We start from the raw sequence: 56,603 nt of genomic DNA, 5'->3' as shown, positions 1-56,603 counted from the left end.
GCCCCGCCAGTCTCCACTTAGGCGCACCGAACAGCGCCTCGAATGGCCGCGCTTCCGCTACGGAACTCTTGCGGATTGCGCGGGGCAGAATTTATTGGCGCCACCGATTGTCGGCGGTCATAGTGCCGTCAGACAGGCCGTGACCTCGTCGGTCGCGGCCCGTGTCGAAATCAACAGGGAGACAGACATGCACCTCAAGGCAACTCTGAAGCTCACCGCTGCGGCGCTGCTCATCGCGGGTACAGCGATGGCGGCTGGCGAGCACCCGGTCACGGGCGAGAAGCTTTCCGACAACCAGACCTTCACCTACCGTTTGCTGGACCAGTTTCCGACTCTGGACCCGCAACTGAACGAAGAGACCGCCGGTTCGCACGTGATCCGTGACCTCTTCGAAGGGCTGATGATCCAGGACGCCGACGGCAACCTGATCCCGGGCGTGGCCGAGAGCTACGAGGCCACCAACGGCAACAAGACCTACACCTTCAAGCTGCGTGACGCGAAGTGGTCCAACGGCGATCCCGTAACCGCACATGACTTCGTCTATGCCTGGCAGCGTGCGGCCAACCCCGAGACCGCCTCGCCCTACGCCTGGTATGTCGAGCTGACTTCGATGGTGAACGCGGCCGAGATCGTGGCCGGCGAGAAAGACCCGTCCGAACTGGGCGTGAAGGCCATCGACGACAAGACGCTCGAAGTGCAGCTGACACAGCCGCTGCCCTACTTCCCCGCGATGACCACCTACGCGACGCTCTCCCCCGTCCACAAGGCGACGGTCGAGGCACATGGTGCGAAGTGGACCGACCCGGAGAACATCGTCTCCAACGGCGCCTATACCCTGACGGAAATGGTTCTGAACGAGTATCACACCCGTGAGAAGAACCCGATGTACTGGAACGCCGACAGCGTCATCATCGAGAAGACCACAGGCCTCGTTATCAATTCCGAGACCCAGGCGCTGACCCGCTACAAGGCCGGCGAGTTCGACCACCTTGAACCGCTTCCCGCGGGCCAGTTCCCGGCGCTGAAGGAAGAGCTTCCGGACGAAGCGACCTCCGTGCCGCGCCTCTGCTCGTACTACTACGCGTTCAACCTGCGTCCCGACGCCAAGCCGGAGATCCAGGATCCGAAGGTACGCCGCGCGCTGACGCTCGCCATCGACCGCGACGTGATCGTGAACCAGGTGCTGAAGGGTGGCCAGTGGCCGGCCTACAACTTCACCCACCTCAAGACCGCTGGCTTCGAGATGCCGGAGATCGATTTCGCGGGCATGTCCCAGGCCGATCGCGACGCAGAAGCGAAGAAGCTGATGGAAGAATCCGGCGTGACGGATCTCGACCTGAAGCTGATCTACAACACCTCTGAGAGCCACAAGCAGATCGCCACGATCGTCTCCCAGATGTGGAAGCAGAAACTCGGTGTCACGACCACGCTCGAGAACATGGAGTGGAAGACCTACCTCAACATCCGTCGTGACGGCAATTTCGACGTCGCCCGCTCCGCATGGTGCGCCGACTACAACGAGGCCTCGACCTTCCTCGACCTGCTGACCACGACCCACGGCTCCAATGACGGCAAGTTCTCGAACGCCGAATACGACGAGCTGATGGCCGCATCGAAGACGTCGGACAACCCGAACGAGATGTACACCAAGGCCGAGCAGATCATCGCGGACGAATCGGCGATCGCACCGATCTACCACTACGCCAACACCTTCCTGCTGTCCTCGGACATCAAGGGCTGGCCCTACAACAACGCCGAAAACAACTGGTACTCCAAAGACCTGTACCGTGTGGCTGAATAAGTCGCAGTAACGGCAGGGCGCGCGGGCTTCCCCTCGCGCGCCCAAACCTTTATCAGGCCCCCCCATGCTGTCATTCATCATCCGCAGGCTGGCCGTCGCCATCCCGACGCTGCTCATCCTGGTCGTATTCTCCTACTTGATAATGTACGCTGCCCCCGGCGGCCCGTTCGATGCCGAACGGACCCTCCCGCCTGAGGTCATGGCGAACCTCAATGCCAAGTATGGGCTCGATCAGCCATTGATCGTGCAGATGTGGAACTACGTCGTGAACGTAGTGGTCCATTTCGATTTCGGCCCGTCGTACCTGTACAAGGACCAGACGGTGAACGACATCATCAACCAGGGCTTCCCGGTGACTCTCACCTATGGGTTCTGGTCCTTCGTGGTGGCGACCATCGTCGGAATGACCCTCGGGATTACCGCTGCCGTCTATCACAATTCCTGGCTCGACTACCTCGCTGTCGGCATCTCGATCGGCGCGCAGGTGCTGCCGAACTTCGTTATGGCGCCGATCCTCGTGCTGGTGTTCACGCTCTGGCTCGGCTGGTTGCCGGGCGGCGGTTGGCAGGGTGGTCAGTGGGAGTACATCATCATGCCGGTGATCGCTCTTTCCACGTCCTTCATGGCCTCCATCGCACGTCTGACGCGGTCCTCCATGCTGGAAGTGCTCAACGCCAACTACATCCGGACCGCCCGGGCCAAGGGCCTGCCGATGCGCCGGGTGATCTTCCGCCATGCGCTCAAGCCGGCGCTGCTGCCGGTAGTGTCCTACCTCGGTCCCGCGTTTGTCGCCATGATCACCGGTTCCGTCGTGATCGACATGTATTTCTCGACCGGCGGCATTGGCATCTTCTTCGTCAACTCGGCGCTCAACCGGGACTATTCGGTGATCATGGGGATCACCATCCTGACTGGCGCGCTGACGATCCTTTTCAACCTCGTGGTCGATATCCTCTATGCTTGTATCGACCCGAAGATCCGTTACTGAGGCCACAGACATGATCCTCAGCCGCAAGAAAGCCCAGGACCTGGAAACCGCCGACATCGGCGCTGCGATCGAAGGCCGGTCGCTCTGGGCCGATGCCCGTATTCGCTTCTTCAAGAACAAGGCCGCGGTGACCGGGCTGGTCATCCTTGTGCTGGTCGGGCTCTTCGCCGCATTCGGCCAGTACCTGACCCCGTGGTCCAACGAGGAGGTCGATTGGGGCGTCCTCGGGCAGGTTGACACGATGGGTCGTCCGAGCTTCGAATCGAAGCACTATTTCGGGACCGACGATCTTGGCCGCGACCTCTTTGCCCGAACGGTTCAGGGCACGCAGATCTCGCTGATGGTCGGGTTGATCGGCGCCCTGATCGCCGTGGTCGTGGGCACGGTCTACGGCGCGACGGCCGGCTACTACGGCGGACGCATCGACAACGTGATGATGCGGATCGTCGATGTCATGCTTTCGATCCCCTACATGTTCGTGCTGATCCTGCTCCTGGTGATCTTCGGGCGCTCGGTGTTGATGCTCTTTGTCGGGATCGGGCTGATCTCCTGGCTCGACATGGCCAGGATCGCGCGCGGCCAGACGCTAAGCATCAAGAACAAGGAATTCGTGGAAGCCGCCCATGCCATAGGCGTCCGCCCGGGCACGATCATCCGCCGCCATATCGTGCCGAACCTTGCGGGCGTGGTGATTGTCTACTCGACCCTGCTGGTTCCCAGCATGATCATTTTCGAGAGCTTCATCTCCTTCCTCGGGCTCGGTGTGCAGGAACCCAACACGTCATGGGGCGCGCTGATTTCAGAGGGTGCAAAGCAGATGCAGTATGGAACCCTCTGGATGCTGCTCTTCCCGCTTTTCTTCTTCGTCATTACGCTGTTTGCCTTCTTCTTCGTCGGCGACGGGCTGCGTGATGCGCTCGATCCGAAGGACCGCTGACATGGCGCTTCTCGATATCCAGGACCTCGCCGTCCGTTTCCAGACCAACGATGGCACTGTCTCCGCCGTCAATGGCGTGACCTTCAAGGTCTACGAGGGCGACACGCTCGCGATCGTGGGCGAATCCGGTTCCGGCAAGTCGCAGACGGCCTTCGCCGCCATTGGCCTGCTGGCGCGCAACGGCCACGCCACGGGATCCGTCAAGTGGGACGGGCAGGAGATCCTGAACCTGCCAGAGGCAAAACTGAACAAGATCCGTTCCTCCGAGATCGCCATGATCTTCCAGGATCCGATGACATCGCTGAACCCGTTCATGAAGGTATCGGACCAGATGGAGGAGGTGCTGACCCTCCACCGTGGCATGTCTCGCAAGCAAGCGCGCGCCGAGTGTGTCCGCATGCTGGACGCCGTTCGCATTCCCGATGCCGCCGCACGGATCACCATGTACCCGCATGAGTTCTCGGGCGGCATGCGGCAGCGGATCATGATCGCGATGTCGCTGCTGTGCCGGCCTCGCCTTCTGATTGCCGACGAGCCGACCACGGCGCTCGACGTGACGGTGCAGGCGCAGATCATGGACCTGTTGCGGGACATCAAGGACGAGTTCAATACCGCGATGATCCTGATCACGCATGACCTCGGTATTGTCGCCGGTGCCTGCGAGCGCACGATGGTGATGTACGGCGGCCGGATCATGGAGCGCGGTCCGACCTCCGAGATCTTCGCGAGCCCGACGCATCCCTATACCCGTGGCCTTCTGGACGCCGTGCCCCGGCTCGATCGCAAGGAGGACGTGCTGCCGACGATCCCCGGCGAGCCGCCCGACATGCTGCGGGGCTTTGGCGGTTGCCCGTTCCAGCCGCGGTGCCCATTGGCGGACGACCTTTGCAAGACCCAGCCACCTGCCCTTGAACGCATCAGCGACGTGCGTGTGCGCGCCTGTCACCGCAGCCCGGAGGAGGTCGCATGAGCCAGCCGCTTCTGAAAGTCGAGGACCTCCAGGTCACCTTCGATGTGCGTCCGCGCGGCGCCTGGCCCTGGACGCCGTCGAACCAGCTGCATGCCGTCGGTGGTGTCTCCTTCGAGCTTGAAAAGGGCGAGACCCTCGGCATCGTGGGCGAGTCCGGTTCCGGCAAGTCCACCGTCGCCCGGGCCATCATAAACACCGTGCCGGCCTCTGGCGGGCGCGTGCTGTGGAAGGGCGAGGACCTGCTCCAGATGGGCAAGACTGCCCGCCGCCAGCACCGGCAGGCCGCGCAGATGGTCTTTCAGGACCCGCTGGCTGCACTCAACCCACGCATGAAGGTCGGTGAGATCATCGCCGAGCCGCTGATCACGCACGCACCGGACACGCCCAAGGCAGAGATCAAGCGTCGTGTGGGGGAGTTGATGGAGCGTGTCGGGTTGCTGCCCAACCTGATCAACCGATACCCCCACGAGTTCTCCGGAGGCCAGTGCCAGCGGATCGGCATCGCCCGCGCTCTGATCCTGAACCCGGAACTGGTGATTTGCGACGAGCCCGTTTCCGCGCTGGATGTCTCGGTGCAGGCGCAGGTGATCAACCTGCTGTCGGAGTTGCAACGCGACCTCGGCCTGTCCCTGATCTTCATCGCCCACGACCTGAGCGTGGTTAAGCACATCTCCGACAACATCCTCGTGATGTATCTTGGCCGGGTGATGGAGACGGCGGATGCCGATACGCTCATCGACAACCCGATCCATCCCTACACACGCTCGCTCGTGCAGGCCGTCCCGATTCCGGATCCGGAGGTCGAGCTCCACCGGGAGCACCCGGTTCTTGAGGGCGACCTGCCGTCGCCCTTGTCGCCGCCCTCGGGCTGTGTGTTCCGCACCCGCTGTCCAGTGGCCCAGGCTTCCTGTGCCGGCGATCGTCCGGTGATGCAGCAGATCGCACCGGGGCACGTCTCCTATTGCCCGATCACCGCGCAAGAGCGGGCGAACGAGACGGCTTGAGGGCACGGCGGTGGCATGCGCTGGATCGGGCCGGTCCAACGGCGCGGGCCTGTCCGCACGGCATTGCGCCCGGAGTTGCTGATGCTAGGGTGCAGGCGAAAATGAGCAGTACCACGGATCTCCAGCCGCTTCCCCCGGGAACGTCAGCCGCACTCGATGACCTGATTGCCTGCCCGTCCTGTGATGCGCTCTATCGCGTGGAGGTGCCGAAGCATGGCGAGCGGGCCGTCTGTGCGCGCTGCCATCACGTGCTCATCGCGCCGATCCAAGGGGCAATCCTGCGGATCGTTGCACTTTCGCTGACGATCCTCGTCCTGCTGATCACGGCCATTTTCCAGCCTTTTCTGAAGATCGAAGCGGCGGGGTTGAGCCATTCTTCCTCGATCGTGGACGCGGCGTTGTCGTTTTCGGAGGCACACATGATCGGGCTCTCGGTTGCCGTGCTGGCGCTGATCGTATTCATCCCGATCGCGCGAGCATTGCTCCTGATATTCTCGCTCGGCCCACTTCTCTTGCATCGCCCCGCCCTTCGCGGGGCCCGGAGCGCCTTTCGCTGGGCAGAGGCGATGCGGCCCTGGTCCATGGCAGAGATCTTCGTGCTCGGGGTTGGGGTGGCGTTGGTCAAGATCGTGGACATGGCACGGGTGGAACTCGGCCTTGCCTTCTGGATGTTCGCGGCCCTTGTCGTGATCACGGTGCTGCAAGACGGTTTCATGTGCCGCTGGTCGGTCTGGGCCGCGCTGGATTCGGGCCACCCGGATCCCTTCAATGCGGACCGCGACGACAGCGATGCGGAAACCGGGCTGAGGGAGGAACCCGGCCATGGTTGACGCTTCGCATCTTGCCGATTCTACCCCCACGGCACGAAAGGCCGGTCTTGTCGCCTGCACGCATTGTACGCGGGTCTGGCCGGGTGGCACGACGCGGTGTCCGCGATGCGGAGAAGCCGTCAGGTCCCGCGACACACGCTCATTGAGCCGGGTCTGGGCTTGGTGGGTCGTCGGGTTGATCTGTTACATCCCGGCCAATCTTTTCCCGATGCTGGAGACCACGTTCATGATGCGGACCTCTGGCGACACGATCGTCGGTGGCGCCGTGGTGCTCATGATGCACGGAGCTGTGCCGGTTGCGATTGTCATCCTGGTCGCCTCGGTCTGCATTCCGGTGGCGAAATTCATCGCGGTGGCCTACCTGGCCCTTTCCGTCCAGTACCGATGGAAATCCGACAGCCTCAAACGCTTGCAGCTCTACGAGGTGGTCGAGTTCATCGGCCGGTGGTCGATGATCGATGTCTTCGTCGTTGCCGTGCTTTCTGCGCTCGTGCAACTCTCCGTCTTTGTGTCCATTCATCCCGGACCAGCTGCCCTGACATTCGCCATGTCCGTCGTCTTCACCATGTTGTCCGCTCGGTCCTTCGACAGCCGACAGATCTGGGACAGCCTGGAGCCAGACCTTCCCGAGGAGCCCGAAACGTGACCGACCAGATTCCCCAAACCCCGGTCAAGCCCGCGAAGCGAAGCCTGTGGGAGCGTGTGTCCCTCGTCTGGGTGGTGCCCATCGCAGCCCTTGTCATCGCGCTCGGGATTGCGTGGCAGGCCTACCAGGATCGCGGCGCGCTGATCGAGATCGCCTTCGCCAAGGCCTCCGGTATCGTTGCCGAGCAGACGCAGTTGCGGTTCCGGGAAGTCTCTGTCGGCGTTGTCGAAACCGTTGCCTTCAGTGACGATCTGGCACAGGTCATCGCCCATGTCCGGGTGGACAAGGAAGTGGAGCCCTTCATCGACGCCGATGCGGTTTTCTGGGTGGTGCAGCCCGAGGTTTCGGCGCGCGGTATCTCCGGACTCGATACGGTTTTGGGCGGCGTCTACATCGAGGGAAGCTGGGACAATACTCCTGGCGGACTACAACGCCACTTCACGGGGCTGGAGGACAGGCCGGTGGCGCGGCCGGACCAGAAGGGCAGGGAAATCACCCTGACCACCACGACAGGGAAGGGGCTCTCCGAGGGGACCCCCATTCTCTTCAAGGGGATCGAGGTCGGTCGCGTGGGCAAGCCGCAACTATCGCCCGACGGGGTGACGATCACCGCGCAAGCCTTCATCAACTCCCCGCACGACCAACTGATGACGACCCGCAGCCGTTTCTGGGACGCGTCCGGGTTTTCCTTCAATCTCGGCGCTGGTGGGGCTTCCGTCGATGTCGAGAGCATCGCGTCGCTGATCACGGGCGGGATCAGTTTCGAGACCGTCGTGTCCGGCGGCGCTCCCGTGCCGGACGGACAGAGGTTTTCCGTTTTTGCCAGCCAGGATGATGCAAGAGCCAGCCTGTTCGAAGCCGGTGGTCCGGACGGTGCCAATGTCGAGATCGCCATGGTCTTCGAGGAGAACGTGCAAGGGCTGGCGGTGGGTGCACCGGTCACACTACGCGGGCTGGAGATCGGGGAAGTCGTTGGCCTGACCGGTCGTGTCGACGAGGCGCAATTCGGCGATGACCGGGTGCGGCTTATCGTGGTTCTCTCCATCGGACTTGAGCAGTTGCAGCTTGGCGAAGGCGCCACGGACGCAGAAGAGATCCTCGATTTCTTCGACGATGCCGTGGCCGAGGGGTGGCGCGCCCGCCTGGCCAGAGCGGGTTTGCTGTCCTCGGCGCTGCGCATCGAACTGGTACAGGTTCCGGATGCCGAACCGGCGCGGTTCCTGCGGGATGGTGATCCCTACCCGATCTTTCCAAGTGTCGCCGGCGAGACTTCCGGCGGCAGTGTCGGAGCCTCCGCCGAGGGCCTGCTGCAACGGGTCAATGACCTTCCTGTCGAGGAGCTCATGGCCAATGTCATCACCTTCGTGGAAAGCGCGACCGCCCTGGTGTCTAGCGAAGACCTGCAAAGCATCCCCTCCGAGGTCCGCGGGGCCGTGGAGGATGTTCGCACCGTTATCGGCAACGCCGACTTGCAGGCCTTGCCCGAACGCGTGAATGGTATCGCCGACGAGTTGCTGGCGGTCCTCGCGGACCTTGAAGAACGGGAAGGCGTGGCCAAGCTGGTCGAGGCGGTCGAGCAGGCCGGCGAGGCGGCGGCAGAGGTCGGCGAGAGCGTCGCGGGCGTTCCGGACTTGATCGAGCGGATCGATGCGGTGGTGCTCAAGGCTGAGGCGCTCGACCTGGAAGGACTGCTCGATCAAGCCAAGGGGCTGGCCGAAAGCGCGAACACGCTGATCGGCGCAGAGGCCACCCGGGCCTTGCCCGAGACATTGTCGGAGGCGCTCGGTGGCGTCGACGACGCCGTGCAGCAAGCCACGACGCTAATGTCCGATCTCAACGAGGCCGACGCGGTGTCCAAGTTGACCGGGGCGATCGAGAGTGCCAGTGCCGCAGCCGCAGATATCGGCACGGCGGCCGAGGGTCTGCCCGACCTGATCGACCAGATCCGGGCGGTGGCAGCCAAGGCCGAGGCAATGGACCTCGATGCGCTGGTCGACGAAGTCACGGGGCTTGTCGAAAGTGCGGATGCCCTGATCGGAACCGCCGCTGCCCAGGCTTTGCCTGAGAGCCTGAACGCCGCCCTCGACGAAGTGTCTGGTGCGCTGTCCGATCTTCGTGAAGGCGGCACGGTTGAAAGCGTGAATGCGGCACTTGCTTCGGCTGAGCAGGCGGCGGATTCCGTTGCAAGGGCCTCCAGTGAACTGCCCGACCTGGTGCGACGCACAGAGGCGGTCTTGCGGGAGGCCGAGCTTGCGATGGCGGGGCTGGCCGAGAGCGGAGCCCTGAACCGGGAGGCGCGCGCAGCCCTGCGCGAAATCAGCCGCGCGGCGGACTCCGTCCGTTCGCTTGCACGGACATTGGAGCGCAAGCCGAACGCGCTTCTGACCGGGAAATGAACCGGGGCGGTGAGCGATGCCGGGGGCGGCTCCCGCCCGTCGTCAGCGCCATACGGCGCCTCCTCCCGTTGGGCCGGGCAGGCTTCGCCTGCGGTGGTTCGACTGCGTGGGGGCACAGTATTTGATTTGATGGCGATGCGCCTAGGTGCGTGTCAGCGCCGGGCGAGAAGGAAGGCCCCCCCCGCCGGTGGCCGTTGCTTGCCTGCCGCTTCGGGTCGCCATTGCCACATTCTGCGCCATTCCTCTTGCCCCCGTGGTCGCGACCAATATGCTCGCGCCAACAATTTGCGGAACGGACTCCACATGCGCCTCATGCTGCCTGCCCTCCTTGTGACCCTTGCCCTGGCTGCTTGTGGGGACGCGCCCGTCCGCTATGCGGCGCAGCCGGTGCCATCCGGGGCCCCGATCCGGATCAACGTTTCGCAACTGGAAGTGCGCGAGGTTTCCCTGCCGGCATATGCGCGGACGGAGGAGATCTGGCGCGAGACGGCCGCCGGCGCGTTGGAAGCGGATGCCTCCACGCTTTGGGCAGACGATCCAGCGCGTGGGATGACGCAGGAACTGACCAGCCACCTCTCGGCCCTTTCGGGCGCGCGGGTAGCAGCCGAGCCGTGGCCCTTCGAGGACTTGCCGCAGGCTCGCCTCGTTGTTCGGATGGATGAGATGGTCGCCGGGATCGACGGTACGTTCCGCATGTCCGGCCAGTATTTCGTCGCCCGTCTGTCGTCCGGGCGTGATGCGTCCGGATCGTTCCGCGTGGCCGCACCGATTGCGCCCGACAGCGGGGCGGCGGGCGTCGCGGCGGCGCGCGCTGCAGCCGTGCGCGACCTTGCGCGCCTGATCGCGGACAGAGGACTCTGACGGCTTTCAGAACGAGTCGGCTTGCGGGCGTCCGGACGGCCCCTTGGTCGCGGCCGCTATCCAGATCCGAACGGTTTGCTGGCAGGCGAGTTTTCCGTCGAGTGCGGGGGCTCGCGGCAGGGGCTGAGGGCGCGGGTCGGTTTTTCCCGGTCTTTTGCCCGTAGGTGATCCAGGGGCCCGAAGTTCCAGAATTGACCACAACCCAAAGGCTGAACCGGTCAATGAGCCGGTTTGCCGATTGTGGCCTATCAAGCCGGAACGTAGGGGCCCGCTCCAGAATACAGATGCTGTTGTCGATCGCTTGCGTGTCGGTAGGGGCAGCGAGGTGCCAACCGTGCCGAGCGGGCGCAGTTGGCTTTTCGGGGCATCGGGATCCGCTTGCACGTGGGAGCGACGCGGTCAGGGATCCCAATAGGCAACATCACTCAAACGCCAAAAGGCGCCACACAAGGTGGGGCCTATGGTGTCAGCGATCATACGGGACAGGACAAATCGTCGTGACAAACGTACCGGCGGGGGAGGAGGGTTCCGCCTTGTACACGTAGGATGTGGGAAGTCTTTGCCCCGATACCAATCCCGCAGTTGCGTGACATCCGGCGTGAGAAGCGGTGCAGTCGGGCAGGCCGCAGACGTCCGGCATTGTCCTTGGTCCGGTCACCTGGCCACGATGCCTGCCCCGGGAGCAACTCCGTCCGGAAAGGGGCTCCATGTCGCATTGCATGCGATGATGTATGCATTGCAGTATGCGTCTATGTCTGCTCGGAGGAGGAGCGAGGCGCAATGGCCGAACGCAAGATTGTATTTCTGGATGCGGCAACCCTAGCGGAAGACATCATTCTCAGGCCGCCGGACTTCCAGCATCGCTGGGTCTCTCACGCCAAAACCGCGCCGACCGAAGTTGTGGAACGCCTGGCCGGTGCCGAAGTCGCCATCGTCAACAAGGTCAGGCTGGAGCGGCCCGCGCTGGAGCAGTTGCCGGACCTTCGGCTGGTTGCCGTCGCTGCCACCGGGACGGATTGCATCGACACGTCCGCATGCATGGACCTCGGCATCACGGTTGTGAACATTCGTGGCTACGCCGGGGTAACGGTCCCGGAGCATGTCTTTGCCCTCATGCTCGCTCTGCGTCGAAACCTGCTGGGCTATGACAGGGACATCGCAGAGGGGCGCTGGCAGGAGACGGGGCAGTTTTGCTTCCACGATCACCCGATCCGCGACCTCTCCGGCGCCAATCTCGGCATTATTGGAGAGGGAGCGTTGGGCCAGGGCGTGGCCGAACGCGCAAAGGCCTTCGGGATGAAGGTCCTGTTCGCCGCGCACAAGGGCGTCGATGGCCTCGGACCGCTCTACACGCCCTTTGACGAGGTGCTGGAGCGAAGCGACGTGATTACCCTCCATTGCCCGTTGATCCCGGCGACACAGGGCCTGCTCGGCATGGCCGAATTTGAACAGATGAAACGGCGACCGCTGATCATCAACACCGCCCGCGGCCCGCTGATCGTCGAGGAGGACCTCGAAGTGGCGCTGGATCGCGGGTTGGTCAGCGGCGCGGGACTGGACGTGACATTGCCCGAGCCGCCAGCGCCGGATGGCGCCTTCATGCGACTCGCGCGTCGCCCCGATACGATCGCGACCCCCCATGTCGCCTGGGCCAGCCACGAAGCCCAGCAGGCGTTGGCCGATCAACTGGTCGGGTTGATCGAAGCCTTCGTCGCCGGGCAGCCGCGCCATGTGGTCAGCGGAGAGTTCTAAACAGCATTCAGGCAGTCAGGATACCAGCCATGCTCAAGCTTTCGATCATTACCCTGTTCCTCGGGCAGACGAGAAACCGCTTTCTCGTCTATCAGGACGCTGCGGACACTGTGACGCATCTGGACCGCGCTGGCGCGGCAGAGGGGATCGGCGCGGTGGAACTGCGCTACCCGGCCGACTGCAGCGACATCCCGGCCGTGAAGGAAGCACTGAAGCGCAATGAGTTGGCCGTTTCCGCTGTGAACTTTGCCTCCGTTCGGAACGATCGCTGGCTGCGCGGCGCCTGGACCGCAGAGGATCCGGCGGACCGGCAGGCCGCGGTGGATGACGCGAAGCGCGCGATGGACATCGCCGCCGAACTGGGGGCGCCTCGGCTGCACAACTGCCCGCTGAACGAAGGGTTCGACTATCCGTTCGAACTCGATCCCATTGCGGCGCTGGACTACTCCGCCGAATGCTTCGAGCAGATCTGCGCACACAACCGCGACATCAATGTCTGCATCGAATACAAGGCCAACGAACCGCGCGTGCGGTGCCAGATCGGCAATGCCGGCGAGTTGATCGCCTTCGCGGATATCGTTGGTGCGAAGAACCTCGGCGCGACGCTGGATGCAGGGCATTGCTTCCTCGCCGGGGAGAACCCGGCAGCCACGGCGGCGCTTCTGCACAAGTGCGATCGGCTCTTCTATGTCCACATCAACGACAATGACACCCGTGGCGACTGGGACGTCCTGCCCGGCACCTGGCACACATGGGAGTTCGTCGAACTGTTCTACACGCTGGAGCGGCTCGGATACGATGACTGGATCGCCTTCGACATCGTCTGCAAGGAACACGATGCGACACCGGTCTTCACCGAAGCTGCCGCCATCGCGAACAAGCTGAAAGAGCTTTCCACCCGGATCGACAAGGACGGCATGGCCGCCCGCTACAAGCGGCGCCACCCGACCTCCACGATGCGCATGCTCAACGATCTGCTCTAGGCCCGGAGAACGACAGATGCCCGACTACACCCGCATGGCCAATGCCATCCGCATTCTCGCGGTCGATTCGATCCTCAACGCAGGCGATGGCCACCCCGGCACACCGCTCGGCGCGGCTGATATCGTCACCACACTCTACACGAGGCACATGAAGTTCGACGCCGCCGATCCGACCTGGCCGGACCGCGACCGCTTCATCCAGTCGAACGGGCATGGGTCGATGCTGATCTATGCCGCGAACCACCTGTCCGGGTTCGCCAAGCTCTCCATCGAGGAGCTGAAACGGTTCCGCCAGCTCAACTCTCACTGTCCCGGCCACCCCGAATACGATCCCGAAGCCGGGATCGAGACAACGACCGGGCCGCTGGGGCAGGGGATCGCCAATGCGGTCGGTATGGCCGTGGCGGAAGAGAAGCTGCGCGCGATGTTCGGGCCGGAGATCTGCAACCACTATACCTATGCGCTGGTTGGCGATGGCTGCCTGATGGAGGGCATCGCACAGGAAGTGGTAGAACTGGCCGGGCACCTGAAGCTTGGACACCTCGTGTTCCTGTTCGACAGCAACCACATCACCGATGATGGCGAGACCTATCAGGCGATCAGCGAGGACCAGGCCGCGCGGTTCCGCGTGGCGGGCTGGCATACGGTGGAATGTGGCGGGCACGATCCGGACTCCATCGATGCCGCGATCCGTCTGGCCAAGGCGGACCCGCGCCCCTCGTTCGTGATCTGCCACACGGAGATCGGCCACGGCGTCCCGCGCATCGCCAACACCCGTTCGGCCCATGGCGGCAAGCTGGTGCCAGAGGATGCGGATGAGGCGCGTGCGTTGCTTGAATGGGAGCACGCGCCTTTCGTGATCCCGGAGGACGTGTTGAAACCCTGGCGGGAAGCCGGACGGCGTGGCAATGCCTCACGCGTCGCCTGGCAGAAACGGCTTGAGGCCGCCGATCCCGAACGCAAGGCGGAGTTCGAGCGTCTGGTTCTGGGCAAGCTGCCCGAGGGCTACGAGGCCGTTCTGGCCGACCGCAAGGCCGCCTATGCCGAGGCTCGCCCGACACAACCAGGCGTGGCGACATCGGGGGAGATCCTCGATGCGCTGAGCGATGCAATCCCCGAGCTTGTCTCCGGCGCGCCGGACCTTGAAGCTGCGACCAGGCACAAGCGCCGGTTGGAGGCCTTCACGGCGGAAAACCGCAACGGGCGCTACCTGCACTACGGCGTGCGGGAGTTTGCCATGGGGTCGATGATGAATGGCATGGCCGCACATCGCGGTGTGATCCCCTTCGGTATCACCTTCCTCGTCTTCTCGGATTATGAGCGGCATGCCATTCGTATGGCTGCGCTGATGGGCCTGCCGGTGATTTTCGGGTTCAGCCATGACAGCATCGGAATTGGCCGCAACGGCCCGACCCACCAGCCAGTGGAGTACCTGGCCAGTTTGCGGGCCATTCCCAACCTCACCGTGTTCCGTCCCGCAGACGCCGTGGAGGCGGTGGAATGCTGGGAGCTGGCGTTGGCGAACCGGACCGGTCCGAGCGCGATGGTCTATTCCCGTCAGCCGATCCCGGCGGTCCGTGCCGAAGCGGGGGCGGAGAATGCCTGTGCACTTGGTGCCTATGTTCTCGCGGCAGCCTCGGGCAAGCGGAGGGCCACGCTTTTTGCGACAGGTTCCGAAGTGCAGATCGCACTTGCCGCGCGCGAGACACTGGAGGCGCAGGGTGTGCCGACAGCGGTGGTCTCCGTGCCGTGCTGGGAACGTTTCGAGCAGCAGGAGCCGGCCTACCGGGCCGAGGTCATCGGTCGCGGGACGGCCCGGGTCGCCGTCGAAGCCGCCGTTGGGCTTGGCTGGGAGCGGTTTATCGGCGAGGACGGCAGCTTCATCGGAATGTCCACGTTCGGGGCCTCTGCACCGGAGGACGAGCTGTTCGAGCACTTCGGGATCACACCGGAGGCCGTGGTCGGCTCCGTTTTGCGGGCGCTGGACACAGGGTCAACGGCAACGGCCGAACTGGCCGGGTGAAGCCCATTGCACCGTGTCGGGGCGCAGCACTCCACGCTGCGCCCCTTCGCCTTTTCACCGTAAAACACAATTTAGCTTATGAGTTAATTAACTCTTGAGTTAATTGACGAATCATCTCACCCTGACTGCATGACCAGTTTGCCCGCCACCTTCGCAGCGCTCTCGGACGCGACCCGGTTCGCCATTGTCGAGCGATTGATGGCAACAGGCGCCCGCACTGCGGGGGAGCTTGCCGATGTCGCGCCGATCTCGGCGCCCGCGATCTCCCGGCACCTCAGGGTGCTGCGTGAGGCAGGCGTGATCGAGCAACGGATTGAGGGCCCAAAGCGCATCTATTCGGTGCGGCCACAGGCCATTCGCGCGATCTCGGACTGGACCATGGACCACCGCACCTTCTGGGAAGGCAGCCTTGATCGGCTGGCGCGGGCATTGGAAAACAGGGAGTTAGACGAATGAACGTATTGGAAGACGTCCGCCTGGAACGCGAGTTCACGGTGTCGCCCCAAGTCCTGTTCGATTACGTCAGCACGCCGGAGGGTTTGCTGCAATGGTGGGGCCCGGAAGGGCTGAGCGTGCCGGAGCACGACCTCGACTTCAGTCGCAAGGGGCCGTGGTTCTCGGTCATGGTCAACCCCGAAGGACAGCGGTTCAAGGTGTCGGGCCATGTGACCCATGTTGACCCGCCGAAGTCCGTCGGCTTCACTTGGGCTTGGCACGATGACGCCGACACGCGCGGCTTCGAGAGCCACGTGACGATGACGGTGACCGCAACCGATCGCGGCGCGCACCTCGTAATCGACCACACGGGGCTTCCGGACGCCGAGGCGGCCGAGAACCACACCAAGGGGTGGACGTCGTCGCTGCGCAAGCTCGAACGGCTGGCCGGCTGAGCGTTTCGTACCAGTCTCAACAGGAGGGAAAGAGACATGCCCAAGTTTGTTTTTGCATATCACGGTGGAAAGCAACCAGAGACCGAGGAGGAAGGCGCCCAGGTCATGGCGGAATGGCAGGCCTGGTTCACGGAAATGGGCGATGCCGTTCTCGATGGCGGCAACCCGGTGGGGCAATCGTGGACCGTGAAGAAGGATGGCGTCGAGGAATACGGCGGCGCCAACCCCCTCTCCGGCTACACGCTGGTTCAGGCGCCGGACATGGTGACGGCCACCGGCTATGCGAAGAACTGCCCAATGGTGAAGGATGGCAGCGGCACCGTGGAGGTGGCTGAGGCAATCCCGATGTGACCGGGCATCCGAAGGAAATGCGTGAGAGGTCCGGTCTCTGATCGGGCTGCGTCCTCCCGTGCCACGGGAGGGCGCTTCGCTGTCCGGAGTGTTCCAACGCCCCGCCGAGGGACTTCGCTGCGTGACAGCCCAATGCCCCCATGGTACGCCGCAGGCATGGCAGAGCTTCCGACAAAGGCGCAGGTCCTCGACTGGATCGCCGAGAATCCGACACAGACTTCCAAACGCGATATCGCCAAGGCCTTCGGGATCAAGGGCGCTGCGCGGATCGACCTCAAGCGCCTGCTCAAGGAGCTGGAAGCCGAGGGACATCTGCAGAAAAACCGCAAAAACTATCGCGATCCGGACAAGCTGCCGCCGGTCACGGTGCTTCAGGTCTTGTCGCCGGATGCCGACGGCGAGCTGTTTGCAAAACCGCTGGAATGGCACGGCGAAGGGCCGGAACCTCGTGTCCTCTACATAGCGCGCGACAGTGATCCGGCGCTGGGAGAGGGGGACCGGATCCTCGGTCGTCTGACCGAGGTGCGAGCCGACGACCACCAGTACGAAGCGCGCCTGATCCGTCGTATCGGTCACAACCCGCACAAGATCCTGGGAATCTATCGCAAACGAACCGAGGGGGGGCGGATCACGCCGATCGACAAGGGGGCCGATCGCGAATGGCAGGTTCCGGACGGCGCGACCCACGGCGCACGGGATGGCGAGTTGGTGGAGGCCGAACAGGCCAGCCCGCGTGGCAAGCTCGGCTTGCCGACGGCCCGTATCGTGGAGCGGCTTGGCGACCCGTCGGCACCGAAGGCCGTGTCCCTGATAGCCATCCATCAGCATGGTATTCCCGACGACTTTCCCGACAAGGTGATCGAGGAAGCGGACCGGATGAAGCCGGCCGGTCTTTCCGGGCGCGAGGACATGCGCGACCTGCCGCTGGTCACCATCGACCCGGCGGATGCGCGTGACCACGACGATGCCGTCTATGCCCATGCCGATGACGACCCGAAGAACGATGGCGGATTCGTCGTCTGGGTGGCCATCGCCGACGTCGCCCACTACGTGACCCCCGGCTCGGCCCTCGATGCCGAGGCGCGGATGCGGGGCAACTCGACCTATTTTCCCGACCGGGTTGTGCCCATGCTGCCGGACCGGCTGTCCGGTGACCTGTGTTCGTTGCACGAAGGGGTCCCGCGCGCCTGCATCGCCGTTCGGATGCGGCTCAACGCGCAGGGCCAGAAGGTCGGGCATTCCTTTCATCGCGGGCTGATGCGTTCCATCGCGTCGCTGAACTACGAGGAGGTGCAACAGGCCCTCGACGGCGAACCGAACGACAAGTGCGGTCCGCTGCTTGAGGATGTCCTCCAGCCCCTCCGGGCGGCCTATCAGGCCGCTGCCAGTGCCCGTGACCAGCGCCAGCCGCTGGATCTGGATCTGCCGGAGCGCAAGATCGTGCTGTCGGAAACGGGAGAGGTCACGTCTGTCCGCTTCAGGGATCGGCTGGAGACGCATCGGCTGATCGAGGAGTTCATGGTGCTGGCCAACGTCTGCGCCGGCGAGACACTCATGGCCAAGCGCACCCCCCTCCTGCTCCGGGTTCACGAGGAACCTAATCCCGAGAAGCTGAACGCCCTGCGTGAGACCGCAGCTGCGAGCGGGCTGACTCTGGCAAAGGGGCAGGTGCTGCAAACACGGCATCTCAACAAGCTGCTGCACGATGCCGCCGGCACGGATTTCGCGGAGTTGATCAACCTCTCGACTTTGCGGTCGATGACGCAGGCGTATTACAGCCCGGAGAACTTTGGGCATTTCGGCCTCGCGCTGAAGACCTACGCGCATTTCACGTCGCCGATCCGCCGGTATGCGGACCTGATCGTCCACAGGGGCCTGATCGCGAGCCATGGATGGGGCAAGGATGGTCTGTCACCGGATGACATCGACCGGCTGCCACGCACGGCAGAGCATATCTCCGAGACCGAGCGGCGGTCCATGACTGCGGAGCGGGACACGAATGACCGCTACCTTGCCGCCTACCTGTCCGAGCGCGTGGGCAATGAGTTCACCGGGCGGATCAGTGGCATTGCGCGGTTCGGTGTCTTCGTCCGTCTGGACGAAAGCGGAGCCGACGGGCTGGTCCCCATACGCTCGCTCGGCAACGAGTTTTTTCACTACGACCGCGAGGCACAGACCCTGATGGGCTCGGATACGGGGCGCGAGATCTCGCTGGGCCAACGGGTGACGGTCCGCCTGTCGGAGGCGGTGCCGGTGACAGGTGGATTGATGCTGGAACTGCTGGAGCTTGAGGGTGAGGAAATGGCGCCGTCTGGTGGTGGCAGTGGTCGCGGCCGCCCGGTGCGTCGCAAACCCGGTCAGGCGAAGGCGCGTGCAAGAACCGCCCAGAAATCCGGTCCCAAGTCGCGCAGCAGTCGGGACAAACGCAAGGTGACACGGAAGCGCCGCTGACAGGGGCCGAGGGGAACAGCCATGCCGGAGCAGGATGCGCGCGACAAGGCGTTTACACGTTGGGTGCGCGACTTCCGGTTCCGCGCCATGGCAGAGGGCATCTCCGTTGAGACCCTGGATGCCGTCGGCCCGACGTTCCGCTTCCTGCCCGAGGTTGTTGCGCGGGATCGCACCCAGCCTGAGTTTACCACGCCGATCTGGGAGTATCTCGACCGGGCCGTGACCGGGAAACGCATTGCGGAGGGGCGCGCGGTGCTCATGCGGCACACGGACCTCTTCGACCGCATCGAGGCAGAGTTTTGCGTGCCTCGGGCAGTTGTTGCGGCGATCTGGGGGCTGGAGAGCGCGTTCGGGACATGTCGCGGGGACATCGCTACACTCAATGCACTGGCGTCGCTCGCCTTTGACGGGCGACGCGGCGCGCTGTTCGAGGCGCAGCTTGTCGCAGCCCTGCGGATCGTGGAGGCGGGCGACATACCGGCCAGCCGGATGGTGGGTAGCTGGGCCGGGGCCATGGGGCACACTCAATTCATGCCGACGTCCTACCTCGATCGTGCGGTGGACTTCGATGGTGACGGGCGGCGGGATATCTGGAGCGATGATCCAGCCGATGCGCTTGGCTCGGCGGCCAACTACCTCCGGCAATCCGGTTGGCGACCGGGCGAGGGCTGGGGGCGAGAGGTGTTTCTGCCCGAGAACTTCGATGCCGGGCTTGGCGCGCCGGAGGACCGTCGGGAGGTCTCTGCATGGGCGCGCCTAGGGGTGAAGGAGATCTCCGGAGCGCCGCTGCGCGGGGAGGGGGGCGGATCCGTCCTGTTGCCTGCTGGCCATCAGGGACCCGCTTTCCTCCTGCTGAACAATTTCCGGGTTATCCGAACCTACAACGCTGCGGATGCCTATGCGATTGCCGTTGGCCACCTTGCGGACAGGCTGGGGGGAGGGCCAGCGCTCACGACTGCCTGGCCGCGCCACGAGCGCCCGTTGAGCCTGAACGACAGGCGGGAGTTGCAACAGCGTTTGTCGGCAGCAGGCTTTGACACCGGAGGGGTGGATGGCCTGACGGGTCCGAATACACGGTCGGCGATCCGGAACTACCAGCGGCGCGAAGGATTGCCTGCGGACGGCTTTGCGTCTGCCGCGCTTCTGGATCGGCTTCGCGGGGGTGCTACCGCCCTGCCTCGGCCTCGGTGATCAGGTCGCCGTCGCCATTCCGGATCCACAACCGTGGCCCTGACCGGTTCAGAACAGCGGTTTCCCCGAGGATGAGCGCGCGAACGCCGCGAAAGCGGAAGGTCCTGAGTGGGGCAATGGCCTCAGCCTTGAGCATCAGCAACTGCGCCAGAAGCGGGCCGTGCACGACCAGCCCCGCGTAACCTTCCAGGTCGCGCGCATAGTCCGGATCATAGTGTATCCTGTGGCCGTTGAATGTCAGCGCCGAGTAGCGGAACAGCAGCGTGCTGTCGAACCCTCGCGACTCGGGCTCGCTGTCCTCCGGCGCTTGTCGGGGTGGCGGGGGCGGGGCGGCAGGATCGGGGTCCTCGCGGTACACGAGGTCCTGTTCCTCGGTCACGCAGAGGACACCCGCTTGCCGGATTTCGTGCTGCACGGTCACGAAACCGAGCGGTCCGGTACGCCCCTGTTTGCGCGCCATCGCGGCGATGGTGCTGACGCGCACCGCCTGCGATCCGGCGTGCAGCGGCGCGTGGAACTCCAATCGACCGCCAGCCCACATGCGACGGGGCAGGCCCATGTCGGGAATGAAGTGTCCGACCGCAGGATGGCCGTCGCGGCCAAGCGCCTCGGCGGGGGCAGGCTCCCAGAAGTAGATCTGATGGAAGAACGGCGGGAGCGGTGCCCCTGGTCCAGGTGCCGGCAGTCCGAGGCACGTCCGCAGTGCCTGCGCCCGCGCCGCGTCCATCGTGTCGGTTACGATCTGTTTTCGGTCGACGGGCTCTTGCATGGCACGACCCTATGGCAGCCCGCGTCAAAGGCAATGGTGCAGAACCCGATCTGCCACTGCCTGAGATCGTGCGTGCCGCGTTCGTCGGATCGTCCGCCATGTGGACCCGTGAGGCGCGGGCTGGCTCAGGCCAGCGAATGGACCGGAAAGGGCGCGTACCGCGACCAACCTGCCACTCCCTTTTGGACACGTGTCACGCATCCCATACCGATCCGCGGGGCCCTCCGTCGCGCTTGCGGACACGTCCCTGCGAACGTCAGTGCCGCAACACCGGCGCCGGTTGGGGGATCGATCAGGTGTCCTGTCGTCAGCCGCAGGAAATGCGGTTCACCCGGCCATTGCCACCCAGGTAGAAGTTCACCCGCATCGGGTTGTACTCCTGTGTGACGATCGTGTTGGGGGCGATTACGCGGTAGGGCGCGGCGATCCCGGCGGCCTCGACCGTTGCGGCGTTCTGGTTGTTGAACTGCTGGAACTCGGCAAGCTTGCAGGTGTCCGGCAGACGTTCGGTCAGGCCACTTGCATCGGAGGTCTGGACCGTGGCGAAGGGATCGCCTCCCGCCGTTGCGGCCGCGGCCGCGGCCGCGGGATCGGTGGTCTGGCCGGTGCCGTCGAGTGGCGCGACCGTTGTTGTCCCGGCCGCGGGCAGGGTTCCCGTGACGGTCGGGTCGGTCCCGAACATTTCCTCGGTCACCGGCTGGCTCGACGGATCCGCGCAACCTGCAAGCGCGACGAGCGCTGCTATTCCCCAAATTCTCCGGTCCATATCTCTCTCGCTTGTTGCAATGTTCGGGCTCTTCGCCCACGATTTTGCGATAGTCTAACCGGAGGACAGGGCAATGAAAACGCGTGCTGCAGTGGCAATCGGGGCCGGCAAGCCGTTGGAGGTGATGGAGGTCAACCTCGAAGGGCCCAAGGCTGGTGAAGTGTTGGTGGAAATCAAGGCCACCGGAATTTGCCATACTGACGAGTTCACCCTGTCTGGAGCGGATCCGGAAGGGCTCTTTCCGGCGATCCTGGGGCATGAAGGCGCGGGCGTGGTCCTGGAATGCGGCCCAGGCGTTACCTCGCTCAAGCCGGGCGACCACGTGATCCCGCTCTACACACCGGAATGCCGGGAGTGCGAATACTGCCTCAACCCGAAGACAAATCTCTGCCAGTCGATCCGCAGCACGCAAGGCCAGGGGCTGATGCCCGACGGGACCTCGCGGTTCTCCACGCTCGATGGCGACCCGATCCTACATTACATGGGATGCTCGACATTCGCCAACCACACGGTCCTGCCGGAGATTGCGCTGGCCAAGGTCAATCCGGACGCGCCTTTCGACAAGATCTGCTACATCGGCTGCGGCGTGACGACAGGCATCGGAGCGGTCATCAATACCGCAAAGGTCGAAATCGGCGCCCGTGCTATCGTCTTCGGCCTCGGGGGGATCGGGCTCAACGTGATCCAGGGGCTGCGGTTGGCCGGTGCGGACCAGATCGTCGGTGTCGACCTGAACCCTGACAAGAAGCCCATGGCCGAGCGTTTCGGGATGACGGACTTCGTCAACCCGGCGGAGGTCGAAGGCGACCTTGTGCCCTATCTCGTCGATCTGACCCGGGGCGGCGCCGACTACACGTTCGACGCAACGGGAAATGTCCAGGTCATGCGGGCAGCCCTTGAATCTGCCCACAAGGGGTGGGGCGAATCGATCATCATCGGCGTCGCGCCGGCCGGGGCAGAGATTTCGACCCGACCGTTCCAGCTTGTCACCGGGCGGGTCTGGCGCGGTACGGCCTTCGGCGGTGCACGGGGCCGGACAGACGTGCCGAAGATTGTTGACTGGTACATGCAGGGCAAGATCGAGATCGATCCGATGATCACGCACACGATGACATTGGACGAGATCAACACCGGGTTCGATTTGATGCACGCAGGGGAGTCGATCCGGTCGGTGGTGCTCTATTAGCGCACAAGCTTGTTCTGTCGGCCCATGAAGCGGTTGATCTCTCACACCCCCTTGAGCAATGGACGGCGAACGTTCCATCGCGCCTCGACCGAAGAGGTCGGCAAAATGACCTTGAACGTTGGGTTCTCGCTGGATGGATAGGCAAAATGGAGAGATCCGGCGCAATCTCTTTCCCTTTCGAAGTGTTCGAAGGAGAACGACCCGATTTTTTCATTCGCCACGGCAAGGAGCAATTCGGGATCGAGGTGACGGAGGCCGCCGATCCGGACGAGCAAGCAAAATGGACGAAGGAGGCAAAGGACGATCGGGCCTCTGCCGAACCTGTGCCTCGGCTCGTCGGCGAAGAAGCATGCCACAACCCGGAAAAGGTCAGGGACATCGTTGGAAAAGCAGTGTCGCGCAAGGCAGGTCGCGCAAACTACACGCCATGCGATCTCTTGGTTTACCTGAATACCCACGCAGATTGGTTTCTGGAGGGAGAGGAGCTGTTCGACCTGCTATCGGAGATAGAATTGGAAACCTGTCCTTTCCCCCGCGTGTATGTATACAAACCCGACACCCTTCTTGAGCTCGTTTCGGAGACAATTCATGCCTGACCAGCGCCCCCTGCTCGCCGTTCTGATCGATGCCGACAATACCTCGCCGCAATTTGCCAAGGCGATCTTTGACGAGATCGCGGCCTATGGCGAGGCGTCGGTCCGTCGTTGTTACGGCGACTTCTCCTCCACCCAGATGAAAGGCTGGTCCAAGGTGCAGGCGGAATTCGGGCTGGTGCCGCATCACCAACCGGCCAACACCGTGGGCAAGAACGCTTCCGACATCGCATTGGTGATCGATGCGATGGACCTGCTGCACACGGGGCGGTTCGACGGGTTTGTCCTAGTATCATCGGACAGCGATTTCACACGCCTTGCCAGCCGGGTGCGCGAGCAGGGACTTGACGTGTTTGGTATCGGGCAGCGCAAAACACCGGAGGCGTTCCGGAAAGCCTGCAAGCGGTTCATTTTCCTCGAGAACATAGATACCGCCGCCGCCGCATCGGAAAAGACGCCGGCGGATCGAAAACCCGACAAGGCAAAGTCGCTCAACGAGGCACGCGACCTCATCCTGAAGGCAATGGATGCCATCGACCCGGACGACGACTGGTACGCTCTCGGGCAGCTGGGCCAATACGTCGTCGCCGCCAACCCCGATTTCGACACGAGGAGCTACGGAAAGAAGAAGCTCTCCGACCTCGTCCAGTCGATCAAGATCTTCGAGACACGTCGCGGCTCAGGCAACCAACTGCAGGTCCGGCGCCTCGACTGACCCGGCTCCCTGGCGGGCACCCGCCCTTTGATCGAATCCAGAATTCCCGCTAAATTGACGCTGTGTCAAATTGACACGCGTGTTTCTCGGTGTGCGGTTCGAACTTTTTTCATAGGGAGATCACAATGGCCAAGGTCGTATTCACCAAGTTCCAGGACTATCACCACAGATATTCCGAATTTCAGAACTACAGCGTCACCTCCTTCAACAAGAAAACGGGAATATTGCGACTGACCTACGACGAGAACAGGGACGGAAGGGAGTTCGAAAGCGACAGGTCCCCGTGGTCGATCAAGGTTCAATTCGCGGATATTAAAACATTCAAGCCAACCCAGGGAGAGAGGGCGGGGGAAACGGTCATCACCTCCGGGACGATCCAGTATGTCGAATGGATGAACAAGGCCGGGAAAGTTCAGGTCAAGCTGACAGAAACCGGGCTGGATGCCGGAATATTCTACGATTTCGTGATAGACGACCCTTGGAAGGCATATGAAAACCTTGTCGGTGAGGACAGCACCTATATCGGTCCCCGTTCCCTTATCCGGGGCATGGATGTCAAAACCGGGGCTGGTGACGACGTTGTCCGGGCCGGAAAGGGCGGATGCTACATCAAGGACAAGGGCGGTACAGACAAGTATGTCGGCACCGACGGAGATAGCTGGGATACTGTCAGCTACGACAATTGGAACTACTCAAATCATCCGTTCAACCGCGGTGTTTCCGTCAACCTTGCAAAGGAAAAGGCCATCGGTCCGGACGGGAATGTAGATCAGCTTATCGATATCGATCGCGTCGTCGGGACCAACCGCAATGACACGATGCGTGGGACGGACGGATCCGATACTTTCAGCGGGTTGCGCGGGCAGGATGTCTTCTACGGCGGGAAGGGCGATGACCGGGTCCAGTACTATCAGGATCGCTATGACGGCGGCGACGCCGGGATCGTGGCCAACCTGATCAAGGGCCGTGTCCGGGACGGCTACGGAACCATCGACAAGCTTTTCAATATCGAAAACGTAGAGGGCTCTGAAGCCGACGACTGGATTCTCGGCAACAACAAGAGCAACTGGTTCCGCGGCCGGGACGGCGCCGACAAGTTCGTCTTCAAGGGGATCAAGTTCGGCCACGACGACATCGACGACTTCAGCCGCGACGAGGGCGACAAGATCGTCATCAAGGCTGCCAACAAGTTCAGGGACCTGACGATCCGGCAGAAGGACGGCGACACCATCATTACGCTGAACAAGGATTCGAAGGTGGTTCTGCAGGACTATGACGACGGCCTGGTGCCGAGCGACTTCATCCTCTGAGGCGCCGTTCACGCCCCATATCGCGCCACGAACATTTCGACCGCGCCCGCTATCACGCGGGCTCGGTCCTCCTCGGAGAAGGAATCTTCAAGCCCGAGTATCATTCGCGGGAAGAGATCCACCTTGCAAAGTTCCGAGAACTGGTCGGCGGCAAGATCGAAATCGTCAATCGCGAGCTCGCCCCGTTTCGTTGCGGCCCGGAAGTACCGGGCAAGCAAGGCGCGGGACTGAGCCGGGCCGTTATTCCAGAACTCCCTCCCCAGTTCCGGAAAACGCCCCGACTCCGCCACCACGATCCGGAACACGGCCTGGCCGAAACCTGACAGGTAAAACTCGACCATCTTTCGACCGATCTGCGTCAGCGCCTCGCGAGGGCGCAGTTGCTCGTCGATCTCGCAGCAGGCCCCGTCCGCGGACCTGCGACACTCGCCGCTGGCCACTTCCATGAAAAGGAGCCTCTTGTCAGGGAAGTAGCTGTAGAGTGTCGCCTTGGAGACGCCGGCCGATTTCGCGATGTCATCGACACTGGCGCCCTCGAACCCGTCTTGCAGGAACACGTTACGCGCGCCCTCCACGACCTGGTCATACTTGCGGCCCCGCTTGATCCGGCCTGCAACAGCATTCATCGGTGTGCCCTTCCTTGCCGAGGGCACAATAAACTGACCGGTTCAGTAGCGGCAAGCCCGCCAGCCTATTTCGCGACGGGCAGTGTTGCAGGCGTGTTTGCGCCCCGTGTCGTGCCGGTACCGCTGGTGCCATCTTCCGCGAAGGTGAGCCGCGGCAGGTCGAATGTGAACATCGCATTGGCAGAAACGCTGCCGGAGATCGTCAGGAACAGGGCGATACAGAGGGTACGCATTTCGAAGTCCTCCACAAAAGTCATCGGGCGAATGCATTAACCCTACCTGATGCCAACGGCGGCAACTGTAAGGCGGCTCACAATGCTCCTGAAATTCGGAAAATCATGCCGTGACCGACCGCCATTCCCATGTTACGGGCGTCTATGCTTCCGATTTTCCTAAAGACATTGCCTTTCTTCGGCGTCATCGCCCTCGGCTACTGGGCCGGGCGAACGCGGTTCTTCACCGATGAGGCAACGGCCTACCTGACGAAGTTCGTGTTCTATTTCGCGCTCTCGGCCATGCTGTTCAAGTTCGCCGCGAACCTGTCGCTGGCAGAGGTGCTGAGCTGGCCCTTCATCATGGCCTATCTTGCCGGCAGCACGATCGTTTATGCCTTCGCCACCATTGTCGCGCTGGTCCGGCGATTGCCAATGGACGAAGCGGCGGTGGAGGCGCAATGCGCCGTGATCGGCAATGTGGGATTCCTTGGCGTGCCGATGCTGACCCTGCTGATGGGCGCCGAAGCGATCGGCCCCGTCATGATGGTGCTGGCCGTGGACCTGTTGTTTTTCGGCTCGATGATCGTGATCATCATAACGGCCAGCCGGGACGGCCGGGTCGCGCCGGGCGTGCTGCTCTCTGTCGGAAGGGGGCTGGTACGTAATCCCATGATCATGTCCATTGGAGCCGGCTTCCTGTGGTCGGCCTTGCAGATCCCGATTCCGGTGCCGATGAACGAGTTCCTTTCAATCCTCGGGGGCGCTGCAACACCGGGAGCACTCTTTGCCATCGGGGCATCGCTGGCCAGCAAGAATGCCGAACGGCTTTCGGTCGCGGTCTATCTGTCCACTTGCAAGCTCCTGTTGCACCCCTTTGCGGTTGCGATCATGGCGTTGATGGTATTCCCGGTGGAGCCCTACGCGGCCTCGGTGATGATCGCGGCGGCGGCGCTTCCTGTGGCGGGGAATGTCTACATCCTCGCGCAGCACTACCGCGTCGCACCGCACCGTGTCTCCACCGCGATCCTGTTTACCACCGCCGCCTCCATCGTCACCGTCTCGGCCTTCATCGCGGCCGTCAGCTGAAGCTGCGGGGATCGACCCTTGCCCGGGTCGGACGGGCGGGCTAGGCCTGAGCCGACGACAAGGGAGCCACTGATGGAAACTGTTTCCGAGAACCGGTGTTTCGATGGCACGCAGGGTGTCTATCGCCATGCCAGCAGGACGTGCGATTGCGACATGACGTTCGGCCTGTTCCTTCCGCCGCAGGCAAAGGAAGGGGACGTGCCGGTGCTCTGGTATCTCTCCGGTCTGACCTGCACCCATGAGAACGCCATGGTGAAGGCGGGAGCACAGGCGGTTGCGGCACAGGTCGGCATGGCAGTGGTCTTCCCGGACACTTCGCCACGCGGCGACGGCGTGGCGGACGACGCGGCCTATGATCTCGGGCAGGGGGCGGGGTTCTACGTCAATGCCACGCAGGCGCCCTGGTCCAGCCATTTCCGGATGTGGGATTACATCGGGGCCGAGTTGCCGGATCTGCTCGGAGCCCGGTTCCCGCTGGACATGAAGCGGCAGGCAATCACCGGCCACTCGATGGGGGGGCACGGCGCATTGACGCTGGCGATGGGGCACCGCGATCGCTTCGCCTCTGTCTCGGCCTTCGCGCCGATCGCGCACCCGAGTGCGTCCGACTGGGGTCGCAAGCAGCTCGGCGCCTACCTGGGCAGTGACGAAGCGGGATGGACACCGCACGACGCGACGCTGCAAATGCGCGCGGTCGGGCTCGACGTGCCGGTGCTGGTCGATCAGGGCAGCGAGGATCAGTTCCTCGACCTGCTGAAACCGGAAGCTCTGGCGGAGGCGATGGCAGCGCGGCGTCAGCACGGAGTGTTCCGCATGCAGAAGGGCTATGACCATTCGTATTTCTTCGTTTCCACTTTCATGGCCGACCATGTGGTCTTTCATGCAGAGGCGCTGGGGCTGAGTTGACCACGATCTATGTCGATGCCGACGCCTGCCCGGTGAAGATGGAGGCGGAGCAGGTGGCAACGCGGCACAAGGTGCCGATGATCCTCGTCTGCAACGGGGGTATACGTGCGCCCGATAATCCCTTGGTGCGCGTGCAATACGTGGATGAAGGGCTGGACGTTGCCGACCGCTGGATCGTGGCGGAATGCAGCACGGGCGATGTTGTCATCACCGCCGACATACCGCTTGCCGCCGATTGCGTGGCCAAGGGTGCCATCGTGCTCAAACCTGACGGCGAAGAGCTCACAGGGCGCAATATCGGCAACGCTTTGGCGACACGAAACCTGATGACAGAATTGCGCAGCGCCGACCCTCTGCGCCCCGGGGGCGGGCGGCCGTTTTCGAAGGCCGACCGGTCGCGGTTTCGTCAGTCCTTGGACCGAGTTTTGACACGGATGGCCAATAGGTGAGGTTCGTGCCTGAGTGGGAGTAGGTGTATTGACCGTAGAGCTTGTGATCTTCGACATCGGCAACGTCCTGATCGAATGGCAGCCCGAGAGATACTATGATCGCGTGATCGGACGGGCGCGGCGCGAGGCGATGTTCGCCGAAGTCGATCTGCACGGCATGAACGACGACATCGACCGCGGCGGGGACTTCAGGGACACGATCTATGCTGCGGCGGATGCGTACCCGCAATGGCGGGACGAGATCCGCATGTGGCACGATGACTGGATGGACCTTGCGACGCCGCCAATCGATCACTCTGTGCGGTTGCTGCGGGCGCTGCGGGCAAAGGGTATCCAGGTACAGGCACTAACCAATTTCGGCATCGGCACTTTCGCGCTCGCCGCCACCCACTACGACTTCCTCAACGAGTTCGACAAGCGCCACATTTCCGGCCACCTCGGGACCATCAAGCCGGATGAGGAGATCTACGAGATCGTCGAGCGGGAGTGTGGCCACGCGCCCGGGGCTATCCTGTTCACCGACGATCGCCACGACAATATCGAGACCGCCCGGTCGCGAGGGTGGCAGACACACCTTTTCGAAGGCCCCGGAGGCTGGGCGGAACGTCTTGTGGCAGAGGGGCTTCTGAGCGCGGAGGAAGCCGCATGAGCCTGCCGTTCATCGGGCCGGAGGCCGAGGCTGAAATGGGCTGGCTGGCATTGACCGATGCGCTGGCCGCGGCACATGACCTGCCGAAAGCAGAGGTCGGGGATACCTTTCTCTATCGCGGCAACGATACGTTGCTGAACCGTGCCGCATGGATTGACGGTCTCGGCAGCCTGGTGAAAACGGCCACTGTCTTTCCGGGCAATGCGGCACTCGGAAAGCCGTCGATCAACGGTGGCGTGACCTTCTATTCCGATGCCACGGGCGAGGCCGAGGCCCTGCTCGACTTCCACCTTGTGACGAAGTGGAAAACCGCTGGCGACAGCCTCCTCGCGGCCCGCCGCCTGGCTCGCCCGGACAGCCGCAGGATCCTTGTCGTGGGCGCGGGAACGGTTGCCGGTTCGCTGATAGAAGCCTATTCGGCCGCATTCCCGGAAGCGCGATTCACGATCTGGAACCGCTCCGCCGACCGGGCGAAGGCGCTTGCCGTGCAGGTCGGCGCCGAGGTCGCCACCGATCTGGAAACGGCGGTTGGCGCAGCCGATATCATCACCTCCGCCACCATGGCAAAGGAGCCGGTGATCCGCGGCGACTGGCTGCGCCCGGGCCAGCACATCGACCTTATCGGCGCATTCAACCCGCACATGCGCGAAGCCGACGATGTCGCCATGTCCCGCGCGCGCCTCTTCGTGGATTCCCGCGACACCACGCTTGAGCACATCGGCGAGTTGATCGCACCGCTGGCGAGCGGCGCCATCTCGCGCGATGACGTGTTGGCCGACTATTACGACCTCGCGGGGTTCAGACGGAATGAGGGGGACATCACCCTGTTCAAGAACGGGGGCGGGGCACATCTGGACCTGATGACCGCCCGCTATATCCTCGATGCGGCCGGGGTCTCATGAGCGCATCCGTCGTTGTCCTTGCGCTTCTGCTCCTGCTTGTCGCCGCCTGGGCCGTTCCTGAGCTGCGGCGCCGTCCGATGGGCGCGAAGGCCCGCGCCGAGGCTTTGGGCGAGTTTGCGGCCATCCCGGGCGGACGCACGCATTTCCGGTGGTTCGGGCCGGAAGACGGGCCGGTGGTGGTCTGTGTGCATGGGCTGGTGACGCCGTCACCGATCTGGGAACCGATGGCGAGCGGACTCGCCATGGATGGCTACAGGGTTTTGACCTACGACCTCTGGGGCAGGGGATATTCGGCGCGTCCCCTCCGCAAACACACGGCGGATCTGTATTGCCGCCAACTGAGCGACCTGCTGGACTCTCAGGGGGTGACCGGGCCGGTTTCATTGCTGGGTTATTCCATGGGCGCGGCCATCGCGACGACATTCGCAGCCGCCACACCGTCGCGGGTCGACCGGTTGGTCTTGCTGGCGCCGGGAGGGCTCGGTTGCGATCCCGGTCAGTTCTTTGAACGCTGCTGTCGGCTGCCCGTCGTCGGCGATATTATCTGGGGGTTGCACGGCGGCGACGATCTCGTGGACGCCACCGGTCCGGAGGAACGTTTTCCGGCCCTGCCTGCCCTGATCCGTGTCGAGGTGACGACACGCGGGTACCTTCCGTCGCTCCTTTCCAGCGGCCGCAACATGCTGGCGGAGGATCAGGCCGGCGCGCACAAGGCAATCGCCACGGCGAAGATACCTGTGCGTGCGATCTGGGGGCGGCATGATCGTGTGATCCCGCTGTCGGCGCTTGGCCGCCTTGCGCAACTCAACCGAAATGCGCAGCAGAGCGTGCTGGAGGCCGCGGACCACGGTCTGATCTACACCCACGCAAGTGAGTGCCTCAAGGATGTCCGGGCCTTTCTGAAGCGCTAGGCCAGTCGCGCGCCAAGAGGGCGCTCCCTGATCGGCAAGTGCACGATGGCGGAGAAGGCTCCGACGCCGACGCCGATCCACCACACGGCTGTATAATCACCGGTCAAGTCGTACATCCGCCCGCCCAGCCAGACGCCGATGAACGAGCCGATCTGGTGCGAGAGAAACACGATCCCGTAAAGCGTACCCATGTAGCGCAGCCCGTAGATATGCGCGACGAGGCCGCTGGTCAGTGGCACCGTGGCGAGCCAGAGCGCGCCCATGCTGATAGAGAAGAGAACCACCGTGGCAGGGGTGATCGGCGCCAGGATGAACGCGGCCGCGATCACCGTCCGGCCGGCATAGATCCCCGCCAGCAGGTACTTCTTGGAGTAGCGTTTGCCCAGCCACCCAGCCAGCAGGGTCCCGCAGATGTTGGCCACCCCGATCAGGCTTATTGACAGCGCGCCGAGGGTCGAGGTGGAACGGATTCCCAACCCATCGAGCAGGCCGCCGGTCTGGATCGGGCCGCACAACTCTGTCACGAAGGCCGGAAAGTGCGCGGTGATGAAGGCTATCTGGTAGCCGCAACTGAAAAAGCCAAGGAAGATCAGCGTATAGGATGGGTCCTTGAAGGCCTTCACCAGCACTGCGCCCATGCTCTCCTCCAACTCGGCACGGGTTGCCGGCTGTGGGTCTCGCATCATCGGCAGGACCAGCAGGGTCGCGAGTATTGCAACGGCAAAGAAGACGAAGACCGACTGCCAGCCCATGAAACCGAGCATCCATTGCGCAACAGGGGCGCCGAAGACCTGTCCGGCCGAACCGGCGGCGGATGCGATGGCGAGCGCCATCGAGCGATTCTCGTCGCTCGATGCGCGTCCGACAACGGCGAGGATCACGCCGAAGCCGGTCCCGGCAATTCCGAACCCGACGAGGATTTCCAGGACCTGGTGCTGTTCCGGCGTCACCGCGATAGAGGAGAGCAGCAGCCCCGCGGCATAGGTCAAAGCGCCGAGGATGATGGCCAGGCGGTCGCCAAAGCGTTCGGCCAGCGCGCCGAAAATCGGCTGGCCAATACCCCAGGCGAGGTTCTGGATCGCGATGGCGAGGGAAAACTCGGCCCGCATCCAGCCGAATTCCTCTGCGATAGGGATCTGGAAGACACCGAAAGAGGCACGGATGGCGAAGCTCACAAGCAGGATAGTGGCGCCGGCGACGAGGACCGGCGTGATAAGCGGGGTGCGTGTTTCCATGAGGGCGACCATGGCGGGACGACTGTGCCCGGTCAATTCAAGTCTGATCTGGACGGCTGGTTGCGCTCAGGTTGCTCGGAAGGCTTTTGTTTGCCCCATGATGCGGGGATCATGCCGGGCCTGCTTTCCGCTGTGGCCGGGATTTCGGTCGGCGCGGCAGAAGCGCCACGCAGCCATTGCGCCCTGATGGTCCCGATTTCCGCAAGCGATCACATCTTCCCAATTCCGGCCGCGCCGCCTAAACCGAACCCGATGACCAGAACGTTGACCGACATTTACAATGACCGCGCCACCGAGGGCTTGTTGACGCCGGACCCCGCGCAGGCTGCGGCTCTGCCGGAGTTGGAGCGGGTGCGGCACGAGATGGCGCGGCCCGCCGAGCGCTCACCCAGCGGTCTGCGCGGCTTGTTCTCGAAACCCGCGGCACCCGAGCCCGTGCGCGGCCTCTACCTCTGGGGTGGGGTCGGGCGCGGCAAGTCCATGCTGATGGATCTTTTCTTCGAGGCGGTGCGAACTGACCGCAAGCGGCGGGTCCATTTCCACGCCTTCATGCAGGAAATCCACGCCGGTCTGCACGAGGCGCGCAAGCGTGGCGTCGAGGACGCGATCGCGCCTGTCGCTGACGAGGTCATCGCCCATGTCGACCTGCTCTGCTTCGACGAGATGCAGATCACGGACATCACCGATGCAATGATCGTCGGCCGCTTGTTCGAGAGGCTTTTCGATGCCGGGGTCGTGGTGGTCACCACGTCGAACAGGGTTCCGGACGATCTTTACAAGGACGGGTTGAACCGGCAGCTTTTCCTGCCCTTCATCGACCTCATTAAGGCGCGCATGGTCGTGCACGAGTTGAGCTCGGACAAGGATTATCGCCAGAACCGGCTTGCCGGCTCGCCTGTCTACTTCACGCCGAACGACCATGAGGCACGGGAGGCGATACAAGGGATATGGGATGACCTGACCGGAGGGGAGGCGCCTCCGCTTGTGCTTACTGTGAACGCCCGACCGGTGGAGATACCTGCCTTTCGCAACGGCGTGGCGCGGGCTGGGTTTTTTGACCTCTGCGGCCATCCCCTCGGGCCTGCCGACTACCTGGCCATCGCCGAGGTCGCCAAGGTTCTGGTCCTGACCGATATCCCCTGCCTTGGACGGTCGAATTTCAATGAGGCGAGGCGCTTCGTAACCCTGATCGACGCGCTCTACGAGGCGAGAGTGCGGCTGATCTGCTCTGCCGCTGCCCAGCCCGAATTGTTGTACCTCGAAGGCGAGGGCACGTTCGAGTTCGAACGGACCGCGAGCCGGCTCCGGGAGATGCAGGCCGCGGATTGGGCGAGCGACGTCGCCGTCTGACCCCGCGCCGAAGGCGCGCCCGGCCCAACGGGGCGAGATGCGCCAGCGTCGAGCGCGGGCGGGAGCGGCTGCCTGCCACCACCGGGCGCAGCGGATTGTCTGGGGGGCCGGTCTGTCATCGCGGCGTAAGGGGTGGCATCGGACAGGTCTGCCCACGGTCTCGTCCGGGACTTCCCTGATTGCACCGATTGCCAAACCGGCCTAGCTCTGTTCGCAGGAGGTCCGGGATGGGTCACGATCCACATCAGTACTTCGTTGCACCTGCCCGGGCCACGCCCGAGCTTTGGCGCACGCTGATCGGCGTCGTGATGATCTTCATTGCCGGGTTGGCGCTCTACCAGTTGGCCTTTGCCTTCCTGTCCAACCTGATTGGCCCGAACGCGACACAGGGCCTCGTGGAGTCTCTCACCCTCGGCGACGATACGGTGATTGGCACCCTTCATATCCTTCTGTCCTTCGGGTTCTTTGGCATCGCGCTCTTCATGATTGTCCGCGGTTTGCATCATCGCAGCCCGGCGACGCTTTTCGGGGACTGGGCCGCCGTCGTGTCGGACTTCCTGCGGGTCTTCCTGACTGTGGGCGGGCTGTTTTTGGCACTGATGATCCTGCTGCCGACCGACATCGACTATGTGCGCAACACCGAAATGCCACGGGATCGCTGGCTGCTGCTGTTGCCGGTATCCCTTGCCGCAGTCATGGTGCAGGTCGGTACCGAGGAGTTGGTCTTTCGCGGCTATCTCCAGCAGCAGCTTGCGGTGCGGTTTCCGAAATGGCCGCTCTGGCTGGTGCTGCCGTCGCTCCTGTTCGGCTTGCTGCATGTCTCGGGCGATGCCGCCGGGCCGAACCTGCTGGCCTATGTATGCTGGACGGTGGCCTTCGGACTCGCCGCGGCCGATCTGACCGCGCGCACCGGCGCGCTCGGCGCTGCCATCGGCCTGCACGCCGCAAACAACGTCATGGCGATTCTTGTCGCCTCGTTGAACGGGCCCGGGTCGGGCCTTGCGCTCTACCACATTCCAATGGCCATGGACGATCCCCGGATCTCCGCCATGATGCTGCCCGAACTCGCCACAACACTCTGCGTCTGGCTGGCCGCCCGGCTGGCGCTGAAAGTCTGACCAGCCCACGAGGACCGACCGATATGCGCGCGCCCGAATTCGAAGCCTCCCTGCACGAGGCAAAGCTCTACCCGCAACTCTGGCGCCTTCTGCTGGGCGTGCTATTCATCGTCTTCATATACATCTCGACCGTGGTGCCGCTAAGCGTCGGGACCGTGGTGGCGATGGCGAGGTCAATGGCCGGCGAAGAGCCGATGACGATGTTCCACATAACCGCCGCCTTGCGTACGCTGCAAACCAACCTCGCGGGGACAGGAGGGATCGCCACGCCCGCGACGGTCTTTTTTGCGCTGGCCACCTTTGCCGGCCTTTTCGCCGGGCCGCTTCTGGCGGCGGCCGCCTTTCATTTCCGAGGTCCGGGGTCGGTCTTCGGACCGTTCGGGGACTGGGCGCGTGGCTTCGGTACGGCACTCATGGTGCAGGTCCCGATCCTGGCGGCGATCTCCCTGGTCGGCGCCTGGATAGACCCGCCCACCGCGAACCTGGCGTTCGGTGATTGGCTGCGGTATCTGCCCCTCGCCTTGCCGCTCATCTTCCTTCAGACGGGTGCCGAGGAGGTGCTGTTCCGCGGCTACCTTCAGCAGCAACTGGCCGCGCGTTTCGCGGCCCGCGTGATCTGGATGGGCCTGCCGGCTCTTGCCTTTGCATTGCTGCACTGGTCGCCCGCGGCCGGTCCGAACCTGCCCGTGATCCTTCTTTCCTCCTTCATCTTTGGCCTCATCGCCGCTGACCTGACGGAGCAGACCGGCAACCTCGGGGCCGCGATGGGACTGCACTTTGGCAACAATTTCTTCGGCATGCTGGTCGTGGCAATCGCCAACACGATCACCGGGCTGGCTCTTTATGTCTCGCCGTCGCCTCTCAACGAGTTCGGGGGGATGACGCTGGCCATGGGCATCTCGATCGTGATCATGCTGGTTGTCTGGTGGATCACCCGCCGCCTGCTGACCCGGTGATCGGCGAATTGCAATTGCCGCCGCGTCGGCATATCTGAGGGCCGAAACGCAGGCGCGAGGACCCCCGATGAACTGGATCTCCAACTATGTCCGTCCAAAGATCAACTCCCTCTTCTCGCGCCGGGAAGTGCCGGAGAACCTTTGGAGCAAGTGCCCGGAATGCGGCACGATGCTGTTTCACAGGGAACTCAAAGACAACCTGAACGTCTGTACCAACTGCAGCCATCACATGGCGCTGACGCCCCGCGACCGGTTCGAGACCCTGTTCGACGGCGGGATCTTCACGGAAGTGGCCGTCCCGGATACCGTGGCCGACCCGCTCCATTTCCGGGACCAGAAGAAATACCCCGACCGGCTGAAGGCTGCCCAGAAAAAGACGGGCGAGACCGAGGCCATGCTGGTCGCGGAGGGCGAGATGGGCCGCACGCCGATCGTCGCCGCCGCACAGGACTTTACCTTCATGGGCGGGTCGATGGGCATGTACGTCGGCAACGCGATCATTGCGGCTGCCGAACGTGCCGTGGAACTGAAGCGCCCGCTGATCCTGTTCTCTGCGGCAGGGGGCGCGCGGATGCAGGAAGGTATCCTGAGCCTGATGCAGATGCCCCGTACCACGGTGGCGGTGGAGATGCTGCGCGAGGCGGGACTGCCCTATATCGTGGTCCTGACCCATCCGACCACGGGCGGCGTGACCGCAAGCTATGCCATGCTCGGCGATGTGCAGATCGCGGAGCCGAACGCGTTGATCTGTTTCGCCGGGCCGCGCGTCATCGAGCAGACGATCCGCGAGAAACTCCCTGAAGGCTTCCAGCGAGCGGAATACCTGCTCGACCATGGCATGCTCGACCGCGTCACCCATCGCAAGGACCTGCGGGACGAACTGATCACCATCACCCGGATGATGCTTGGCCTGCCACCCGCGGTCATGGGCGACCTGCCTGCCCCCGTGGCTGAGGCTGGCGAGACTCCCGAGCCCGCCGCTGCCACTCATCCTGAAGACGAAGCCAAACCGGGCGCCTGAACGTGGCAGGACCCGACAGCGCTGCGCTGCTGGCGCAGATGATGGACCTGCATCCGTCGGCGATCGATCTGTCGCTTGGCCGGACCTATCGCTTGCTGGAGGGTCTGGGTCGTCCGCAGGATCGCCTGCCGCCCGTGATCCATATCGCGGGGACCAATGGCAAGGGGTCGACACAGGCCATGTTGCGCGCGGGCTTCAGTGGGGTCGGCCAGCGGGTGCATGCCTATACCTCGCCGCATCTCGTGAGGTTCAACGAACGTATCGTTCTGGCGGGTGAGGACATCACCGAAGCCGGCTTGCGCGATATCCTGGCGCGGACGCTGGAGGCCAACGCCGGGGCGCCGGTTACCTTCTTCGAGGCGACCACCTGCGCGGCGTTCCTGGCCTTTTCGGAGACACCTGCAGATGTCCTGTTGCTCGAGGTCGGCATGGGCGGTCGCATGGACACGACCAACGTGGTCGATGCTCCGGATCTGACGATCATCACGCCGGTCGCGCTTGATCATCAGGCCTTCCTTGGTGAGAGCATCGCCGAGATTGCGGCGGAGAAGGCGGGGATCCTGAAACGCGGCGTGCCCTGCGTGGTCGGCCGCCAGACGGACGAGGCGCTGGAAGTCATCGAGGCCCGGGCCGCGCGGCTTGGCGTTCCACTGCTTGCGCATGGGCAGCACTGGCATGTCTGGGAGGAACGCGGCCGGCTGGTTTTCCAGGATGAGACCGGACTGCTGGACCTTCCACGCCCCGCGCTTGTCGGTCCGCACCAGGTCGAGAACGCGGGCATGGTTCTTGCAGCGCTCCGCTATCTTGGTCATGGCGAGGCCACCTGCGAAGCCGCGATGACCGGCGCAACCTGGCCCGCCCGAATGCAGCGCCTCCGCTCCGGTCCATTGGTAGAGGCCGCGCCGGGCTGGGAGATCTGGCTCGATGGGGGGCACAACCGGCACGCCGGGACGGCGCTCGCCGAAAGCCTCGCCAGCTTGCCAGACCGGCCAACATCCCTTGTCCTCGGCATGCTGCGCAGCCGCGAGCCGGACGATTACCTTGCCCCGCTGACACCACGGGTCGAAGCCATCCAGACTGTCCATATTCCCGATGAAGATGCATCATGGGACGCCGAGGCGCTCGCCGATGCGATCACGCTCGATGTACCTGTCGCCGCGGCCGTGAATCCCGCCGAGGCGATCCGGCGGATCGTCGGCAGCAAGGATGCAGGCCGTATCGTGATCTGCGGCTCGCTGTATCTCGCGGGGGCGATCCTAAAGGACCATGGCTGACAGCCGGTCGTTGCGCAGTGGGCAGACCGGAGAAGTGCCCGCCGTCCGCTGCGATGCCAGCTCGCCGCTCCACCGCGCAGGTTCACGTTGACGGCAACCAGGGTTCAGGCGGTTCCCGCTTGCTCCGCCTTTCCGCGACAGCTATTCCATCCGGCAAGCCAGACAGGGGAAAGCCATGCTGAAGGGTCCGTTCGACAAATCCAACCTGCCCAGCCGCCACGTGACCGAAGGTCCGGCGCGGGCACCTCATCGCTCCTATATGTACGCGATGGGTGTCAGCGAGGAGGAGATCCACCAACCCCTCGTGGGCGTCGCCACCTGCTGGAACGAAGCCGCGCCATGCAACATCGCGCTGAACCGTCAGGCCCAGTCGGTGAAGCTCGGCGTCAAGGCTGCCAGCGGCACCCCGCGCGAGTTCACCACCATCACCGTGACCGATGGCATCGCCATGGGTCACGAGGGGATGCGCTCCTCGCTTGCCAGCCGCGAAGCCATCGCCGACACGGTCGAACTGACCATGCGCGGCCATTGCTACGATGCGCTGGTCGGGCTTGCGGGCTGTGACAAGTCGTTGCCCGGGATGATGATGGCAATGGTTCGCCTGAACGTGCCGTCGGTCTTCATCTACGGCGGTTCTATCCTTCCGGGCAAGGTGCCCGCCGGCGCGAATGTGCCAGAGGATTTTGCCAACCGTGACCTGACCGTGCAGGACATGTTCGAAGCCGTCGGGCGCCACCAGAACGGCACCCTCAGCGACGAGGCACTTGCGATCCTTGAGCGGGTGGCCTGCCCGTCTGCCGGCGCCTGTGGCGGTCAGTTCACCGCCAACACGATGGCCTGCGTCAGCGAAGCAATCGGCCTTGCGCTGTTCAATTCCTCCGGAGCGCCCGCGCCCTATGAAAGCCGGGACCAGTATGGGACCGCGTCCGGCGAGGCGGTGATGAAGCTGCTGGAACAGAATATCCGCGCCCGGGACGTCGTCACCCGCCAAAGCCTCGAAAACGCTGCGCGCGTGGTTGCCTGCACGGGTGGCTCGACCAATGCCGGGCTGCACCTGCCGGCCATCGCCCACGAAGCCGGCATCGACTTCGACCTGTTCGACGTCTGCGAGATCTTCCACGACACGCCCTATTTCGTGGACCTGAAGCCGGGTGGCCAGTACGTGGCCAAGGACCTCTATGACGCTGGCGGGATTCCTGTCGTGATGAAGGAGCTGCGCAAGGCGGGCCTGATCCACGAGGATTGCGTGACCGCTTCGACCCGCACCATTGGCGAGGAACTGGACCGCATCGACCGCGACGCCGACGGGCGCGTGATCTACCCGATCGAAACGCCGATCACCCAGACCGGCGGCGTTGTCGGCCTGAAGGGCAACCTTGCGCCGGAAGGTGCCATCGTGAAGGTGGCCGGCATGGAAACCGAGCAGCAGGTCTTCTCCGGTCCGGCCCGTGTCTTCGATTGCGAGGAGGACGCGTTCGAGGCGGTAAAGGCGCGTGGCTACAAGGAAGGCGAGGTTATCGTGATCCGCAACGAAGGCCCCGCCGGTGGCCCCGGCATGCGCGAGATGCTGGCCACGACGGCCGCCCTTTCGGGACAGGGAATGGGCAAGAAAGTGGCGTTGATCACCGATGGCCGCTTCTCCGGCGCGACCCGTGGGTTCTGCGTCGGGCACGTTGGGCCGGAAGCCGCTCATGGCGGGCCGATTGCGTTGCTCGAGGATGGTGACGTGATTACCATCGACGCAATCAAGGGCGAGATCTCGGTCGCGTTGAGCGACGAGCAACTCGCCGAACGAAAGAAAAGCTGGGCAGGACCTCGGGACACCATCTACGCCACCGGCGCGCTGTGGAAATACGCGCAGCTTGTGGGGGGTGCCAGACTGGGGGCCGTGACTCACCCCGGGGGCAAAGACGAGAAGCATGTCTACATGGACCTGTAGTCCGAAGAGCACGATGGCGGCGCATTTCTGCGCCGCTTTCCTTCTGGCCGGTTGCGCAACGGATGCGCCGGTCAGCAGAACGGCGGGGAAGGTGGACGGCACGCTCACCCGCTTTCCGGTTCTCGACAATGCAGTGGTGATCGCGGCTCCGGCCGGCTATTGCATCGATGCGCCAGGCAGCCGCTCCGACAGCCACGATGCTTTTGTCCTGCTGGCATCCTGCCGGGCGGTCACCGGGCGAGAGGATGCGCCAACGCCGCGCCGACCCGGTTTGCTGACGGCCAGTGTCGACGGCACGACCGTCGGTCGGGCCTTCCCGTCCGAACAGGAGTTCGCCGCTTTTTTCGACACCACGCGGGGCGAAGCACTGTTGTCGAGCACGGGCAACTCCGACCACATCGCGATCCGCGAACATTTCGCCAAGGATGGCGCCTATTTCGTGCACGCACTGGAGCGGAATGACAGCGATGTTCTCGACGGACAGAGCTGGCGCACGATTTTCGAAGTGAACGGGCGAATGGTGACGGCAACGCTCAGGGACGTGCCGGACCACCCGATCCCGTCGCAAGCCGGGATGCGCATCGTCGAGGATTTCGCAAGCCGGATCGCGGCAGCCAGTCCCCGCATGCGCTAGTGTTTGCAGGTTTGAAACCTTTTCCCGTAAAGAGGGACGTGGCGGTTTCCTTGGAACGGGTGCATGGCAAAGGGCGCGATCAATCGGATTGGCGGTCTCTTCGACAGGGGAGTTCTGCGCCGTTGGCGCCGGGGGCTGGAAGCAGTCGTATCGCCGGGGTCCTCCGACCCGAAAGGCGTGGGCCATGACGCCCAGACAGGGCATGGTGATCAACGCCGGAACGGCAAGCGGGCGGAGCCTCGCGGCGACGACGAGGTTAACGTGCACAGGTCAAACGCCCCGAGAGGCGCGGATTGCGTATGGCGACCGTCGCTCTGGTGCGAGCCGGCTACACCGCGCGGTCACACCAATCTGACCTCCGGGACTCGTCTTGCACAGGATGTGGCCCTGTTTCACGACTGTCCCGATTGCGACATCGCCACCCGACAGCTTCCTGAGCCGGCCGGATCAGATCCGGATGGCAAATATGCCCTTCAGATAGAGGTCTTTCGGTTCAATGGGTCCTTCCTGTCGCTGGCGATGGATTTGCCGTCCGAGGCAATCTCCGGCCTTTCGCGCCGGCACCTGATCGGGGTTCGGGCGTCGCTCGAAACCGAGCGCCCGTTGGAGGTCTTCGCCCGGTTGAACGTTCGCCACGGGCCAAACACTGAGAAGATTTCGCGCGAGGTCGGAGTTTCGGATGGCATTGCGGCACTGGAATTCGACCTCGCTTATGCCGACATGCATGAGACTCGCGTGGAAGCCGCATGGATCGACTTGATCTTCAAGGCGCCGGCCATGAACATGATCCACCTGCAGGACGTTTCGTGCCACCGCCGCTTCCGTGCCGAGCTTTGAGGATGCCATGACAGAACTCACCCTCTCGATAGCACGAGTTCGTGGCGGTGTCTGGCACGAAGTATTAGTCGCACCGGACGGAGACATGGAGGCACCGCTCATCGAGGTTGTGCTTCAGGACACTCCGATTGAGGGGGCGCAACTGTTCCCCCGACGCCGAGGTCGGGAACCTCTGGACACTCAAGGTGCCGATCCCGGTGCATCTCCTGTCGGATGGTGTGCAAACCTTCGTCGTGAGAGACATGGCCAGTGACGAGACGCTGGCGCGGTTCTCCATCGTCACAGGACCGTCTCTGGACGAGGACATCCGGGTGGAACTGGAAATGCTGCGCGCGGAACTCGATCTGCTCAAGAAAGCCGTTCGGCACCACTGCGCCGAAGCGGCGGAGACCTGAGCGTCACCGCTTTACGTTCACGTAAAGCGGTGACGCCGCGTTGCGCGTGACAAGCCCTCTGCCGATCTCCATTCTGCCGGCCAAAAGGGAGGGATTCATGACCGCGTACCCACATCTTCTGGCGCCGCTGGACCTCGGCTTCACGACATTGAAGAACCGGGTCCTGATGGGCTCGATGCACACCGGCCTTGAAGAAACCCGGGATTGGGAGCGTGTGGCAACCTTCTATGGTGAACGCGCCGCCGGGGATGTGGCACTGATCGTCACCGGTGGCATGGCGCCCAACCGTGAGGGGGGTGTCTTTCCCGGGGCCGCGGGACTTTTCACCGACCAGGACATTGCCAACCACAGGATCGTCACCGACCGGGTGCATGACAACGGCGGCAAGATCGCGATGCAGATCCTGCATGCGGGGCGCTATGCCTACAGCCCGGAATGTGTCTCTGCGTCTGCCGTGAAATCTCCGATCTCGCCGTTCCCGCCGAAGGCGCTGGATGAAGCGGGTATCGAGAAGCAGATCGCCGACATCGCCACCGCCGCGGCCCGTGCGAAGGCTGCAGGCTATGACGGTGTCGAGGTGATGGGATCGGAGGGGTATTTCCTCAACCAGTTCCTGGTGACCCATACCAACAAGCGGACTGATCGTTGGGGCGGTTCCTACGAAAACCGGATGCGGTTGCCGATCGAGGTTGTGAAGCGCTGCCGCGAGGCCGTGGGACCGGATTTCATCATCATCTATCGGCTGTCGATGATCGACCTGGTGCCCAACGGCTCGACCTGGGAGGAGGTCGTCCAATTGGCGAAGGCCATCGAAGCTGCCGGTGCCACGATCATCAACACCGGCATCGGCTGGCACGAGGCCCGCATTCCCACCATCGCAACCTCCGTGCCGCGCCGTGCCTTCACCTGGGTGACGAAGAAGTTGATGGGCGAAGTGACCATCCCGGTAATCACATCCAACCGGATCAACACGCCCGAGGTGGCCGAGGACGTGCTGTCGGAAGGGTGTGCGGACATGGTCTCGATGGCGCGTCCGTTCCTCGCGGATTCCCAGTTCGTGAAAAAGGCAGCCGAGGGCAGGGGGCACGAAATCGCGCCCTGCATCGCCTGCAATCAGGCCTGCCTCGATCACACGTTCAGCGGCAAGCTGACCTCTTGTCTGGTCAATCCCCGCGCCTGCCACGAAACCGAGATCTGCATAGAGCCTGCCACCGGCACGAAGTCCATTGCCATCGTTGGCGCTGGACCCGCGGGTCTCGCTACGGCAATGACTGCGGCCGAGCGCGGCCACAGGGTGACGCTGTTCGACCGTGCCGGCGAAGTCGGTGGCCAGCTCAACTTGGCGAAGAAGGTTCCCGGCAAGGAAGAATTCCACGGGCTCGTTGCGTGGTTCGACACAATGGTGCGCAAGTCCGGGGTCGAGCTGCGGCTCGGAGAGGAGGCCACCGTCGAGTTGCTGGTCGATTTCGACGAGGTGATCGTGGCCACCGGCGTCCGCCCGCGCGACCCAAAGATCCCGGGGCAGGATGGCGCGAATGTGCTTGGCTATGTCGACGTGCTGCGCGACGAGGCACAGGTCGGTCCGAAGGTCGCCATCGTCGGCGCCGGCGGCATCGGCTTCGACGTTGCGCAATTCGTGGCACACACGGGTGAGAGCCCGACAGAGAACCTCGATGAGTGGAAGGAGATCTGGGGTGTGGGAGATCCGGAAGAAACCCGCGGTGGCCTCGCACCCGAGGGGCCGCAACCGGAGCAGGCGGCACGCGACGTTGTGCTGTTGCAGCGCAAGGCAGAAAAGCTCGGCAAGCGGCTGGGCAAGACGACGGGCTGGATCCACCGTGCCGAATTGAAGATGCTCGGCGTGAAGATGCTGGGCGGCGTGAACTACGAGGCGATCGAGGACGGCGGCATCAGGGTGTCGTCGGGCGATGCGCAGGACAACCCAACGTTGATCGAGGCAGATACCGTGATCCTCTGTGCCGGTCAGGAGCCGGAGCGGAGCCTTGCGGACGCGCTCGAGGCCGAGGGCAAACCTGTCCATGTGATCGGTGGGGCCGATGTAGCGGCCGAACTGGACGCCAAGCGGGCGATCGATCAAGCCGTGCGGCTCGCGGCCAGGCTCTGACAGAAATCGGGCGGAAGTGTCTTTTTAAGGGCCCCCTGGTGGGGCCCTTTCTTTGTTTCGCATCCCTCGGAAACCGCCGGACACGCGCCTAGATTGTCGCCCGATGGGACGCAATCAGCACAAAAAAAATTTCTTGCTGAAGGGGCAAATGAGGCAGGCCGACTGGTAGCCGTATCCTCGATTTGTTGCTCAAGTCACCAGAGTCCAAAGGGTTTTTTGCGCGCTCTAGTGTTTCCATAGGCAAAACGATGCCCGATTAATCCCAGACATTGTCGGCAGTTTGCCCCAGTCTTGCCGGAATTCGAATGGATACATGACCCGTAGACAAAGAGTTCACGAGGATCGCTTATGGATCGCCTGACCGAGATGGAAGCCTTCGCCACCGTTGTGGATCAGGGTGGCTTCACGGATGCCGCGAAGAAAATGGGCATCTCCAAGTCGGCCGTTTCCAAACACGTGTCCTCGCTCGAGGCGCGTCTTGGTGCCCGCCTATTGAACCGCACCACCCGCCGCGTCTCGCCCACGGAAATCGGTCTGGCCTATTACGACCGCGCCCGTCGCGTGCTGAACGACGCCGGCGAGGCCGATGCGCTCGTCACATCGATGCAATCGGCGCCGTCCGGCCTGTTGCGGATCTCCGTAGCTACCGATTTCGGGGTGAATCATCTCTCGCCGATCCTTGGTGACTTCCTCGCCGAGTACCCGGATATCACCGTCAACATGGTGCTGAACAATCGCTACGTGGAGCTGATCTCCGAAGGTTTCGACATGGCGATCCGGATCGGAGAGTTGGAAGATTCCACGCTGCGTGCACGCAAACTGGCCGAAACCAGCAAACGAATGATTGCCAGCCCAAGCTACTACCAGCACTACGGGCGGCCGCAGAAGATCGATGATCTGAACGGACACAAACTGCTGCATTATTCCAATCAATCTTCGGGCAATGTCTGGAAGCTGACAGCCCCGTCGGGAGAGCGGCGCCAGGTACGCACTGCCGGATGGTTGACGGTCAATGATGGCCAGTCGCTGCTCAACGCCGCCGTCTCGGGGCTTGGTATCGCGTATCTGCCGAGCTTCCTCTACGCCGACGCCATGCGCGAGGGGCTGGTAGAAGAAGCGATCCCGGATCTGCCGATCGAACCGCTTGGGATTTATGCGGTGTACCCGCCGGGCCGGTTTACCCAGCCCAAGGTGCGCGCCTTCATCGACTTCCTTGTCCGAAGCTTCTCCGAAAAGGGGCAGGAGATCTGGTAGGGATACCGGACGAAATCCAACACGATGCTGAATGGCCGGAGGTTTGCCCCTCCGGCCATTTACCTTTCGGGGTTGCTCCGAAGCGCTGTGGCGGCTCCGATGGGATCACTCTGTCCCTTGCAGGATGACCTCGACACGCCGGTTTCGCTTGCGACCATCCTCTGTGGAATTGGGTGCGCGTGGAGCAAGGTATCCCACGCCCTCTGCCGAAATCCGGTCGCCGGCGATAGCGTGATCGGAGATCAGCCGCGCACGTACCTCCGCAGCGCGCTTCCTCGACAATGCGATATTGCTGGCCAGTTCTCCTTCTGCATCCGTGTGCCCCACGAGTGTTATCCGCGCTTCGGGCGCGCGTGTCAGAAAGGTGGCCAATGCTTCGAGAGATGCGAATTCCGTTGCCTCCAGTGCCGAGGAGCCCGTCTGAAAGGACAGGTCATCAAGGGAGACATGACCCTGTTGTCGGAGTGTGTTGGCTAGTGGGGAATCGAGGTCTGCCGTGGGTGGGGCCGTCCCGGAAACCGTCGGTCGCGGACGCGGCCCGGTGGTGTCCGACTCGCGCAGCGCCGTGCCGGCCGGGACATCGGACGGCGTGACCTCTGTCAGTTGAACAAAGCCGCGATTGTCGGAGCGGCTGACCAGCAGGAACGCGCGCTCGATCTGGTCGCCGTCCCCACGATGGACGAGCAAAAACCGGTAGTCTCCGAGGTCCACGTGCATTTCCGGTGCTGGCAGAACCGGCAGGGAATACCGGAACTCGAACCCGCCGCATTCAGTCGCTTCACATTCGAACACGGGCTGATACCCGGCCTGGACAAGCTGCGAGCGCAGTGGGTCGAGCAATTGCAACGTGGTCAGGTTGGCGCCCTGCAACTGCCAGGCCCTGTGGCGGATTGATCCGTCGGCGACCTCTGTCGCCGGGGTGCCGTCGCGCACGGGCGACAGCGGAAGGGCGAGCGAGCCGAGCGGTGTCTCTTCCTGGGCCACCAGTCGGGCACTGGTTGGAAAGGTCGGATCTAGCGCAACAGCCGGCTGAGCCAGAAGGCAGGCGGCAAGCGTCAGGGTGCGGGCGGGGATGATCATTGCCGTGTTGCTCTTCCTCCGCGTCGCCCACCAGACGACGCACGCAGGCACTTTAGCTGTCCGACTGTCCCCGGCAAGGTTTCAGTCCGGAACCGACAGGGCGAGCGTCCGGCTGATCACTGCGTAGCGGTCGCCGCTCTCCTCGTGCCAGGTGTTGAAAGCCTCCTGCGCCTTGCGTTGTGCGGATTTCGATGTCGCAGCGCCGTCCAGCACACCGGCCATGTTCAGGGCGGCCACCACGGATTTCGACAGGATCAGCGCATCGTATCCGGCGAACCGAAGCGCATACTGGCCCGTCATGCCGCCCAGGCGCGTACCACGTTTCTTGAGCAGATCGAACAGGCCAACGGTGTCCTCGACCGGCCAGTTTCCAAGGTAGGTCGCCGCCGATCCGTGCTCCCGTGCGAGATCGGAGAGGAACGCCGCGTTATCCCGGATCGAGAGGATCTTGCCCGCATGGCGAACGATATCGGTGTTCTTCAGGTGCGCATCAAGGTCATCGTCTGACATCAGGGCGTTCCGACCGATGTCGAACCCATGAAAGGCGGTTTCGAAGTTGGGCCACTTCTTGTCGATCACCGACCAGTTGAACCCGGCCTGAAAGACACGGCGGGAGAATTCGGACAACAGGCGATCGTCCGACAGGTCCCGAAGCGGCACGTCAGGCGGGGGAGGAAGCGCGGCGGCAAGTCCGTCCTCGCCGTGGCGCTGCACGGCCATTTCCCGGATCTCGGAGTAGCTTTTCACGTCTCGCGAGCCTCCCGCTCCAGTCGGTCCACCAGACGTTGCCGCGCCTCTGGCAGGGGACGGTCTCCCAGCGCCGGCGCCAGCCTGGTTTGCAGAAAGTACCCTGTTGTGCGCAGTCCTTCCAGAACCTCGCCTGCATGTGACGGAGATTCGCCGCGCAGGGGGGCGGGCAGCGGAAGCAGCCGCTCGGCCCATTCTCCGGCGCCGGCCTCGGTCACTGCCCGGCCCGTTTTCGGGGAAACATAGCGAAGCCCTTCGGTGGCTCCGGTCACGGCGCAGGCCGTGAGATCCAGCCCGAAGCCAAGCTCCTCCAGCAGCGCGCGCTCCCAGAGCAGGTAGAGCGCGGGCCAGTCCGCCTCGGTTCCAAGGGAATCGAGGAGGGTTTGCGTGGCCGTGTAGAACCCGCGATGCGGCTCCCGTTCCGGCAGGGCGAAGGAGACGAGCGCACAGGCCGCGCCAAGCCCATAGAGCGCGCGGCGGTCTCCGAGCGTCGCTGAGGTGCGTGACAGGATGGGCTCGACGCGGTACGTGCCGAGGTGTTCTTCCAGACGCGCCCGCCACTCGACCGAGAGCTGGTTTCCCGGCTGAAGCACCGGGGCAAGTTTGCGCGAGGTGCCGCCATGCACGACACCTGCGTGGCGCCCATGCGCGAGGGTAAAGACCTCGATGATCGCGGCGCTCTCACCATGTGGCCGTACCGCGATCAGGGTTCCTTCGTCGCGCCAGTCCATGTTCCCTCCGGAAGATCGGCGTGAAGTATCGCGGGGTCGCGGCGCGAAGCCAAGCGGTTCCGGATCGGTGGGTGTCGGCGGCTGGGGGGGGCCGAACAGGTACCCGATTGCCGATCGGTCGCCCGGAAACGATCCGGTGCGCGCGTCACTCCAGCCCCGGTTCATCCAGCATGTGACGCCCGGCGCGGCTCTCCACCTCGATGATCCAAAGATCCGGATCGGAGGCGCGCTGCCGGGCGAGCAGGGCATCGACATCGGGCTCGGCGCCTTCCGTGAGCAGGTCCCAAGGGCGGGAGCCGTCAAGTGACATGATCCTCTGGAACACTTTCGCTGTCCCGTCCAGAAGAGCCAGCTTGATCAAGATTGCCCCGGCCGTGTCATCGCCCTTCGACAGGACATAGGCGGGGACGGATTCTAGCTGGAGCCGCATCAGGTAGGCCTGAACCCAAAGGCCTGCGGCCAATCGGCTCACGTATTGCCGTCCTTGAAATCGAGACCCATCTCGGAGTATCGCTCGGCCTCTTCCAGCCAGCCCGGACGGACCTTCACCTGCAGGAACAGGTGCACCTTGCGGCCAAGGAACTCTTCCAGCTCGGCCCGTGCCGACTGGCCGATTGCCTTTATCGTCTCGCCGCCCTTGCCGAGCAGGATACCCTTGTGACCGTCCCGCGCGACGTAGACCAGCTGATCCACACGCACCGACCCATCCTTGCGCTCCTCCCAGTTCTCCGTCTCGACGGTCAACTGGTAGGGCAATTCCTGATGCAGCCTGAGCGTGAGTTTCTCGCGCGTCATCTCCGCGGCGATCATCCGCATCGGCAGGTCGGAAAGCTGGTCCTCTGGGTAGAGCCATGGCCCTTCCGGCAATGCGCCGGCAAGCCAGACACGAAGGTCATCGACGCCATATCCCTTCTCGGCAGAGATCATGAAAGTCTCCGCAAAGGGATAGGCTTCGTTCATCTGCTGGGTCAGCGCGAGCAGCTCCTTCGACTGCACGCGGTCGATCTTGTTGATCGCCAGGGCGACCGACTGGCCTGTGTTGCGGTCTTCCAGCGTGTCGAGAATGGCTTGGACACCGGGCGTGAGCCCGCGATGCGCCTCGACGAGCAGAACGACAAGGTCGGCGTCGGCCGCACCGCCCCAGGCCGCTGCGACCATGGCGCGATCCAGACGCCGGCGGGGGCGGAACAGCCCTGGCGTGTCCACGAAGACGATCTGTGCGTCGCCATCAACGGCCACGCCTCGAATCCGTGCCCGGGTCGTCTGCACCTTGTGTGTGACGATCGAAACCTTCGCGCCCACCATCCTGTTGAGAAGGGTGGATTTCCCTGCGTTGGGCTCTCCGATCAGGGCAACGAAGCCGCAGCGTGTGCTCATGGGGCTCTCCTTGGGTAGGCCAACGCATGTAGTCCATTTGCAGGGCGGAGGCCAGTCTTCGTCCGCATGGCCACGGCCACGACCCGCGCGCCGATCAAACTCCCTAAGATTCTAACGGACCCGTTCCGGATTAACGGCGCGTTATGTCGCTTGGGATAGGGCAATCCCAATTAATGTCGATGTCAGGGACCCCAAATGATCCGCGCCCGCCTTTCCAAACTGTCCACGCGCTTCTATGCGATCGTGGCGCTTGCAACCCTTTTGACGGCTGTTCTTTCGGAGACTTTGCTGAGCCTCGCGGTCGAAAACGCCTATCGGATGCGTCACAATCACCTCGGCGACGTCGTCGCCGCGACCGTCAGCCTGCTGGCGGATCTGGAAGAACAAGTCGTTTCCGGCGAGCTGACGCGCGCAGACGCGCAGGCAGAAGCAAAGCGGATCCTCAATACGATCCGGTTTGGCGACTCGGGCTATTTCTTCACCTTCGACCACGACCTGAATATCCTCGTGCTTCCAGTGAAGCAGGAATGGGTCGGGACGAACAAGGCTGGCTACGAGGATGCGAACGGCCTGAAACTGTATCAGGAGTTGCGGGACGTTGCGGTCCGCGACGGCGCAGGCGCTGTCTCCTACCAATTCATCAAGCCGGGCTCGAGCGTTGCGGAAGAGAAGATCGGCTTCGCGCAGAACTTCGAACCCTGGGGGTGGATCGTGGGAACCGGGTCCTATGTCTCCGACATCCGCGCAGAACTAGCAACGCTTCGCAACATCAGCAATGCGGTGCTCGGGGGCAGCCTGCTTGTGCTGCTGGTCCTGTCCACGGTCCTTGTCCGCAGTGTTGCCAAGCCTTTGAACGGGCTTGTCGAACGCATGATGAGCATGCGGGAAGGGAACTACGACGCGCCAGTGCCATCCATTGGTGCGCGGGGCGAGATTGGCGATATGGCGCGCACCATCGATGTCTTCCGGCAGGCCTTGCAGGAGCGGGAGCAGCTGCAGGCCGAGCAGGCAGCCAAGGATGCCGACATTGCCCGGGAGCGGGAGGAGGCACACAGGAAAGAGCGGGAGATGGAGGCACGGGAGGCCGCGTCCGCCGAAGAACGGCGACAGGAGGAGGAACGGCAGCGGGCAGAGCGCGAGGCGCAACGCGCAAGCGTCGCTGCGGAACAGGAGCAACATCGTCAGGAACAGGAACTGGTGGTCACGGCACTGGCCGACTCGCTGAAAGCAATCTCCGCCGGCAATCTGAGTACCCGGATCGACGCCCAGTTCCCCGAGGCCTACGAGACCTTGCGCCAGGACTTCAACCAGGCAGTCGAGAAGATCGCGGGGTTGGTCGGCTCTATCGTGGAGGGATCCGCGACCATCACCGTCGAATCCCAGAACCTGAACACGGCAGCGGCTGAACTCAGTCGCCGAACGGAATCCCAGGCGGCATCGCTCGAAGAAACGGCTGCAGCGATCACAGAGCTGTCATCGTCGCTGGACAGTTCGGTGCATGGCGCGACCGATGCCGCAAAAACTGTCACGCGGGCGCGGGAACGATCTGTCGCTGGCCGGGACGTCGTGCAGCGAACAATTGTTGCGATGTCCGAGATTGCCGACAGCTCTGACAAGATCTCGAAGATCACCAGCGTGATTGACGACATCGCCTTCCAGACGAACCTCCTTGCGTTGAACGCCGGGGTCGAAGCCGCGAGGGCAGGCGATGCGGGGCGCGGATTTGCGGTCGTGGCATCCGAGGTTCGCGCCCTTGCGCAGCGTTCGTCGGAAGCCGCCCGAGAGATTGCACACCTGATTGCCACGAGTGGCCAGCAGGTGGAGTCCGGAGTCAGCCTGGTCAACGATTCCGGCAGCTCGCTTGAGGAAATTGAAGCCCTGGTGAGCAATCTTGACGAGTTGGTCGGAGCAATCGCGGATGCGACCACACAGCAGGCAACGGGCCTGTCGGAGATCAGCACCGCCGTCAATCGGCTGGATCAGGTGACCCAGCAGAACGCGGCGATGTTCGAGGAAACGTCGGCAGCGGTCATGGCCTTGCAGACCCAGGCGCAGGTTCTCGATCAGAATAGCGGAAGTTTCACCCTCGGTGGAGACCCGCGGCCTGTCCAACGCGCCTCGTAAACGCGGGCACGGTCTGGCTCGCAAGGAGCGATGCGCGCTTTGGAGGTCGAAAGGGTGCCGGGCTCACCGGATGGCGTTCTGGCGGGTCAGCCATCCTTGCGGGCGACCGTGGTCGCGGTGGGGCCTCGAAAGCGCCGGGTACGAATATGCGGTCTGGGGCGAAACGGGGCCGAAACGTCTCTGTCGACAGATCGAAGTAGAGCACGGATTGGTCCGGGGAACTCGTTCTAAGACGAAAGAAACGTGGTCCATAAACCAGGACCGCTCCATCGTTCGTCTTTGTCCTGGGCACCTGCAAGTGGTCGAGACACCTGCCGTCTGGAAATGGCCTTCGGGTTGCAAGGTACCGGTCGATCGCGAGGCGGGGCATCGGGAAATGGGTGGGCGCCTTCGCCACCCCAAGGTTGAGCGGCGTGAGTGACACCGCTCGAATTCGGATCACTTCCGATCCAGCGCATCCAGCAGTTTCGTGGCCGCGGATTGCTCCGCCTGCCGTTTTGAACCGGCACGGCTGATCGCCTCTTCGCCGGTCTTCAGCTTGGCCGCGATGGTGAACTCCGGGGCGTGGTCCGGACCCGTGCGCTCCAGTAGAACATAGCTGGGCGGTGGCATTCCCCGGGCCTGCGCCCATTCCTGAAGTGCGGTCTTGGGATCCCGGGCGCGTTCTTCGGCGTTTTCGATCCGCTCACCCCAGAGGCGAAGAACGACCGGCTTGGCCGCGTCCAGGCCGCCGTCGAGATAGATCGCGGCAATCACCGCCTCCATGGCATCGCCAAGCAACGCATTCTTGCGCCGCCCACCCGACATCATCTCCGAGCGACCGAGTTTCAGTGCCGCGCCAAGGTCGATCTGCCGAGCGGCATCGGCACAGGTCTCCTTGCGCACGAGGGCGTTGTAGCGCGGGGCGAGCTGACCTTCGTCGGCCACCGTATCGGCCGTGAAAAGCGCCTCCGCGATGATGAGGTTCAGGACCCGGTCCCCAAGAAACTCCAGCCGCTGGTTCGACGGACGGGTTTCCGACGCGATGGAAGGGTGGGTCAGCGCGCGCACCAGAAGTTCCGGCTTGCGGAACTGGTACCCGAGCCGATCCTGAAACGCGCGAACGTCAGCCGAGAGCTTCAATCGATCCTCTTGAACAGTCGGTCCGGGCGCCAGGTCCAGACATAGAACAGTGAACGACCGGCGGACGAGAACATGATCCGGTCGGCGCGACCGATCAGGTTTTCATAGGGAACAAAGCCGACGCCACGGGCCAGTTGGTTTACCCGACTGTCAGTCGAGTTGTCCCGGTTGTCACCCATGAAAAAATAGTGGCCCTCGGGCACGCTGTAGACCGGGGTGTTGTCGGTCGGCCCATTGCCCACGTTCAGGATCGAGTGGGTGCGGCCGCCGGGCAGGGTTTCGACGAACTTCTCTTTTTCGCAGGAGCCGCCGGCGCCTACGGGACCGTTGAAACAGCGCGGCAGAAGCTGTTGCGGTCCCTGCGGTTCCATCGGCTCGACGAACATACCGACCGGCTCTGTCGGGACAGCCTCGCCGTTGAGGTGGAGAATGCCATTCTTCACCTGAACCCGGTCGCCGGGCAATCCGATCAGGCGTTTGATGAAATCCTGTCCATTGACCGGGTGGCGAAAGACGACCACATCGCCGCGTTCCGGCTCGGACCCGAGAATGCGCCCGTCGATGGGACACATTCCGAAGGGGCAGGAATACTGCGAATAGCCGTAGGCCATCTTGTTGACGAAGAGGAAATCACCGATCAGCAGCGTATCCTTCATCGACCCGGACGGGATCCAGAATGGCTGGAAGAACAGGGTGCGGAACACGCCCGCAATCAGCAGTGCATAGACTACCGTCTTGATCGTCTCGACGATCCCGTCCTTCGCGTCGCTCATGCCTGTCCTCTGCCTTCTTTGGTTCGGCCCGCATCGGGCTCGGGGCTACATGATCGGGAGGGGCCGAGGTGTCAAGCGTCGGTGCTGTCCGTCCCCGGGGTGACGGGCCGCGCTTCGATCACAACGAACGCCTGCGCCCAAGGGTGATCGTCTGTCAGGGTGACGTGGATGATCGCCTCGTGACCCGGGGGCGTCATCTCCTTCAGGCGGTCGGCGGCCCAGCCGGAAACCTCCATGACCGGTTGTCCGGTGCGCAGATTGGAGACAGCCATGTCCTTCCACGCGATCCCCATGCGCAACCCGGTGCCAAGGGCCTTGCTACAGGCTTCTTTGGCGGCCCATCGCTTGGCATAGGTGCCCGCCGTGTCGTGCCGGCGTTCGGCTTTGCGTTGCTCTATGTCGGTGAAAACCCGGTTTCGAAACCGGTCGCCGAATCGATCCAGCGTGCCCTGGATGCGCTCGATATTGGCGAGGTCGGTGCCGATGCCGAGGATCATGGAAACCCCACCGTGACGGTTCCTGTCGCCTGGTTCAGAAGAAGTGTCAGCCTGTCTGGGAACGTGCCGCCGGTGGCCGGATCGGGACGGCGTGCGGAAACCACAAAACTCAATCCCGCGGCGGGGTCATATCGGGCCTCGATCCCCTCAAGGGACAACCCCGCGAAGCCGATGCCTGGCGCATTTGCCGAGACGAGTGTGCATGTCCGTGATCCTGCCGGCCCGAAGGGCGGCGAGAGGATCATCAGGTGGAAGGCTCCCAGCGCCGGTTCGATCGTGTCGATGACGGCAAGGCGGACAGCGCCGTTGGCGTAGGTACGTGTCTCGGCCTCCCATGGCTCGGCGATGTTCCAGGCGCGCGTCAGGTGGTCCGGTGCGGCGTGGCAGGCCCTGACATCCACCGCATGTGCCGGCGAGATCGACAGCGCAATGGTCACCGCAATCGACGCCAGCTTTGCGATGGCAAAGCCGGTCATGCCCGTGCCGCGTCCATCAGGTCGCGCATGCGGCGGATCGATGCCTCCAGACCGACGAATATCGCCTCGCCCACGAGGAAATGGCCGATGTTCAGCTCCACGATCTCCGGGAACGCGGCAACGGGCTGGACGGTGTCAAAGGTCAGCCCGTGGCCCGCGTGCACCTCAAGTCCCAACCCGTATGCGAAGCTTGCCATGTCCCGCAGCCGCTCGAGTTCCGCGTCACGCTCATCGAAGCGCCCTTCTGCATGGGCATCGCAATAGGCGCCGGTATGCAGTTCCACCACCGCGGCACCGATCCGGTGGGCCGCCTCGATCTGGCGGGCATCCGCGGCGATGAAGATCGACACACGGCAGCCTGCATCGCGCAGCGGGGCGATGAAATGGGCCAGGCGGTTTTCGTCCTGCGCGACCTCCAGCCCACCTTCGGTTGTCCGCTCCTCACGTTTCTCGGGGACGATGCAGACGGCATGGGGTTTGTGGCGAAGGGCAATCGCCTGCATTTCCTCCGTTGCGGCCATCTCGAAGTTGAGCGGCACGTTCAGGGTCCGTGCCAGTCCCTCGATATCGGCATCGCTGATATGGCGACGGTCCTCGCGAAGGTGGGCGGTGATCCCGTCTGCACCTGCCGCTTCGGCCAGCTGCGCAGCGCGCAGAGGATCCGGGACGTCGCCGCCGCGCGCGTTCCGCACCGTCGCCACGTGGTCTATATTCACGCCGAGCCGCAGCCGGCCGACAAACTCTGTCTGGCTCATCCCAAAACTCCCTGTTGCCTCGCAGACATAGACGGGCGGTCGCGCCGACGAAAGCCCCAAGGCCGTTTGCGCCGACCCCATCGCTCGGATAGGTGTTTCGCAAACCGCATTCAAGACGAGCCACCGATGATCCGAACCACCCGCCGCCTGCTTGCCATTGTCGCACTTGCTGCATTGGCGGCCTGTTCAAGTCAGACCTCGATGTCGGAGAAACCGGTGGATCCGCTGGGCGAGTTCAAACTGGCGCACAATATTGTCGTGGTGAAGAACGTCCAGAAGGTGCAGCCGTCGAAAGATATTCCGCCACAGGTCTGGGACGATGCGGTGACGGAGGCGATCCAGGCGCGGATGGGCCGCTACGATGGCAGCCAGCTGTATCACCTCGGGGTCCAGGTTCTGGGCTACTCCGTCGCGGTGCCGGGCGTACCGCTTGTTCTGGCGCCGAAATCCGTCGTCGTGGTCGAGGCCACGGTCTGGGATGATGCGAAAGGTGGCAAGATCAATGCCGAGCCGCGCCAGTTTACGGTCTTTGAATCGGCCAGTCCCGATCTGTTCATCGGTTCGGGCCTGACCAAGACAAAGGACGAACAGGTTGCGAACCTCGCGGCAAATGTCGCGTTGCAGATCGAAAACTGGCTGCGCGAGAACGAAGCGTGGTTCGCCGCGCGCGAGTGACACTTTGCCAGGACCATGCGGGTCGGTGTGAGGGAAGACATGTCGGTGCATCTGTACAAGCAAGGGTTTTCCTACCTGGACGCGCCGAAATGTGGCAGCACATCGTTGAAGCACTTCTTTTTCGAGATCGAGAACGGTTTCGAATTCAGGAGGTTCCACGCGAACGGGCGGGCCCGGAATATCCACAACGCCGTCTACCCGGCCCGGGATTTTGCAAGCCAGCCGCATCGGCGCATCGCGGCGCACACCCGCGTGGCTGTCGTGCGGGATCCGGTCGGTCGGCTGCTGTCCTGCTATGGCAATCGCGTGCTCGGGGGAGGGGACCTCGATTCCCTCGATCTGACTGGATCGCAGCGGGCGCGCGGTATGACGGAAAGGCCCGACCTGGCGACGTTCGTGCGGTTCCTGCCGGACTACCGGGCCCTGTCGCCGAGTGTCGCGCACCATAGCCAACCGCTTTCCCACTTTTTGGGCACCGACCCGGACTACTATAGTCGGGTCTTCGGGATGGGCGATCTTGATGAGCTTGTTTCCATGGTGGCGGAGCGCGTGGGGGATGTGCCGAACCTCGGAAGGATGACGCGCAACAGGTTCCGGTCGCACGTGCACGACCTCACCGAAGACGTCCGCACTGCCATAGAAGTTCACTATGCCGAGGACATTCAGTTGTTCGGAGCGTGGATGTAGTCCGGCAAGGCAACTCCGCCGCCGGAAAACGCTCAACGCCCCGTGAAGAGGTTGAATATTGCCGGGAGTTCCTGCGGAAGCAGCTTGATTTCTGTCTTCAGACCCAATATCCCGCGCGCGATGTAGAACCGGGCCGCAGGTTGCCCCCCAAAGACGAGGCGCCACGACACATGGCAAAGGAAAAGTTTGACCGCAGCAAGCCGCATATGAACATCGGCACGATCGGTCACGTTGACCACGGCAAGACGACGTTGACGGCCGCGA

The 56,603-nt window shown here is 63.5% G+C and carries 57 protein-coding genes; 42 read left to right on the top strand and 15 right to left on the bottom strand.

All coding sequences use genetic code 11. The features are described from left to right. The first annotated feature begins 187 nt into the window (after positions 1-187). From CLV78_RS09520 to CLV78_RS09440, 17 genes are all read left to right on the top strand, one after another. Positions 188-1,801 carry a peptide ABC transporter substrate-binding protein gene (locus CLV78_RS09520; protein WP_211300969.1) on the top strand — a complete coding sequence of 538 codons (1,614 nt, stop codon included), beginning with the start codon at positions 188-190 and terminating at the stop codon, positions 1,799-1,801. A 64-nt stretch (positions 1,802-1,865) separates the two neighbouring features. Beyond that, positions 1,866-2,789, top strand: a complete 924-nt coding sequence (gene oppB, locus CLV78_RS09515; protein ID WP_106204579.1) for an oligopeptide ABC transporter permease OppB — start codon at positions 1,866-1,868, stop codon at positions 2,787-2,789. 10 nt (positions 2,790-2,799) lie between these two features. Then, complete coding sequence (locus CLV78_RS09510) at positions 2,800-3,726, top strand: ABC transporter permease subunit (protein ID WP_106204578.1); 927 nt, start codon at positions 2,800-2,802, stop codon at positions 3,724-3,726. Position 3,727: 1 nt separating this feature from the next. After that, on the top strand, positions 3,728-4,696 hold the full coding sequence (locus tag CLV78_RS09505; RefSeq protein ID WP_106204577.1) for an oligopeptide/dipeptide ABC transporter ATP-binding protein: 969 nt from the start codon (positions 3,728-3,730) through the stop codon (positions 4,694-4,696). Next, entirely contained in the window at positions 4,693-5,700 is a 1,008-nt protein-coding gene (locus CLV78_RS09500; protein WP_106204576.1) for an oligopeptide/dipeptide ABC transporter ATP-binding protein, read from the top strand. The genes CLV78_RS09505 and CLV78_RS09500 overlap by 4 nt, the downstream gene beginning before the upstream one ends. 101 nt (positions 5,701-5,801) lie before the next feature. After that, on the top strand, positions 5,802-6,530 hold the full coding sequence (locus CLV78_RS09495) for a paraquat-inducible protein A (protein WP_106204575.1): 729 nt from the start codon (positions 5,802-5,804) through the stop codon (positions 6,528-6,530). After that, entirely contained in the window at positions 6,523-7,176 is a 654-nt protein-coding gene (locus CLV78_RS09490) for a paraquat-inducible protein A (protein ID WP_106204574.1), read from the top strand. Before CLV78_RS09495 ends, CLV78_RS09490 begins: the two co-directional genes overlap by 8 nt. Beyond that, entirely contained in the window at positions 7,173-9,572 is a 2,400-nt protein-coding gene (locus CLV78_RS09485) for an MlaD family protein (RefSeq protein WP_158263497.1), read from the top strand. Before CLV78_RS09490 ends, CLV78_RS09485 begins: the two co-directional genes overlap by 4 nt. Before the next feature lie 303 nt (positions 9,573-9,875). After that, complete coding sequence (locus tag CLV78_RS09480; protein WP_106204572.1) at positions 9,876-10,433, top strand: PqiC family protein; 558 nt, start codon at positions 9,876-9,878, stop codon at positions 10,431-10,433. Between the two features lie 780 nt (positions 10,434-11,213). Beyond that, positions 11,214-12,185: a D-2-hydroxyacid dehydrogenase gene (locus CLV78_RS09475; protein WP_106204571.1), complete on the top strand. Its 972-nt coding sequence runs from the start codon at positions 11,214-11,216 to the stop codon at positions 12,183-12,185. 29 nt (positions 12,186-12,214) lie between these two features. Beyond that, entirely contained in the window at positions 12,215-13,168 is a 954-nt protein-coding gene (locus tag CLV78_RS09470; RefSeq protein ID WP_106204570.1) for a sugar phosphate isomerase/epimerase family protein, read from the top strand. Between the two features lie 16 nt (positions 13,169-13,184). After that, positions 13,185-15,191, top strand: coding sequence for a transketolase (gene tkt, locus CLV78_RS09465; protein WP_106204569.1), 2,007 nt, complete (start codon positions 13,185-13,187; stop codon positions 15,189-15,191). Positions 15,192-15,320: 129 nt separating this feature from the next. Beyond that, positions 15,321-15,647, top strand: coding sequence for an ArsR/SmtB family transcription factor (locus tag CLV78_RS09460; RefSeq protein ID WP_106204568.1), 327 nt, complete (start codon positions 15,321-15,323; stop codon positions 15,645-15,647). Between the two features lie 5 nt (positions 15,648-15,652). After that, a complete protein-coding gene (locus CLV78_RS09455; protein ID WP_106204890.1) occupies positions 15,653-16,081 on the top strand; it encodes an SRPBCC family protein in 429 nt (142 codons plus the stop codon). A 36-nt stretch (positions 16,082-16,117) separates the two neighbouring features. Continuing rightward, entirely contained in the window at positions 16,118-16,432 is a 315-nt protein-coding gene (locus CLV78_RS09450) for a YciI family protein (RefSeq protein WP_106204567.1), read from the top strand. A 156-nt stretch (positions 16,433-16,588) separates the two neighbouring features. Beyond that, the gene (rnr, locus tag CLV78_RS09445) at positions 16,589-18,883 is read left to right on the top strand and encodes a ribonuclease R (protein ID WP_106204566.1); all 2,295 of its coding nucleotides are present in this window, start codon (positions 16,589-16,591) and stop codon (positions 18,881-18,883) included. 21 nt (positions 18,884-18,904) lie between these two features. Continuing rightward, a complete protein-coding gene (locus tag CLV78_RS09440) occupies positions 18,905-20,074 on the top strand; it encodes a lytic murein transglycosylase (protein WP_106204565.1) in 1,170 nt (389 codons plus the stop codon). Here CLV78_RS09440 and CLV78_RS09435 read toward each other — a convergent pair. Both CLV78_RS09435 and CLV78_RS09430 read right to left on the bottom strand, forming a co-directional pair. Then, the gene (locus CLV78_RS09435; protein WP_106204564.1) at positions 20,049-20,843 is read right to left on the bottom strand and encodes an HTD2 family dehydratase; all 795 of its coding nucleotides are present in this window, start codon (positions 20,841-20,843) and stop codon (positions 20,049-20,051) included. The two genes, CLV78_RS09440 and CLV78_RS09435, sit on opposite strands and share 26 nt — an antisense overlap. Positions 20,844-21,150: 307 nt before the next feature. Continuing rightward, on the bottom strand, positions 21,151-21,609 hold the full coding sequence (locus CLV78_RS09430; protein WP_106204563.1) for an I78 family peptidase inhibitor: 459 nt from the start codon (positions 21,607-21,609) through the stop codon (positions 21,151-21,153). Positions 21,610-21,682: 73 nt separating this feature from the next. On the opposite strand from CLV78_RS09430, the gene CLV78_RS09425 reads away from it, so the two are divergent. The 4 genes from CLV78_RS09425 (at position 21,683) to CLV78_RS09410 (ending at position 25,413) form a co-directional block, all read left to right on the top strand. After that, a complete protein-coding gene (locus CLV78_RS09425; protein ID WP_106204562.1) occupies positions 21,683-22,795 on the top strand; it encodes an S-(hydroxymethyl)glutathione dehydrogenase/class III alcohol dehydrogenase in 1,113 nt (370 codons plus the stop codon). Between the two features lie 146 nt (positions 22,796-22,941). After that, positions 22,942-23,391: a hypothetical protein gene (locus CLV78_RS09420; RefSeq protein WP_106204561.1), complete on the top strand. Its 450-nt coding sequence runs from the start codon at positions 22,942-22,944 to the stop codon at positions 23,389-23,391. Next, positions 23,384-24,103 carry an NYN domain-containing protein gene (locus CLV78_RS09415; protein WP_106204560.1) on the top strand — a complete coding sequence of 240 codons (720 nt, stop codon included), beginning with the start codon at positions 23,384-23,386 and terminating at the stop codon, positions 24,101-24,103. The genes CLV78_RS09420 and CLV78_RS09415 overlap by 8 nt, the downstream gene beginning before the upstream one ends. Positions 24,104-24,228: 125 nt before the next feature. Further along, positions 24,229-25,413, top strand: a complete 1,185-nt coding sequence (locus tag CLV78_RS09410) for a calcium-binding protein (RefSeq protein ID WP_106204559.1) — start codon at positions 24,229-24,231, stop codon at positions 25,411-25,413. Between the two features lie 8 nt (positions 25,414-25,421). On the opposite strand, the gene CLV78_RS09405 is transcribed toward CLV78_RS09410, so the two are convergent. Both CLV78_RS09405 and CLV78_RS23870 read right to left on the bottom strand, forming a co-directional pair. Continuing rightward, the gene (locus CLV78_RS09405; RefSeq protein WP_106204558.1) at positions 25,422-26,039 is read right to left on the bottom strand and encodes a TetR/AcrR family transcriptional regulator; all 618 of its coding nucleotides are present in this window, start codon (positions 26,037-26,039) and stop codon (positions 25,422-25,424) included. Positions 26,040-26,104: 65 nt separating this feature from the next. Further along, positions 26,105-26,272: a hypothetical protein gene (locus tag CLV78_RS23870; RefSeq protein WP_158263495.1), complete on the bottom strand. Its 168-nt coding sequence runs from the start codon at positions 26,270-26,272 to the stop codon at positions 26,105-26,107. 144 nt (positions 26,273-26,416) lie between these two features. On the opposite strand from CLV78_RS23870, the gene CLV78_RS09400 reads away from it, so the two are divergent. The 6 genes from CLV78_RS09400 (at position 26,417) to CLV78_RS09375 (ending at position 31,157) form a co-directional block, all read left to right on the top strand. Beyond that, positions 26,417-27,340, top strand: a complete 924-nt coding sequence (locus CLV78_RS09400) for an AEC family transporter (RefSeq protein ID WP_106204557.1) — start codon at positions 26,417-26,419, stop codon at positions 27,338-27,340. 72 nt (positions 27,341-27,412) lie between these two features. Next, positions 27,413-28,246 (top strand): S-formylglutathione hydrolase, encoded by an 834-nt coding sequence (fghA, locus tag CLV78_RS09395; RefSeq protein WP_106204556.1) that lies wholly within the window; start codon positions 27,413-27,415, stop codon positions 28,244-28,246. Continuing rightward, positions 28,243-28,695, top strand: a complete 453-nt coding sequence (locus tag CLV78_RS09390; protein WP_106204555.1) for a YaiI/YqxD family protein — start codon at positions 28,243-28,245, stop codon at positions 28,693-28,695. Before fghA ends, CLV78_RS09390 begins: the two co-directional genes overlap by 4 nt. 28 nt (positions 28,696-28,723) lie before the next feature. Next, positions 28,724-29,344 carry an HAD family hydrolase gene (locus CLV78_RS09385; protein WP_106204554.1) on the top strand — a complete coding sequence of 207 codons (621 nt, stop codon included), beginning with the start codon at positions 28,724-28,726 and terminating at the stop codon, positions 29,342-29,344. Then, positions 29,341-30,246 (top strand): ornithine cyclodeaminase family protein, encoded by a 906-nt coding sequence (locus tag CLV78_RS09380; RefSeq protein WP_106204553.1) that lies wholly within the window; start codon positions 29,341-29,343, stop codon positions 30,244-30,246. Before CLV78_RS09385 ends, CLV78_RS09380 begins: the two co-directional genes overlap by 4 nt. Beyond that, complete coding sequence (locus tag CLV78_RS09375) at positions 30,243-31,157, top strand: alpha/beta fold hydrolase (RefSeq protein ID WP_106204552.1); 915 nt, start codon at positions 30,243-30,245, stop codon at positions 31,155-31,157. Before CLV78_RS09380 ends, CLV78_RS09375 begins: the two co-directional genes overlap by 4 nt. On the opposite strand, the gene CLV78_RS09370 is transcribed toward CLV78_RS09375, so the two are convergent. Next, positions 31,154-32,392, bottom strand: coding sequence for an MFS transporter (locus CLV78_RS09370; RefSeq protein ID WP_106204889.1), 1,239 nt, complete (start codon positions 32,390-32,392; stop codon positions 31,154-31,156). The genes CLV78_RS09375 and CLV78_RS09370 overlap by 4 nt on opposite strands. Positions 32,393-32,644: 252 nt before the next feature. Between CLV78_RS09370 and zapE the strand changes: the two genes are divergently transcribed. From zapE to CLV78_RS09315, 11 genes are all read left to right on the top strand, one after another. Next, positions 32,645-33,742 (top strand): cell division protein ZapE, encoded by a 1,098-nt coding sequence (gene zapE / locus CLV78_RS09365; RefSeq protein ID WP_106204888.1) that lies wholly within the window; start codon positions 32,645-32,647, stop codon positions 33,740-33,742. Between the two features lie 227 nt (positions 33,743-33,969). Beyond that, complete coding sequence (locus tag CLV78_RS09360) at positions 33,970-34,860, top strand: CPBP family intramembrane glutamic endopeptidase (protein WP_106204551.1); 891 nt, start codon at positions 33,970-33,972, stop codon at positions 34,858-34,860. Positions 34,861-34,883: 23 nt separating this feature from the next. Continuing rightward, the gene (locus CLV78_RS09355) at positions 34,884-35,816 is read left to right on the top strand and encodes a CPBP family intramembrane glutamic endopeptidase (protein WP_158263494.1); all 933 of its coding nucleotides are present in this window, start codon (positions 34,884-34,886) and stop codon (positions 35,814-35,816) included. 67 nt (positions 35,817-35,883) lie between these two features. Beyond that, complete coding sequence (accD, locus tag CLV78_RS09350) at positions 35,884-36,837, top strand: acetyl-CoA carboxylase, carboxyltransferase subunit beta (RefSeq protein WP_106204549.1); 954 nt, start codon at positions 35,884-35,886, stop codon at positions 36,835-36,837. Positions 36,838-36,839: 2 nt separating this feature from the next. Beyond that, a complete protein-coding gene (locus tag CLV78_RS09345; protein ID WP_245924918.1) occupies positions 36,840-38,111 on the top strand; it encodes a bifunctional folylpolyglutamate synthase/dihydrofolate synthase in 1,272 nt (423 codons plus the stop codon). A gap of 175 nt (positions 38,112-38,286) precedes the next feature. After that, on the top strand, positions 38,287-40,050 hold the full coding sequence (gene ilvD / locus CLV78_RS09340; RefSeq protein WP_106204548.1) for a dihydroxy-acid dehydratase: 1,764 nt from the start codon (positions 38,287-38,289) through the stop codon (positions 40,048-40,050). Then, the gene (locus CLV78_RS09335; protein WP_146136671.1) at positions 40,031-40,684 is read left to right on the top strand and encodes a hypothetical protein; all 654 of its coding nucleotides are present in this window, start codon (positions 40,031-40,033) and stop codon (positions 40,682-40,684) included. The genes ilvD and CLV78_RS09335 overlap by 20 nt, the downstream gene beginning before the upstream one ends. A gap of 63 nt (positions 40,685-40,747) precedes the next feature. Beyond that, a complete protein-coding gene (locus CLV78_RS09330; RefSeq protein ID WP_106204546.1) occupies positions 40,748-41,521 on the top strand; it encodes a DUF6478 family protein in 774 nt (257 codons plus the stop codon). 128 nt (positions 41,522-41,649) lie between these two features. Beyond that, a complete protein-coding gene (locus tag CLV78_RS09325) occupies positions 41,650-41,916 on the top strand; it encodes a hypothetical protein (protein ID WP_106204545.1) in 267 nt (88 codons plus the stop codon). A gap of 97 nt (positions 41,917-42,013) precedes the next feature. Continuing rightward, on the top strand, positions 42,014-44,041 hold the full coding sequence (locus tag CLV78_RS09320; protein WP_106204544.1) for an FAD-dependent oxidoreductase: 2,028 nt from the start codon (positions 42,014-42,016) through the stop codon (positions 44,039-44,041). A 348-nt stretch (positions 44,042-44,389) separates the two neighbouring features. Further along, positions 44,390-45,295 (top strand): LysR family transcriptional regulator, encoded by a 906-nt coding sequence (locus tag CLV78_RS09315; RefSeq protein ID WP_106204543.1) that lies wholly within the window; start codon positions 44,390-44,392, stop codon positions 45,293-45,295. A gap of 105 nt (positions 45,296-45,400) precedes the next feature. On the opposite strand, the gene CLV78_RS09310 is transcribed toward CLV78_RS09315, so the two are convergent. From CLV78_RS09310 to era, 5 genes are all read right to left on the bottom strand, one after another. Beyond that, positions 45,401-46,375 carry an OmpA family protein gene (locus CLV78_RS09310; RefSeq protein ID WP_106204542.1) on the bottom strand — a complete coding sequence of 325 codons (975 nt, stop codon included), beginning with the start codon at positions 46,373-46,375 and terminating at the stop codon, positions 45,401-45,403. An 81-nt stretch (positions 46,376-46,456) separates the two neighbouring features. Beyond that, positions 46,457-47,122: a DNA-3-methyladenine glycosylase I gene (locus tag CLV78_RS09305; protein WP_106204541.1), complete on the bottom strand. Its 666-nt coding sequence runs from the start codon at positions 47,120-47,122 to the stop codon at positions 46,457-46,459. Then, positions 47,119-47,853: a DNA repair protein RecO gene (gene recO / locus CLV78_RS09300; RefSeq protein ID WP_106204540.1), complete on the bottom strand. Its 735-nt coding sequence runs from the start codon at positions 47,851-47,853 to the stop codon at positions 47,119-47,121. Before recO ends, CLV78_RS09305 begins: the two co-directional genes overlap by 4 nt. 145 nt (positions 47,854-47,998) lie before the next feature. Then, positions 47,999-48,325 carry a DUF1491 family protein gene (locus tag CLV78_RS09295; RefSeq protein WP_106204539.1) on the bottom strand — a complete coding sequence of 109 codons (327 nt, stop codon included), beginning with the start codon at positions 48,323-48,325 and terminating at the stop codon, positions 47,999-48,001. Next, the gene (gene era / locus CLV78_RS09290; RefSeq protein WP_106204538.1) at positions 48,322-49,230 is read right to left on the bottom strand and encodes a GTPase Era; all 909 of its coding nucleotides are present in this window, start codon (positions 49,228-49,230) and stop codon (positions 48,322-48,324) included. Before era ends, CLV78_RS09295 begins: the two co-directional genes overlap by 4 nt. Before the next feature lie 195 nt (positions 49,231-49,425). Here era and CLV78_RS09285 point away from each other — a divergent pair, with 195 nt between their 5' ends. Further along, the gene (locus tag CLV78_RS09285; protein ID WP_106204537.1) at positions 49,426-51,354 is read left to right on the top strand and encodes a methyl-accepting chemotaxis protein; all 1,929 of its coding nucleotides are present in this window, start codon (positions 49,426-49,428) and stop codon (positions 51,352-51,354) included. 438 nt (positions 51,355-51,792) lie between these two features. Here CLV78_RS09285 and rnc read toward each other — a convergent pair whose 3' ends face one another. From rnc to CLV78_RS09260, 5 genes are all read right to left on the bottom strand, one after another. Continuing rightward, on the bottom strand, positions 51,793-52,476 hold the full coding sequence (gene rnc, locus CLV78_RS09280) for a ribonuclease III (RefSeq protein ID WP_106204536.1): 684 nt from the start codon (positions 52,474-52,476) through the stop codon (positions 51,793-51,795). Next, positions 52,473-53,249 carry a signal peptidase I gene (gene lepB, locus CLV78_RS09275; RefSeq protein ID WP_106204535.1) on the bottom strand — a complete coding sequence of 259 codons (777 nt, stop codon included), beginning with the start codon at positions 53,247-53,249 and terminating at the stop codon, positions 52,473-52,475. The genes rnc and lepB overlap by 4 nt, the downstream gene beginning before the upstream one ends. Positions 53,250-53,320: 71 nt before the next feature. After that, the gene (gene acpS, locus CLV78_RS09270; protein WP_106204534.1) at positions 53,321-53,746 is read right to left on the bottom strand and encodes a holo-ACP synthase; all 426 of its coding nucleotides are present in this window, start codon (positions 53,744-53,746) and stop codon (positions 53,321-53,323) included. Then, positions 53,743-54,222, bottom strand: coding sequence for a hypothetical protein (locus CLV78_RS09265; protein WP_106204533.1), 480 nt, complete (start codon positions 54,220-54,222; stop codon positions 53,743-53,745). The genes acpS and CLV78_RS09265 overlap by 4 nt, the downstream gene beginning before the upstream one ends. Beyond that, positions 54,219-54,977, bottom strand: a complete 759-nt coding sequence (locus CLV78_RS09260; protein WP_106204532.1) for a pyridoxine 5'-phosphate synthase — start codon at positions 54,975-54,977, stop codon at positions 54,219-54,221. Before CLV78_RS09260 ends, CLV78_RS09265 begins: the two co-directional genes overlap by 4 nt. Positions 54,978-55,103: 126 nt before the next feature. Between CLV78_RS09260 and CLV78_RS09255 the strand changes: the two genes are divergently transcribed. The 3 genes from CLV78_RS09255 to CLV78_RS23630 form a co-directional block, all read left to right on the top strand. Then, positions 55,104-55,652, top strand: a complete 549-nt coding sequence (locus CLV78_RS09255; protein ID WP_106204531.1) for a hypothetical protein — start codon at positions 55,104-55,106, stop codon at positions 55,650-55,652. Positions 55,653-55,691: 39 nt separating this feature from the next. Beyond that, positions 55,692-56,339 (top strand): sulfotransferase family 2 domain-containing protein, encoded by a 648-nt coding sequence (locus CLV78_RS09250; RefSeq protein ID WP_158263493.1) that lies wholly within the window; start codon positions 55,692-55,694, stop codon positions 56,337-56,339. Between the two features lie 170 nt (positions 56,340-56,509). Further along, positions 56,510-56,603 (top strand): GTP-binding protein (locus CLV78_RS23630; RefSeq protein ID WP_146136670.1); only part of this gene is annotated, 94 nt, incomplete at its 3' end.

Source organism: Aliiruegeria haliotis, from assembly GCF_003003255.1.
Classification (GTDB): Bacteria; Pseudomonadota; Alphaproteobacteria; order Rhodobacterales; family Rhodobacteraceae; genus Tropicimonas; species Tropicimonas haliotis.
Note: the sequence above shows the minus strand (reverse complement) of the source record. Positions and strands in the feature narration are given on the sequence as shown.

What these genes read in the sequence shown, in the direction of transcription:
- CLV78_RS09420 (WP_106204561.1), top strand. Translation starts at nt 22,942, where the DNA reads ATGGAGAGATCCGGCGCAATCTCTTTCCCTTTCGAAGTGTTCGAAGGA.
- CLV78_RS09430 (WP_106204563.1), bottom strand. Translation starts at nt 21,609, where the DNA reads ATGGACCGGAGAATTTGGGGAATAGCAGCGCTCGTCGCGCTTGCAGGT.
- zapE (WP_106204888.1), top strand. Translation starts at nt 32,645, where the DNA reads ATGACCAGAACGTTGACCGACATTTACAATGACCGCGCCACCGAGGGC.
- CLV78_RS09285 (WP_106204537.1), top strand. Translation starts at nt 49,426, where the DNA reads ATGATCCGCGCCCGCCTTTCCAAACTGTCCACGCGCTTCTATGCGATC.
- CLV78_RS09260 (WP_106204532.1), bottom strand. Translation starts at nt 54,977, where the DNA reads ATGAGCCAGACAGAGTTTGTCGGCCGGCTGCGGCTCGGCGTGAATATA.
- CLV78_RS09510 (WP_106204578.1), top strand. Translation starts at nt 2,800, where the DNA reads ATGATCCTCAGCCGCAAGAAAGCCCAGGACCTGGAAACCGCCGACATC.
- CLV78_RS09405 (WP_106204558.1), bottom strand. Translation starts at nt 26,039, where the DNA reads ATGAATGCTGTTGCAGGCCGGATCAAGCGGGGCCGCAAGTATGACCAG.
- CLV78_RS09320 (WP_106204544.1), top strand. Translation starts at nt 42,014, where the DNA reads ATGACCGCGTACCCACATCTTCTGGCGCCGCTGGACCTCGGCTTCACG.
- acpS (WP_106204534.1), bottom strand. Translation starts at nt 53,746, where the DNA reads ATGATCCTCGGCATCGGCACCGACCTCGCCAATATCGAGCGCATCCAG.
- CLV78_RS09495 (WP_106204575.1), top strand. Translation starts at nt 5,802, where the DNA reads ATGAGCAGTACCACGGATCTCCAGCCGCTTCCCCCGGGAACGTCAGCC.
- CLV78_RS09440 (WP_106204565.1), top strand. Translation starts at nt 18,905, where the DNA reads ATGCCGGAGCAGGATGCGCGCGACAAGGCGTTTACACGTTGGGTGCGC.
- CLV78_RS09370 (WP_106204889.1), bottom strand. Translation starts at nt 32,392, where the DNA reads ATGGAAACACGCACCCCGCTTATCACGCCGGTCCTCGTCGCCGGCGCC.
- CLV78_RS09360 (WP_106204551.1), top strand. Translation starts at nt 33,970, where the DNA reads ATGGGTCACGATCCACATCAGTACTTCGTTGCACCTGCCCGGGCCACG.
- rnr (WP_106204566.1), top strand. Translation starts at nt 16,589, where the DNA reads ATGGCAGAGCTTCCGACAAAGGCGCAGGTCCTCGACTGGATCGCCGAG.
- CLV78_RS09480 (WP_106204572.1), top strand. Translation starts at nt 9,876, where the DNA reads ATGCGCCTCATGCTGCCTGCCCTCCTTGTGACCCTTGCCCTGGCTGCT.
- CLV78_RS09415 (WP_106204560.1), top strand. Translation starts at nt 23,384, where the DNA reads ATGCCTGACCAGCGCCCCCTGCTCGCCGTTCTGATCGATGCCGACAAT.
- CLV78_RS09435 (WP_106204564.1), bottom strand. Translation starts at nt 20,843, where the DNA reads ATGCAAGAGCCCGTCGACCGAAAACAGATCGTAACCGACACGATGGAC.
- CLV78_RS09490 (WP_106204574.1), top strand. Translation starts at nt 6,523, where the DNA reads ATGGTTGACGCTTCGCATCTTGCCGATTCTACCCCCACGGCACGAAAG.
- CLV78_RS09425 (WP_106204562.1), top strand. Translation starts at nt 21,683, where the DNA reads ATGAAAACGCGTGCTGCAGTGGCAATCGGGGCCGGCAAGCCGTTGGAG.
- CLV78_RS09330 (WP_106204546.1), top strand. Translation starts at nt 40,748, where the DNA reads ATGGCAAAGGGCGCGATCAATCGGATTGGCGGTCTCTTCGACAGGGGA.
- CLV78_RS09250 (WP_158263493.1), top strand. Translation starts at nt 55,692, where the DNA reads ATGTCGGTGCATCTGTACAAGCAAGGGTTTTCCTACCTGGACGCGCCG.
- CLV78_RS09355 (WP_158263494.1), top strand. Translation starts at nt 34,884, where the DNA reads ATGCGCGCGCCCGAATTCGAAGCCTCCCTGCACGAGGCAAAGCTCTAC.
- CLV78_RS23870 (WP_158263495.1), bottom strand. Translation starts at nt 26,272, where the DNA reads ATGCGTACCCTCTGTATCGCCCTGTTCCTGACGATCTCCGGCAGCGTT.
- CLV78_RS09470 (WP_106204570.1), top strand. Translation starts at nt 12,215, where the DNA reads ATGCTCAAGCTTTCGATCATTACCCTGTTCCTCGGGCAGACGAGAAAC.
- oppB (WP_106204579.1), top strand. Translation starts at nt 1,866, where the DNA reads ATGCTGTCATTCATCATCCGCAGGCTGGCCGTCGCCATCCCGACGCTG.
- CLV78_RS09450 (WP_106204567.1), top strand. Translation starts at nt 16,118, where the DNA reads ATGCCCAAGTTTGTTTTTGCATATCACGGTGGAAAGCAACCAGAGACC.
- CLV78_RS09265 (WP_106204533.1), bottom strand. Translation starts at nt 54,222, where the DNA reads ATGACCGGCTTTGCCATCGCAAAGCTGGCGTCGATTGCGGTGACCATT.
- CLV78_RS09475 (WP_106204571.1), top strand. Translation starts at nt 11,214, where the DNA reads ATGGCCGAACGCAAGATTGTATTTCTGGATGCGGCAACCCTAGCGGAA.
- CLV78_RS09255 (WP_106204531.1), top strand. Translation starts at nt 55,104, where the DNA reads ATGATCCGAACCACCCGCCGCCTGCTTGCCATTGTCGCACTTGCTGCA.
- era (WP_106204538.1), bottom strand. Translation starts at nt 49,230, where the DNA reads ATGAGCACACGCTGCGGCTTCGTTGCCCTGATCGGAGAGCCCAACGCA.
- CLV78_RS09500 (WP_106204576.1), top strand. Translation starts at nt 4,693, where the DNA reads ATGAGCCAGCCGCTTCTGAAAGTCGAGGACCTCCAGGTCACCTTCGAT.
- recO (WP_106204540.1), bottom strand. Translation starts at nt 47,853, where the DNA reads ATGGACTGGCGCGACGAAGGAACCCTGATCGCGGTACGGCCACATGGT.
- CLV78_RS09315 (WP_106204543.1), top strand. Translation starts at nt 44,390, where the DNA reads ATGGATCGCCTGACCGAGATGGAAGCCTTCGCCACCGTTGTGGATCAG.
- CLV78_RS09310 (WP_106204542.1), bottom strand. Translation starts at nt 46,375, where the DNA reads ATGATCATCCCCGCCCGCACCCTGACGCTTGCCGCCTGCCTTCTGGCT.
- CLV78_RS09380 (WP_106204553.1), top strand. Translation starts at nt 29,341, where the DNA reads ATGAGCCTGCCGTTCATCGGGCCGGAGGCCGAGGCTGAAATGGGCTGG.
- CLV78_RS09400 (WP_106204557.1), top strand. Translation starts at nt 26,417, where the DNA reads ATGCTTCCGATTTTCCTAAAGACATTGCCTTTCTTCGGCGTCATCGCC.
- CLV78_RS09335 (WP_146136671.1), top strand. Translation starts at nt 40,031, where the DNA reads ATGTCTACATGGACCTGTAGTCCGAAGAGCACGATGGCGGCGCATTTC.
- tkt (WP_106204569.1), top strand. Translation starts at nt 13,185, where the DNA reads ATGCCCGACTACACCCGCATGGCCAATGCCATCCGCATTCTCGCGGTC.
- CLV78_RS09460 (WP_106204568.1), top strand. Translation starts at nt 15,321, where the DNA reads ATGACCAGTTTGCCCGCCACCTTCGCAGCGCTCTCGGACGCGACCCGG.
- CLV78_RS09520 (WP_211300969.1), top strand. Translation starts at nt 188, where the DNA reads ATGCACCTCAAGGCAACTCTGAAGCTCACCGCTGCGGCGCTGCTCATC.
- CLV78_RS09410 (WP_106204559.1), top strand. Translation starts at nt 24,229, where the DNA reads ATGGCCAAGGTCGTATTCACCAAGTTCCAGGACTATCACCACAGATAT.
- lepB (WP_106204535.1), bottom strand. Translation starts at nt 53,249, where the DNA reads ATGAGCGACGCGAAGGACGGGATCGTCGAGACGATCAAGACGGTAGTC.
- CLV78_RS09375 (WP_106204552.1), top strand. Translation starts at nt 30,243, where the DNA reads ATGAGCGCATCCGTCGTTGTCCTTGCGCTTCTGCTCCTGCTTGTCGCC.
- ilvD (WP_106204548.1), top strand. Translation starts at nt 38,287, where the DNA reads ATGCTGAAGGGTCCGTTCGACAAATCCAACCTGCCCAGCCGCCACGTG.
- CLV78_RS09505 (WP_106204577.1), top strand. Translation starts at nt 3,728, where the DNA reads ATGGCGCTTCTCGATATCCAGGACCTCGCCGTCCGTTTCCAGACCAAC.
- fghA (WP_106204556.1), top strand. Translation starts at nt 27,413, where the DNA reads ATGGAAACTGTTTCCGAGAACCGGTGTTTCGATGGCACGCAGGGTGTC.
- accD (WP_106204549.1), top strand. Translation starts at nt 35,884, where the DNA reads ATGAACTGGATCTCCAACTATGTCCGTCCAAAGATCAACTCCCTCTTC.